Source organism: Solimonas soli DSM 21787 (assembly GCF_000474945.1).
Taxonomy (GTDB): Bacteria; Pseudomonadota; Gammaproteobacteria; order Nevskiales; family Nevskiaceae; genus Solimonas; species Solimonas soli.
This window is the reverse complement of sequence record NZ_KI440836.1, coordinates 167,957-224,350: the sequence shown is the minus strand read 5'-3', so window position 1 is coordinate 224,350 and position 56,394 is coordinate 167,957. Positions and strand designations below refer to the sequence as shown.

Sequence of the window (56,394 nt, the reverse complement as noted above, 5' to 3'; positions counted from 1 at the left end):
GCGGCATTGTGCCGCATCCGCGTCGCGGCGGGTCGCGCGGCGCGCGTCCGATACACATCCGATACAAAAAAGAACGGCGGCCCGCGGCCGCCGTTCCGCCACGCCCGGCGATGCTCAAGGGCGCCGGCGTCGCGCCAGCCCGAGCAGCAGCAGGCCGAGCAGCGCGGCGCCCGGCATGGCGCCGCCGCCGCCGGCGTCCGCATCGCCGCCGGTGCTGGCGCCGCCGGTCGTGCCGGTGGTCGAGCCGGAGCCCGTCGTACCGCCGGTCGTCGTACCGCCCGTGGTCGTGCCGCCCGTGGTTCCGCCCGTCGTGGTTCCGCCGGTGGTGGTGCCGCCGCCGGTCGTCGTGCCGCCGGTGGTGCCGCCCGCCGTCGTCGTGCCGCCCGTGCTCGAACCGCCGGTCGTGTCTCCGCCGGTGGTGCTGCCGCCGGTGCTGGTTCCACCCGTGCTGCCGCCGCCGGTGGTATCGCCGCCCGTCGTGCTGCCGCCGGTGGTGCTGCCGCCGGTCGTGCCGCCGCCGATGGTGCAATGGCCATCCTCGATGGAGAGGGCGTTGAACACCGGCGCGGCGGTGCCGGTCAGCGCGAGCTTGTCGATCGCCCAGCCGTAGCCGCCGTTGAGTTCGTCGTTGGCGATGTGGAAGCGGATCTGCGCGGTCTTGCCGGCGAGCAGCTTGGCGAAGTCGAGCGTCGAGGTCTGCATGCCGCTGTTGCGGTTGACGAAGCCCCTGTGGCCGGTGACCTGCGCCGTGCCGTTGTAGCCGTTCTGCGTGAAGGTCGCGCCGAAATCGGTGACGTCCGTCCAGGTGCCGCCGCCGTCCACGCTCACCTCGACGAAGCCGCCGTCGTAGCCGATGCCGATCACCGGCAGCGGCAGCAGCGACTCGAAGTCGTAGTGATGGTCGAAGCTCATCGAGAACGCGCCGTCGGCCGGCACGCTGAAGGCCGGCGTGACGAGATACAAATTGCTCGCCGCGTCGACGTTCGGCCCGTACCAGACGTGGCCGCTGCCGAGATCATCGTTGTCGTCGACGATGCTCCACTGCGCGGTCGTGCCCTGTGAGACGCGCGTCCAGCCGGAGGCGGCGATCTGCGGGTATTCGAAGTCGTCGCGGTTGGCGCTGCGCGCGATGTCGTCGTTGGCGAGCAGGGACAGCGAGCTTGCGGCCGGATATTCGATCGCCGCATCGGCGTGCGCCGGCGTGTCGAGCCGGATGCTCAGCGTCGCCTGCAGCGGCGAGGCGGCGGCGCCGGCGAGGGCCGCCTTCAGCGTCGCCGTCGCCGTGCCGCCGACCGCCGGCGCCGTGAAGCTCAGCTTGCCGCCGCCGAGGGTCAGCGCGCCCTGGTCGCTGCTCACCGTCGCGCTGATCGTGTCGCCCGGCGTGTAGGCGCCGTTGTTGTAGAGCGAGAACGTCAGCGTGCCGGTTTCGCCCGCATCGAGGATGCCGTCGCCGTCGCAGCCGTCGTCGCCGCCGGCGGTGCTGCCGATGCCGGCTTCGAGCGTCGGCAGCGGCGCCGCGAAGGCGACGTAGTCCTCGACCGCGCCGGCGTTGTCGGTGCTGTCGCGATCCGGCGCGACCGCGTGCAGGCCGAGGCCGCGCTTGGCGAAGGCGCGCGCGGCGAGCGCGTAGTCGAGCGGATCGGTGGCGAGCGCGGCGGCGAGGATGCCGTCGCGCGCCTCGGTGAGGGTCGGCGACGACGGCGTCATCTTCAGGCCGGCGATCACGTAGTCCTTCATGCGCGTCTGCGCGGTGGCGAAGTCGTGGTGGTTCAGCAGCGACGCGTAGACCTCCCACAGCATGTTGGCCCAGACCTCGCCGACGTTGTGCACTTCCGAGTTGTCGGCGCCGTCGGCGCCGAAGGCGAGCGGCGCGCCCTCGATGGCGACGCCGTCGGTGATGTGCTTGAAGGTCAGCGGATTGATGCCGAACTGCGTCGAGTACGGCGCGCGGCGGATGCCGAAGTAGTAGCTCGGGATGACGTAGAAGCCGGTCGGGTAGGCGCCCTGCCAGTGCTCGTTGCCCGGCACGTTCTTGTCCTCGGGGCGCACCGACAGCAGCAGCGAGTCGAAATCGCTCCAGCCTTCGCCCATGCCGCCGCCCTGCGTGTTGCCGAGGCCGGAGCCGTTGCCGACCAGGCGGTTGCTGACGTGGTGGAAGAATTCGTGCGAGATCACCAGCTCGTCGAGCGTGCCGTCGTAGTCGATCGAGGCCTCGCGCTTGACGTGCATCGTCACCTTGCCGGCCGCGAGCGCGGCCTTGATGGCCTCGCCGTCGGCCTGGCGGATCATCACGGCGGGCACCGTGTACAGCTGGCCGGGCGTGACCGGCAGGCCGATCGGGATGTCCGGGATCGTCGAATCGCTCATGGTGATCGGATCGCCGTCGCCGTTGTTGACGACGATCATCGCCTTGGCGCCGGACAGCATCGCGAACTGCTCCTTCGCCGTGAACGAGCAGGCGCCGCGATCGATCAGCGCGATCTTGCCGATCACGCGCAGGTCCGGCAGCGAGGGAATCGCCGGGATCAGGCCGAGGCCGGTCGGATCGGGAATCGTCAGCAGGTCGTTGCAGCCGTTGCTCACCGGCTCGCTGCCGTCGTTGACCAGCACCACGTCGCCGCTGAGGTCGAAGGTGCTCGGGCCGAAGGCGGCGCCGGAGAACTTCAGCGGCCCCGAATCGCCCGGCGCGGTCTGCCGCACCTCGCCCTTGACGGGGCCGTCGAACAGGTACATCTGCATGGTCGGCGAGCCGCCGTCGGCCGGCGTCGCCATGTTGGCGTTGTTGCGGCCCGAGGAGTCCTGGCCCTGCGCCGAAATGGCGTCGCCTTCGACGCCGCCGCGGCCGTAGTTGCTGGCCTGCGCGTTGCCGGCGACTTCGTCGAAGCCGTGGTCGTACCACCAGTCGTGCAGCCAGTTGTTCAGGTAGAACAGGTTGACGATGGCGGCGTTCCTGGCCTCGCTGCCGGCCGGATCGTCATCGGCGTGAATGGCGTAGTCGAAGGTGTGGTCGCCGGTCGGCGCCGCGCGCAGATCGCCGGAACCCGGGATGTAGCCGTCGCCGGTCGGCAGGTCGACCGGCAGATTCAGAGGGATGACGAGCTGCGGGCCGGTGTCGAGGAAGGCGTCGGCGTTGTTGCCGGTCGTGGTGGTGGCGTCGGCCGCGAGCCAGGGGTCGGCGGTCGAGATCGGGCCGCTGGCGAGCGTGACCAGATTGGCGGTGGCGCCGACGCGCGGCAGCTCCTGGTTGATCGAGGTGCCGGGGAACGGCACGTAGCCGTTGCCGAGCGGCGAGTCGAAGGGCTGGTGGATGCCGCTGTCGTCGGCGAACACGCGGTAGCTGAAGGCCTGGGCGCTGTCGTAGGCGACCAGGTCGCGCGCGAACAGCGTGCTGCCGTCCTCGCCGACGACCTGGCTCCAGGCCACCGTCGTGGGCGAACTGCCGCGGCGGCCGAAGATCTCGACGTAGTAGGCCGGCACGACGCGATCGGGCAGCGCGTAATAGACCGCCTTGACGCGCACCGGCCGCGATACGCCGAAGCCGGCCAGCAGCTCGTCGAGCGCGAACAGGCGGTACTCGCCGCGCGTCGCGGTCTGCTGCAGCGCGCCGGCGCCGACCTTGACGCCGAGCCGCGCGAAGGCCTTGCTGATGGCGCCGCTCGCGGCATCGGCCGAGAAGGCGGCGACCCGTTTCTGCGCGACGTCGCCGCTCTTCGCGAAATAGCCCGAGGCGGCGACCGGCCGGCCGCTGCGATCCAGCATGACGTTGAGCTGGCGGTTGAAGACCTCGATGCCGTCGATGCGCTGCGTGAAGCGGGCGACGACCGGGCCGCGTCCGGAATCCTGCAGATCGGCGAGCGTCGCCGTGTCGAGGCTCGACGCGCTCAGCGCCAGCCGGCCGGCCTGGCTGCGCAGGTACTGCCGCGCGAAGCTCTCCAGCTGCGGCCTGCGCGCCTTCGCGCCGATCGCGCCGACGGTCGGCGCGCGCGCGCCGCGATCGGCCCAGACGAAGGTCGTGGCGCCGAGCTGCGCGTCGTAGTTGCGCGTGGCGGCGAGCGATCCGGCGATCGCCATGCGCGGCTGCGTGGCCCAGAAGGCGTCGTAATGGCCGCCACTGCTGGCGGCGGACGCCGCCGCGGCTACGCCCAGGCAGAGCGCGCCCGTGAAGATGCTGCGTTTCATGTTTCCCCGATGGCGGTCGGCCCGCCGTCCCCGATTGACTGGAATGCTGCAATGACCCCGGCATTACTGTGCGCAAATCGAATGCCGTCCCCGCACGGATTCTGGCGCGTCGCGCGCTGCCGGAATCTCCTCAGTGCGGATTTACTACAGGCGAACGCCGACCGCCGCCGCGGCGCCGGCCGACAGGGCGCGTCGGGGTGCGCGCTACAGGACGAGCGCGGTGGCCAGCGCCAGCATCAGGCCCATGCCGGCGATGTCGGTGCCGGTGGTGAGGAAGATGCTCGACGCAGTGACCGGATCGGCGCCGAAGCGCCGCAGCGCCAGCGGCACCATCACGCCGAACAGGCCGCTCAGCGTGCAGCCGCCGACCATCGCCAGCCAGATCACCAGGGCCAGCATCGGCGCCTGCGGGTTGTGCGTGTGCGCGGCCGTCCACCACATCGCGGCGCCGGCGACCAGGCCGGTGAAGCCGCCGTTGAGCGCGCCGAGCACCAGCTCCTTGCCGACCAGCCGGCGCACCGGGTAGCGGGCCAGATCGCCGAGCGTGAGGCCGCGCAGGGTGATGGCGAGCGCCTGGCAGCCGGTGTTGCCGCTCTGCCCGGCGAGAATCGGCAGGAAGGCGGCGAGCGCGACGATCTGCGAGATCGTGCCCTCGAACAGCGAGACCACGAAGCCGGCGAGGAAGGCGGTGAGCAGATTGATCTGCAGCCAGGGATGGCGCATGCGGAAGGCCTGCCACAGGCTGGTGTAGACGCGCTCCTCCTTGTCGACACCGACCATCTGGCCGGACTGCGCGGTGATCTCGATCGCCTGGCGTTCGAACAGGCGCCAGCCGCGCACCACGCCGATCAGATGACCGCCGCCGTCGACCACCGGATAGACCGGGTAGTGGCGATGCACCGCGGCCTTGATCGCCTCGCTCGCCGGCATCGCCGCGGTCAGCGTGAACGGCGCCGGCAGCATCACCTCGGACAGCGGCTGGTCGGGCCGCGACAGCAGCAGATCGCGGATCACCACCAGGCCGGACAGGCGCTCCTCGCCGTCGTGCGTGTAGAGGTAGGTGATCTGCCGCGCGTCGCGGCTGGCGCGCAGGTATTCGATGGCGTCGTGCACGCTCGCCGTCTCCGGCAGCGCGCCGCCGGCGTCCTCCATGAGATCGCCGACCGAGCCGGGCAGCGCCAGCTCGCCGACCGCCGCCTGCGCCGGCCGCAGCTCGACCGGCAGGTGCGTGATGACGTCGCGCGCGAAATGGCGCGGCAGCAGATCGAGCACCGCGGCGACGCGCGCCGGCGGTTCGCGCCGGAGCAGCGCGGCGGCGTCGAGCGGCACGCGGCTCATGGCCGCGCGGGCGAGTTCCTGCAAACCCTGGTCGTCCATCCCTGGCTCCCCTGAACGGTCGCGCTTTGATGCGGCGCGGCCAGCGGCGATACTGGCGCGTGCCGCGATCTTACGCTGCCGCCACCGTCATCGACATCGAGTCCGTCATGTTGACCCTCTACGGCTTCACCGGCTCCGGCAACTGTCACAAGCCGGCGCTGCTCATGCACCAGCTCGGCATCGACTTCCGCTGGCGCGAGGTCGACATCCTGCGCGGCGAATCGCGCAGCGCGGAATTCCTCGCCCGCAATCCGAACGGCCGCGTGCCGCTGCTCGAACTCGACGACGGCCGCCACCTCGCCGAATCGAATGCCATGCTCTGCTACCTCGCCGACGATTCGCCGCTGTTTCCGGCCGACCGCTGGCGGCGCGCGCAGATCCTGCAATGGCTGTTCTTCGAGCAGTACAGCCACGAGCCGTACATCGCCACCGTGCGCTTCTGGGTGCACTACCTCGGCAAGGCCGAGGAATGGGCGCAGAAGATCCGCGAGACGATGCCGCGCGGCTACGCCGCGCTCGGCGTGATGGAGACGCAGCTGCAGAAGACGCCGTTCCTCGCCGGCGACGACTACAGCATCGCCGACATCGCCCTGTGGGCCTACACGCACGTCGCGCATCAGGGCGGCTACTCGCTCGCCGACCATCCGCAGATCCGCGCCTGGATCGCGCGCGTCGAACAGCAGCCCGGCTTCGTGCCGATGCGCGACCGGGCGGCGGCCGCATGATCGCCGATACCGCAGAGCTGCGGCCGGCCGCGGCGCTGGCCTTGGTCGGCGCCGGCTTGTTCTTCACCGCCGGCCTCGTCACCGGCGTGTGGAAGTACGCGCACATCGCGCGCCGCGGCGATGCGCAGGCGCCGGTCTACGTGGACATCGCGCACCGCGCCGCGCTGCTCTATTCGTTCGCCGCGCTGCTGCTGGTGCAGTTCGCGCAGCTGTCGGCCTGGCGCGAGACGACGAACCTGTGGGCGACGGCGCTGCCGCTGGCCTTCTTCGCGGTGGCGATCCTCGGCTACGCGCTGCACGGCTGGCTCGACGACACCGACAACCAGTTCCGCCGCCCGCAGCGCGTCGGACGCATCGCGCTGCCGAAGCACGCGCTGCTGTTGTTCATGCTGCTGCTGGTGATCGCCGAGATCGGCGGCTTCCTCGTGCTGTTCGCCGGCCTGCTGCGCGCGCTGCGCCTGCTCTGATCCGAACCTAGGGCGTGCCGAGCTTGGGCTCGCGCGCTTCGAGCGCGTGCAGGGCCTGGAGCAGCTGCGGATCGCCGAGCACGCGCTCGCGGAACCAGGACAGCGCGCGGCCTTCCTCGCCGGCACGCCAGGCGACGTGCAGGATCGCCGGCTCGCGCGGCGCCTCGACCTGCCGCACGATCAGCGAACCGTCGGCGCGATGCGGCGCGACCAGGTATTCGGGCAGAAAGCCGATGCCGAGGCCGACGCGCTGCGCCGCCAGCTTGGCCATCAGGCTCGGCACGATCAGCGTCTCCTGGCCGTCGAGGATGCCGATCGAACGCGGCGCCAGCTTGCGCGAGGAGTCGGCGGCGACCACGGCGCGATGGCTGACGATCTGCTCGAACAGCAGCGGCTCGGGCTGATCGGCGAGCGGATGGTGCCGCGCGACGGCGAACTCGAACGGCACCGAGCACCAGCGCTTGCAGGCCAGGCCGTGGCCCTGCGGCATCTCGCCGGCGGCGCCGATGGTGAGATCGGCGCGGCGGTCGATCAGCGCGTCCCAGGCGCCGCCGAAGGTTTCTCGCGTCAGACGGATGCGCGTGCCGCAGAGCAGGCCGTCGAATTCGGCGATCAGCGGGAAGACCAGCTCCAGCGGCACGATCTCGTCGATCGCCAGCGTCAGCTGCGTTTCCCAGCCGTGGCTGACGCGGCGCACGGTGTTCTCGAGGCTCTCGGCGCGGCGCAGCAGCTCGCGGCCGCGCTCGACGAGCGCCTGCCCGGCTTCGGTGAGCCGGGCGCGCTTGCCGCTGCGGTCGAACAGCTGCACGCCGAGATCGGCTTCGAGCTTCTGCACCGTGTAGGTGACGGCCGACGGCACGCGGTGCAGGACCTCGGCGGCTTTCGCGAAGCTGCCCTGCTGGTCGATGGCGTCCAGCGTCTCCAGGGCGTCGAGAGTCAAGCGCATGTTCAGTAGCCCTGAAGGACCCCGTCAAAACATTCCGATTTTGCCGTCCCCGCGGCGTCCCTATTTTGCTCCTATCTCACATTCCCGTGGTGGCCGGCAAGGCGCCCGTTGCAGGAGGCGCGATGATCAGCTTCATTCCCGGCGAAAGCCGCGGGCACGCCGAACACGGCTGGCTCGACGCGCGACACAGCTTCTCGTTCAGCAGCTACTACGACCCGCAGCGCATGGGCTACGGCGCGCTGCGCGTGATCAACGAGGACCGCGTCGTGCCGACCGCCGGCTTCCCGCCGCACGGCCATCGCGACATGGAGATCATCACCTACGTGCTCGACGGCGAGCTCAAGCATCGCGACTCGCTCGGCAGCGTCGGCGCGCTGCGCCACGGCGAGATCCAGGTGATGAGCGCCGGCCGCGGCATCCAGCACAGCGAATACAATGGCTCGGCGCGCGAGCCGCTGCACCTGCTGCAGATCTGGATCGAGCCGGCCATCACCGGCAAGTCGGCCTCCTACGGACAGGGCGCGCTCGACGCGGCGGCGCTGCGCGGCGGCTTCAGCGCCGTGGTCGGTCCGCGCGGCGCCGACACGCCCTTCCACATCGACCAGGACGCCTGGCTGCACATCGCCTGGCCGGCCGCCGGCGCGGTGCTCGAAAAGGCGCTCGACACGCGGCGCCGCTACTACCTGCACCTGGCGCGCGGCGCGATCCGTGTCGGCGCGCAGCGTCTCGTCGCCGGCGACGCGCTGACGCTGGAAGGCGAGACGGCGCTGCGCCTGCAGGCCGACGGCGACGACGCCGAGATCCTGCTCTTCGATCTCGCCTGAGCGGCTCGCGCCGCCGGCGGCGCGATTCCGCGGCTCATGTTGCCCGGCGTATGAACAAGAATTATTCTTGACTGGCTCGATGCCGCGCCAGAGCTTGCGTTGCGCATCGTCCAGGGGCCAGCCACATCCGCAAACCGCGCCGTTGCCGGCGCCCGGTGCCAGCCATCCCGCACGCACAAGCGCAGGGGAGCTGCACGATGAAACCGTTTGCGATCCGCGTCGCCGCCGTGGCGACGCTGCTGCTCATGCCGCCGGCCTACGCCGACGCCGCACCTGCCGCGGATACGACCGCGAGCGGCGACACGCTGCCGACCGTGATCGTCACCGCCGAGAAGAGCGGCCGTTCGGTGATGGACACGCCGACCAGCGCCGCCGTGCTCGACGCGCGCGATCTCGACGCGCGCGGCCTGCAATCGGCAAAGGACGTGCTCGCCAACGCCGCCAACATCACCTTCGTCGGCACCGGCAACATCGCGCCGGCGATCCGCGGCGTCGATTCGACCGGCGCCTCGCAGGGCTCGGACGCTTTCATCGCCGGCAGCCGGCCGCGGCTCAACATCCAGATCGACGGCCGGCCGCTGAGCTACAACGAAATCATCTTCGCCGACAGCGAACTCTGGGACGTGCAGCAGGTGGAAGTGCTGCGCGGCGCGCAAAGCACGCTGCAAGGCCGCAACGCGATGGCGGGCACGATCGCCACCGAGACCAACGATCCGACGTTCCAGAACGAAGGCGCGCTGCGCGTCGGCGGCGGCAACGACGAGCAGAGCCGCTTCTCCGGCCTGTTCAATACGCCGCTTGGCGATAGCGTCGCGCTGCGCCTCGCCGCCGACTATCAGCAACACATCAGTTGGGTCGACGGCTACGAGCCGTATCCGACGGTCGACGATCCGCGCCAGTTCAAGTCCCTGGATCTGCGCGGCAAGCTGCTGTTCGCACCCAGCTCGATGCCGGCCTGGCGCACCGTGGTCACGCTCAATCATGCCGACTACGAAGGCCCGCAGACCGAAGACGTCGACCGCGAAGGCGGCCGGCCGTTCAGTGCGCGCCGGTCTTCGTATCTTTACGAGCCGATGTTCGAGCCGAAGTCGAGCAGCGCGATCGTCGACACGAGTTACGACATCAGCGACGGCTTGCGCTTCGAGGGCCTGGCGACCGGCACCGGTCTGCACGTCGATCGTCGCGCCAACGTGGGCGATGGCGTCGCCACGGTCGACGGCCGTCAGTACACCCTCGAGCCGCGCCTGCGCTTCGGCGGCGACGACCGATTCTCGGGTGTGCTCGGCCTCTTCATGTTTGCTTCCGATCAGGATGAGACGCTCGATTACGCCGCGTTCCAGCGCTACGACGATCAGATTCGCACCGCCGCGGTTTTCGGCGAAGCGACGATTCCGTTCGGCGCGAGCCCCTTCGATCTCATCGCCGGCGGGCGTTACGAGCGCGAGAAGCACCAGCGCCATGGCGGCGCGCACGAGGACGGCGTCGATGTCGACGTCGCGCTCGACAAAACCTACGACGCCTTCCTGCCCAGGCTCGGCATGGCCTGGCATGTCGACGCCAAGACCACGCTCGGCTTCGTGGCGTCGCGCGGCTACAACGGCGGCGGTGCCGGCGCGAGCATCAGCTATCACCAGACCGATCCGGGCGATCCGGGCAGCCCGTGGGTCCTCGACATCAGCAATTACAACTACGATCCGGAATACGTCTGGACCTACGAACTCTACGGGCGCCAGACGCTCCTCGATGACCATCTGCGCCTGACGGCGAACGTCTTCTATGCGGACTACAGCGACTACCAGTTGATGTTCGATCTCACGCCGGACGAGCCGGCCGACTATTCCTTCATCGTCGACAACGCGCGGAAGGTGAAGACCTACGGTGCCGAACTCGGCGCGACCTGGCTGATCAAGCGCGGCCTCGAAGTCTTCGCGAATCTCGGCACGCTGAACACTGAGATCAGCAGATATCCGGATTCCGGCTATCAAGGCCACCAGCTCGCCAATGCGCCGAAGCTCAACGGCAGCGCGGGCATCAACTGGCAAGGCCACGGCTGGGATACCGGCTTCAATGCGCGCTATTCGAGCGCGTACTACTCGGACGTCGCCAATCAGCCGCGCGCCCAGGTGCAGCCCTACTGGCTGGTGAATGCACAGCTGGGCTACACCTGTCAGGCGACGCGCATCTACGGCAGCGTGCGGAACGTCTTCGATTCGGATAAACCGCTTGCGCTCTATCCGGGCGCGACGCCGGACGACGACGGCGCGTCGCTGCCCGCGCCGCGCACGTACTGGATCGGGCTCGAGATGCGCTGGTAGACGCATGCGCCGCGCTTGCACCGGCGCGCGCCGCACGCGGACAATCGGCGCGCCGACGAGGAACGCCATGTCCACCAAACTGCTGAGCGCCGACGCGCTCGACGCGCTCTGCGCGCAGGCGCGTGCCGCGCCGCGGCGGCGCGCGCATCTGAACCTGCACGAGGACGCCGATGCGCCGGTGCAGCGCTTCGCGATCGCCGCCGAGCCGGATTCGTACTTCCGCCCGCACCGCCATCCGGCGGTGTGGGAACTGCTCTGCGTGCTGCGCGGGCGTTTCCTCAGCCTGCAGTTCGACGACGACGGCGTGCTCACGCAGCGCGCCGTCGTCGACGCGCGGACGCCGATCATCGAGACGCCGGCCAACACCTTCCACACGGTGCTGGCGCTCGACGGCGGCAGCGTGTTCTTCGAGATCAAGCAGGGCCCGTACCGGCCGACGCCGGAACAGGATTTCGTCGCCTGGGCGCCGGCCGAAGGCGGCGACGTCGCGCCGCTGCAGCGCTGGCTGCGCGAGGCGCAGCCGGGCCAGCGCTACGCCGGCTGACCCTGCACCGCGAGAACGCCGGAACGGCCCGGCACCGTGCCGCTGCCGATCTCGTGCAGCGGCAGCGTGGCCGAATCGAGGCCGGCCATCACGTCGCACATCGCCTGCGGCGCATGGCCCTGCTCGCGCCAGCCGGCGAGCAGGCGTTCGAACACCGGGCGCAGCTTCATGCCCTCGAGTTCGGCGTGCAGGGTGTAGACATGGATGTCGCGCGAGGGGCCGGCCGTCGCGCGCAGCAGCGCGTGGTGCACGTTGTCGGGCGTCCAGCCGTCGCGGCCGAGCAGCTCGTCGAGCGTCGGCAGCGTCGTCGGCAGCTGCGGCACGCCGACGCGACGCCCGTCGATCGACGGCCAGTAGGCATGCGTGCCGCGACCGTCGGAGGCGTACCAGAAGCCGAGTTCCGCTTCGAGCGCGTAGGCATCCGCGCTCATCTGCCAGCCGGCGGCGCCATGCACCAGCGGCGCGTGGTCGAAGATCTCGATGAAGCGCCGGCGCGCCTTGTTCATCTCGGCGGCCGCCCAGGCGCGGTCGTGCTGCGCGACGCCGTCCTGCCAGCGCACGTGATCCCAGCAGTGCACGCCCACCTCGAAGCCGCCATCGCGCACGCCGCGCAGGATGGCGGCGCAGGATCGGCCGATGTCGGGGCCGGGCAGCAGCACGCCGTAGAGCAGCGTGCGCAGGCCGTAGTGTTCGAGCACCGAGGTGCGCGAGGCCTTGGCGAGGAAGCCGGGGCGGAAGGCGCGGCGCAGCGCGCGGCCGGTGTGATCGGGGCCGAGGCTGAACAGGAAGGTCGCGCCGGCGCCGTGCGCGCGCAGGGTCTCGACCAGCGCCGGCACGCCTTCGCGCGTGCCGCGCCAGGTGTCGACGTCGATCTTCAGCGCGATGGTCATGGCGGGTCGCGGCGCGGGCTCAGCGCAGCGCGAGTGCGCCGCCGTGCTCGGCGCGCAGGCGCGCGGCGTCGAGCGGGCGGCCGGCGAGTTCGGCGTCGAGCACGATCAGCCGGCGGCCGTCGCCGGCGCGCGCGCGGAGCCGGCCATCTTCGGCGAGCAGCGCCGGCGCGGCATCGCGCCCGGCGGCCGGCGCGGTGTCGACGCGCGTGCGCCAGACGACGAGACGGCCGGCGCCGGTGTCGCTGAACGCGCCCGGATACGGCCGCGTCACGCCGCGCACGAGGTTGTGGACCGTCTGCGCCGGCTGCGACCAGTCGATGCGGCCGTCCTCCGGCTTGCGTCCGCCGAAGTACTGGCCGGCGGCGAGGTTCTGCGGCGTCAGCGTCGCCGTGCCGTCGAGCAGGCGCGGCAGCTGCTCGACCAGCACCAGTTCGGCGGCGACCAGCACCTTGCCGAACACCTCGTGCGCCGTGTCGTCGGGCAGGATCGGCACGGCGCGCTGGCCGACGATGGCGCCGTTGTCCGGCTTCTCGTTCATCAGGTGCAGCGTCGCGCCGGTTTCGCTTTCGCCGCGGATCACCGCCCAGTTGATCGGCACGCGGCCGCGGTACTTCGGCAGCAGCGAGCCGTGCAGGTTGTAGGCGCCGCGCGTCACGCTCTGCAGCAGCGGCGCCTTGAGCATGTGGCGGTAGTAGAACGAGAACAGGAAATCGGCGCGGCAGTCACGCACGCGCGCGACCACCTCGGGCACGTTCGGATCGGCCGGCGTGATGACGGCGATGCCGTGTTCCTCGGCGAGGCGGCGCACGCTGCCGAACCAGATGTTCTCGGCCGGGTTGTCCTCGTGCGTGACGACCAGGCGCACGTCGACGCCGCCGGCGAGCAGCACCGCGAGGCAGCGCACGCCGACGTCGTGATAGGCGAAGACCACCGCGCTGGCGCTCACGGCTGCACCTCGATCATCCGGGAGCGGCACGGGGCATCGCCGTGAGCCGAGCGCGCTCCCGCACCCGTTTGCGCTGTGCGCGAAGCACCGTGTCGCGCGCTCATGGCTCGCGGCGCCCTTCGAGAATCTCCGCGATGAGATAGCGCGGCCGCGCGCGCACTTCCTGGTAGATGCGGCCGACGTACTCGCCGAGCACACCGATGCCGGCGAGACAGACGCCGAGCAGGAAGAAGACGATGCCGAACAGCGTGAACACGCCTTCGGCTTCCGGCCCGAGCAACAGGCGGCGCAGCGCGAGATAGACGACCAGCAGGCCGGACAGCAGCGCGATCAGGATGCCGCCCATCGAGAAGATCTGCAGCGGCAGCAGCGAGAAGCCGGTCATCAGATCGAAGTTGAGGCGGATCAGCTTGTACAGCGAATACTTCGACTCGCCGGCGGCGCGCGCCTCGTGGCGCACCACGACTTCGGCCGGGTTGAGCGCGAAGCTGTAGGCAAGGGCCGGGATGAAGGTGTCGCGCTCCTGGCACTGGTTGATGGCGTCGACGATGCGGCGGCTGTAGGCGCGCAGCATGCAGCCCTGGTCCGTCATGTGGATGTGCGTCGTGCGCTCGCGGACGCGGTTGAGCGCCCGCGAGGCCCAGCCGCGCCAGGCCAGGTCGCCGCGCCGCTGGTCGCGGATCGAGCCGATGCAGTCGTGGCCCTCGTCCATCTTCGCCAGCAGTTTGCCGATCTCTTCCGGCGGGTTCTGCAGATCGGCGTCGAGCGTGACCAGGCGCGCGCCGCGCGCGTGGGCGAAGCCGGCGAGGATCGCGCGGTGCTGGCCGAAATTGCCGCTGAAGACGATGACGCGCGTGACGTCGGCGCGCAGCGCCTGCTGCTTGGCGAGCAGCGCCAGCGAGCGGTCGCGCGAACCGTCGTTGATGAAGATCAGCTCGTAGGGGATCTGCAGCGCGTCGAGCGCCGGATAGAGCCGCGCGAACAACGCTGGCAGCACCGCCTCCTCGTTGTACACCGGCACCACGACCGACAGTTGCGGAGCGCTCATGCGCATGCTCCCGCGCCGGCGCGACGCGGCGCCAGTTCCTCGCGCAGCGCCGCGCACACGCGCAGCACGTCCTCGTCGCGCATCGCCGGGAACAGCGGCAGCGTCACGGTCTGCGCGCCGACGCGCTCGGCCTGCGGAAAATCGCCGGGCCCATGGCCGAGGTTGCGGAACAGCGTGAACAGATGCATCGCCGGGTAATGCACGCCGATGCCGATGCCGCGCGCCTTCATGCGCTCGATGAACCGGCCGCGCGTCAGGCCGCAGCGTTCGAAAGGCAGCAGTGCCTGGAACATGTGCCAGTTGCCCTGCGCCGGCGCGCTCGCCGCGTCGTCGGGCGGCAGCTCGGCGCCGAGCGTGCGATCGAAGTGCTGGAAATAGAGCCGCGCGAGTTCGCGGCGCCGCGCGTTGAACGCGTCGAGGCGGCGCAGCTGGCCGAGGCCGATGGCGGCGGCGACGTCGGTGAGGTTCGCCTTGCAGCCCTGCACGTCGACGTCCATGCCGCCGTCGGCGTGGCGCGTCACGCCGAGCAGGCGCAGCTTGTCGAACAGGCGCGCCTCCTCCCGGCTGTTCATCACCAGGCAGCCGCCCTCGGCGCTGGTGATGTTCTTGTTGGCGTGGAAGCTGATCGCCACCAGATCGCCGAAGCTGCCGATCTCGCGGCCGCGCCAGCGCGCGCCGATCGACTGCGCGGCATCCTCGATCACGCGCAGCGCGTGGCGCTGGGCGATCTCGTAGAGACGATCGCGGTCGAGCGGCAGGCCGGCGAGGTCGACGGCGATGATGGCGCGCGTGCGCGGCGTGATCGCCGCCTCGACGCGCTCGAGATCGAGGTTGCGCGTGACGGGGTCGATGTCGACGAACACCGGCCGCGCGCCGACTTCGAGAACGACGCCGGCGGTGGCGACCCAGCTCATCGGCGTGGTGATGACCTCGGCGCCGGCGCCGATGCCGCACAGGCGCAGCGCCAGCTCCAGGGCCGCGGTGCCGGAGTTCACCGCGCGCACCGGCCGCCCGCCGAAGCGCGCGGAAAGCGTCTCCTCGAATTCCTTGACGCGCGGCCCGCTGGTGATCCAGCCGGAACGCAGCACCTCGCCGACCGCGGCGATGGTGTCCTCGTCGATCGAGGGCCGGGTGATCGGCAGGAAATCGCTGATGCTCGTGGTCATGACTTACGCGGTGGCGGCGCCGCTGCGGGCGACGATGTAGACGCCGGCGATGATGATGCCGATGCCGAGCAGGCGCAGCGGCGTGACGGCCTCGCCGAACAGCCACCAGGCGAACGCGGCGTTGACGACGTAGCCGAGCGACAGCATCGGATAGGCGACGCTGACCTCGACGCGCGACAGCGCCATGATCCACACCACCACGCTGATGGCGTAGCAGGCGAGGCCGCCGACGATGGTCGGCTGCGTCGCCAGCGCGAAGCCGATCGGCCGCAGGTTGGCGAGGCTGTAGTCGAAATGGCCGATGGCGCGCGTGCCGGCCTTGAGCAGCAGCTGGGCGATGGCGTTCAGCAGCACGCCGCCGAGGACCAGCGCCAATTCGATGCCCTTCATCGTGTCGCGCTCATGGCTTGCGGAAGGCGACGTCGCGGACCGACGTGGCGATGATCGTCATCGGCAGGCCCTCGGCCTGCAGCCGCGCGGCGAGCTGCGGCGTGGCGAAGGCGATCGCGTCCGGCGCTTCGCGCCAGCGCTGCTCGAAGCCTTGCAGGTCGTCGATCATCTTCCACGGCTCCTGGGCGCGGCCGAGCGCCAGCTCGCCCGTCCAGCCAACGACGGTCAGCGGGCGCTCCAGGTAGAACGGCAGGGTCTGATCGTACTGCTGCAGGATGAACAGCGCCGTCTGCGGATGCAGGTAGGGCTGCACCTGCGCGGCGATGCCGCGCGAGGAGCGCACCGGAGCGTAGGCCTGGAAGCCCGTGTTGAGCAGCTGCAGCGTGACCAGTCCGGCGGCGGCCAGCAGCGGCACGGCGCGACCGCTCCGGCCATGGGCCGCCTCGCGCGCGGCGATGAACGCGATGATCACGAACGCCGCCGCCGCGCCGGCCGCCCAGGGCGCGAACGCCGCGTTGAGCGCCTGCGGCGTGCGCGCGCTGTGCAGGCGCAGCAGCACCAGCGGCGCGATCACCGCGATCAGCAGCCAGAACGCCGCCAGCAGCTGCGCATGCCGGCGCAGGCTCGGCGCCGCCATCCGTTCGAGATGCGGCCCGAGCAGCAGGGCGGCGGCCGGAAACAGCGGCAGGATGTAGAGCGGCAGCTTGGAGCCGGACACACTGAAGAACACGAAGACGAAGGCGCTCCAGATCAGCAGCAGGCGCCCCGCGTGCAGCCGCGCGTGCTGCGGCGCGTGCTGCCAGTTCAGGCGCGCGGCCGCCGGCAGCATCGTCACCCAGGGCAGCAGGCCGCCGAGCAGCAGCGGCACGTAGTACCACAGCGGGCCCTCGCGATGATGCTCGGTGGTCAGGAAGCGCTCGAAATGCTCGTGCACGAAGAAGAAGCGCGCGAACTCCGGATTGCGCAGCGAGACCAGCACGAACCACGGCGCCGCGAGCAGCAGGAACAGCGCGCCGCCGCGCAGCCACTCGAGTTCGCGCCAGAAGCGCCACTGCGTCTGCACGAGGCTGTAGAGGACGAGCACCGTGCCGGGGATGAGGAGGCCGATCAGGCCCTTGCTCAGCACCGCGCCGGCCATCGCCGCCCACACGCCGAGCATCAGGCGCCGCCGCGTCGCCGCGTCGTTGCGCGCGTCGAAGGCGAGCAGCAGGCCGCACAGCGCCAGCGTCAGGAACAGGGTCACGCCCATGTCGAGCGTCAGGGCCTGGCTGCCGGCGATCAGGCCGGCCATGCCGGTGGCGGCGAGGCCGGCGCAGTCGCCGCCGCGCGGACCCCACAGCTGCCGCCCGGTGCGCCAGACGGCGAGTACCGTCAGCAGGCCGGCGATGCCGTTCCACAGGCGCGCGGTGAAGGCGGATTCGCCGAACGCCTCGAAGCTGGCGGCGGTGATCCAGTACTGCAGCGCCGGCTTCTCGAAATACTTGAGATCGTTGAGGCGCGGCGTGATCCAGTCGCCGCTCACCGTCATCTCGCGCGGGATTTCCGCATAACGGCCTTCGTCGGTCTCGAACAGGTTGCGGTAGCCGAGCGGCAGCAGCCAGACGGCGACGACGAAGACGATGACGGCGGCGCGCAGGCGCGGGCGCCAGGCCGCCGGCGCGGCGCTGCCGGCGGCGTCCTGCCGCAGCGGCGGGAGCGGGACGGCGCTCATCTCAGGCGGCGGCGAGCGCCGTTTCGCTTTCGCTGACCAGCGCGCGCGCGTCGGAGATCTGGTGGCGGTAGAAGGCGAGGATGTTGCGCAGCGCGTCTTCCATGCCGACCTTCGGCTGCCAGCCGAGATCGCGACCGATGTTGTCGATGTTCGGCACGCGGTTCTGCACGTCCTGGTAGCCGCTGCCGTAGTACGCCTCGGACGTGGTGTCGATCAGCTGCACGCGGCCGAGGTTGCGGCGGTACTCGGGGAATTCGGCGGCCAGCTTCAGCATCATCTGCGCCAGCTCGCGCACCGAGTGATTGTTGCCCGGATTGCCGATGTTGTAGATCTGCCGCGTGGCGCGGCCGCCGACGTTCTCGATGATGCGCATCAGCGCGCCGATGCCGTCGTCGACGTAGGTGAAGGTGCGGCGCTGCGCGCCGCCGTCGACCAGCTTGATCGGCTCGCCGCGCACGATCTGGCCGAGAAACTGCGTGACCACGCGCGAGCTGCCTTCCTTCGGCGTGTGGATGTTGTCGAGGCCGGGGCCGATCCAGTTGAACGGCCGAAACAGCGTGTAGTCGAGCCTTTCCTCCTGGCCGTAGGCGTGGATCACGCGGTCCATCAGCTGCTTCGAACAGGCGTAGATCCAGCGCGACTTGCTGATCGGGCCGTAGGTCAGCGGCGACTGCTCGGGATCGAAGGCGGCGCCGTCGGACATGCCGTAGACCTCGGAGGTCGACGGGAACAGCACGCGCTTCTTGTACTTCACGCACTGGCGGATGATCGGCAGGTTGGCCTCGAAGTCCAGTTCGAAGACCTTCAGCGGCTGCTGCACGTAGGTGGCCGGCGTGGCGATCGCCACCAGCGGCAGCACGATGTCGCACTTGCGCACGTGGTACTCGATCCATTCGCGGTTGATCGTGATGTCGCCCTCGAAGAAGTGGAAGCGCTCGTGGCCGAGCAGATCGCCGACGCGGTCGGCGTTCATGTCCATGCCGAACACGCTGTGCTCGGTGGTCTCGAGGATGCGTTTGGACAGGTGATGTCCGATGAAACCGTTGACCCCGAGGATGAGGATTTTCTTCATGGCGCACCGCATGGCTGGCTGGAGACCCGGATGGTCGGCCGGCCGCAGGGCGGGACCGTTTCTCGCGGACGGCCGGTGACGAGACCGGCACTCTAGGCAGCGCTATGTCAACGCGCTGTTAGGAACCCCACGCGCCGGGGGCTCAGCGGAAATCGGCGGCGACGTGGATCGAGAAGTCCGGCGAGGACTCGGTGATGATGTCCTCCTGCACGCCGAGCCAGGCCGAGACTTCCGGCGCCGCGCGCCAGCGGAAGCCGAAGGCGAGCTGGCCGCCCATTTCGGAAAGCGCGTCGAGATCGGAATCGTCGTACAGCGGGCCGTGCAGGTACAGCTGCAGGCCGGCGTCGAGGCGCTGCGTCAGCGCGTAGCCGAGCGAGGCCCAGCCGAACGGGATCACGGTTTTCTGCTGGTCCTCGAGCGGGCCCCTGGCGCGCAGCGCCGAGACGCCGGCGGCCAGCGCGCCGGAAAAGCCGCTGTGGCCGAGCGCATAGCCCTGCTCGTACCAGAGCGCGCCGCCGAGGCCGCCGCCCATGAGGCGATCGGCGTCGCCGCTCGGCAGCTGCAGCATGGCGCGCAGGCAGCCGCCGGCGGCGAAGCAGCGCCCGGCGCTGAGGCGCGCGTCGCCGAGGCCGTTCCTGCCGCTGTCGAGATCGAGCACGGTGCGGCCTTCGCGCAGGTATTGGTAGCGGTAGCGGTTGCGCGCCTCCAGCTCGCGGCCGCCGTTCGGCAGGCCGAACCAGTCGTGCCAGTTCTCGATCAGGCCGTCGAGCGTACCGCCGCTGCTGAACAGCAGCGGCACTTCCGCGCCGAGAAGCCAGCCACCGAGCCGCACGCGGCCGGCGAGGCCGACACGCACTGTCTCGCCGTCGAGCACCAGCGTTTCCTTGGGGTTCTGGTCAGCGACGTACTCGTTGGTCCAGTCGATGCTGATGCGGCCGCCGCTGCCGGTGCTGTCGGCCTGCGGCGTCGGCAGCGGCGCGTGGCGGGCCAGCGCGGCCTGGTTGACGGTGCCGAACACGAACGGCGCCGCCGGCACGTCGCTGGCCGCGTCGGCGAAGGCGAGCGGGCTGACGGCGAAGGCGGCGGCGAACAGCGGCAGGCGGACGGACGGCGGCATGGACGGAATCCGGCTCGGGTCGGGGCAGGAGCGGGCGATTGTGCCTGCCGCGCCGCGCCGGGGAAACACGGCCGGCCGGCTCCGGCCCGGAGCGCTGGCGAAACTGTTAGCATCGACGCCCGTTTTCAGCTTTGCAGCAGGTCGTGTCATGCGTGTCGTCACCGAAAACACCCGTATCCAGTCGATCCGTCCGGTTTCCACGCCGGCGGAAATCCAGGCCGAGCTGCCGGCGAGCGAACGCGCCGCGCAGACGACGTTCGACGCGCGCCGCGAAATCCAGGACGTGCTGTACGGCCGCGACGACCGCCTGCTGGTGATCGTCGGCCCCTGCTCGATCCACGACCCGAAGGCCGCGCTCGAATACGCCGAGCGCCTCAAGGGCCTGCGCGCCCAGCTCGACAAGCACCTCTTGATCGTCATGCGCGTGTATTTCGAGAAGCCGCGCACCACGGTCGGCTGGAAAGGCCTGATCAACGATCCGGACCTCAACGACAGCTTCGACATCAACAAGGGCCTGCGTGTCGGCCGCGAGCTGCTGCTCAAGCTCAACGACATGGGCATCCCGGCCGGCGTCGAATACCTCGACATCCTCACGCCGCAGTACCTGACCGACCTCGTCGCCTGGGGCGCGATCGGCGCGCGCACGACCGAATCGCAGCTGCACCGCGAGCTGGCCTCGGCGCTGAGCTGCCCGGTCGGTTTCAAAAACGGCACCGAAGGCTCGGTGAAGGTGGCGGTCGACGCGGTGATGTCGGCCAGGCATCCGCACCGCTTCCTGTCGCTGACGCAGGACGGCCATGTGGCGATCTTCGAGACCAGCGGCAATGCCGATTGTCACATCATCCTGCGTGGCGGCAGCGCCGGCACCAACTACGACGCCAAGAGCGTCGATGCCGCCTGCGCGGCGCTGACCAAGGCCGGCCTCAGGCCGCAGGTCATGATCGACTTCAGCCACGCCAATTCGAGCAAGCAGCACAAGCGGCAGATCGTCGTCGGTCACGATGTCGGCCACCAGATCGCCGGCGGCGACGAGCGCATCGTCGGCTGCATGATCGAGTCGCATCTGCGCGAAGGCCGCCAGGAGATCGGCCCGAACATGTGCTACGGCCAGTCGATCACCGACGCCTGCATCCATTGGGACGACACCGCCGAGCTGCTGCGCCATTTGGCGAACAGCGTCGAGCAGCGCCGCCTGCGGCACGCGCGCTCGGCCTGAGAGTGCCCCCGCAGAGGATGCGAATCTGCGCGATTCTGGGGTAAGGGGCTTCGTGAAGACGTGGCGGATAGTGTGCTGGGTCAGCGTTGTGGCGAAGGGCCTAGAGCGGGACTAGCCGATGTCGGTCATCGACCTGCTCTAAGGCAACGCCGCGGTCGACAAACCAGCTCAGGGCGCGATCCGGGCATCCCGACGTCATCGCCTTGCGCGCATCGGTGACGACCGTGATGCGGCCAGCCGGGTGTGGTCGCTCTGGTATCGCCTTCGCAACGAAGGCGAGCGGGTGCTCCGAAGGCTCAAGGCCTTCCACCAGATCTTCAGTCGATCGACAAGCTCCGCCCAGCCAGGAGACCAGTGCGGTTGCGCCTCTAGGCAGGCAGGGTTGATCATCGACAGACCGGCTGAGGCATGGCCTGCGCCGGTCACATCGCATTAAAGGCGTCAGAGCAGAAATCCACATCTTCGTTGCTCTCTCGCATTGGCTGCAGAACACCACCTGCACGCGTGGCGGAGCGCCTGCACATTGAGCAGTCGCCGCTGCTGCGCACCGCCAAGGAACCTCGGAAGAATTTCGCGTGATGCTGCGCGCACGCAGACGCAGTACACACCTGATTCGCCCCCGGAACGCTCTCCGCGGTGCGGTGAGCCGCCATCGAGGCGCGGGGTTCAGGTGGCCGGCGCCATGCCTGCCGGGACCGAATGGTCGTCCGCGAACAGATTCCTGCGCAGACTAGTAAGTGCCAGCACGGACTTGGCGTCGACGGTCGGCGCAGATGCAGCCTGAGCCAGGCGCTCGTCGATCGCTGCACGCAGGTTCAGCGGCGGTGCTAGCCCCGGCGCGCGGCGCAACTCGCCGAAGTGCGCGGCGACCTGTTCGACGAGGTGACGCAGGGCGCCGCCGACGGGTTCGGGCGCCCGCGCCGCAGCAGCGTGCAGCTCGGCAAGCGCGCTGCCCGTCATCATGTCGCGTAGGGCAGCGTCGGGCCGCGCCGCTGCCTCGCTGGGGATGGCTGCTAGGCGCGGCGTGAGCAGGGCGATGCGATGCGCCATGCGGCTGCGCCACGCCGCCTGCGAGGCTTCGCGGACGTAGCGCAGGCTCGAAATGTCGGCGCGACCGGCGTCGAGCGTCCTGCGCACCACGCCGTCGAGCCAGAGGAAACGCGTCACACTGACCATGAGCATCGCGAAGTAGATGCCGAGCAGCGTGGCGACGCCGGCGTTGAGGTAGGCCTGAAAGTCGGTGTGGAAGCTACGGTCGACGATGCTGGGACTAAAGATGCCGACCACAAAGTTGAAGCTCATCGCACTGTAGCGCGGCAGCGCCATCAGCACGCCGATAACCAGCAGCGACGGCGCCAGCGCCAGTACCAGTTCGTCGAAGCCGCTGATCGCCGGCAGAATCGCGACCACGTAGACCGCGCCGATCAGCAGACGCAGGGCGACGCCCACAAGCTTGTTCTTGAGCATCTGCGACGGATCGGAAGTGCCCGAGTAGACCGCGAAGTACACCCCGGCCATCATGACTGCGCCATAACCGTCCGGCCAGCCGGACGCGACCCACAGTGCATTGCCGAGCAGAAGCGTCAGCGCGGTCGCGAGGCCGGCGCCGGCGGCGCCGCGCAGGTCGCGATCGATCTCACGCGGCGGGGAAGTTTCGGCCTCGCCGCCGTCGCCCGCCGAATCGTCGGAGCCGGCAGCGGCGATGCTCGCGTTCGCCACTCCCTGCAGGCGCAGGATTGAGACTTGCTGGCGGATCAGCTCCGCCGTCCGCTCAAGGAGGTTGTCGGCGAGCGCCGACGGCCAGTCGAGCGGCGCGTCCAGTGGCGGCCGCAGCGCCTCACGACGCCGCAGCAAATCGCCTGCGGTGGCGGCGAGGGGCTGCGCCGCCTCGTTGGAGGCGAACCACTGCTGCGCCTGAGTCAGCCATTCGCGCAGCGCGGACGGGAGGGGGGGGAACCGTCGGAGTTCGGCGACGCGATCGGCGACCGCCATCGACAGCGGCATCACCCGTTCGATCCTCGCCAGCGTGGCGCGGACGGCCCGCGCCTGCGAAGACCTGTGCGGAGCCTCGAAACGCAGGTGCAACAGAAGCTCGTGCAATTCGTTGATCGCCACGGCCAGCCGCTGGCGGTCGGCGCCGACGCGCGCCTCCGCGTCCGACAGCAGTGCGTCGGCGCAGGCCGCTCGGGCGTCCGCCAGGGCCCGCTGAAGGCGTTGGCGCAGCACCGGCATCGTGGACGCCGGTAGTACGACGGTATGGACCACGGCGCTGCAGACGATGCCGATCGAGATCTCCTCGAAGCGTGAGAGGCCGTAGGAGAAGACATCCTGCGGATGCGCCAGGATCGGAAAGATGATGATGCAACTCGTGTAGCCGGCGAGCGCGAACAGATAGCCGCGCGCGGTACGGTCGACAATCGATGCGAAGACGCAGAAGCCCAGCCAAGCGGCAACGGCGAGGATCAGCATCGCTGGCGTTTGCACGAGCGGCGGCACCAGGAAGATCGACGCGCAGGCGCCGACGAACGTGCCGCAGACGCGGTAGGTCGCCTTGGAGAGCGAGGCGCCGGCGTGCGGTTGCGCCACGATATAGGCTGTAACCACCGACCAAGCCGGACTTCCGAGGCCTGCACGCAGCGCGATATACAAAGCGAGCATCCCGGCGAGGAAGTTCTTCGCCGAGAACAGCAGCGCGGAACGCGGGATGTTCAGCACCACGGGAGAATCGTCGTTCGGGGCCGCGGTGCGGACCGCAGCGCTACGGCCAAGCGTGGCGGCGCCATGTCAATCCGGCGTGTCGACGGCGCTACGCGCCATGTCGGGATGGAGCGCGTGACATAGGCGCTCCAGAAAGTCGGCGAACTGACTGCGCTCCTGCGCGGAGAACGATGCCAGGGCCGAGGCAGTGGCCTGGTCGAGCACGCGCCGGATGCGCCGAATCGCCGGTTTGGCGGTGGTGGTGACGATGACCTGTTTGCTGCGCCGGTCCAGGGGTGCCGCTTCGCGGCGGACCATGCTCCGCGATTCGAGGCGATCTAGGTGATTGACCAAGGTCATCGGCTCAATGCCGAGCGCCAGAGCGAGTTCCGCCTGGCGCACCGGGCCGCGGCGCTGCGCGGCGACGAGCGTTCGCGCCTCGGCAGGCGTCAGATCCAGCCGGGCCTCGCCGAGCGCTTGTTCGAAGCGCGCGCGCATGAGTCTGGTAGCCGTCACCAGTAGAAAGCCGAAAGCATCGTCGTCGCGCACACATTATCCCGGCTAACATAGGCTTCCATATATTATGGAAACCATACGATTATGGAAACGGCACAAGTAATGCGCCATCGCATGTGTCGCGCGGGGAGAGCGCCGCAGGCATCGCCTTAAACGTTAACAAGCTAACAATTAGCTTGCAATCTGATAGGCTGCTTGCTAAATTCAATCACGCGGCGGCCTCCCGGCATGGGCGCGGCACTACGCCTCGAGCCTCCCTCGGAGGCGGGTGCCGAGCCACCGCCAACGCACGCACTATATTTCCGACGCAAGATGAGCCATGAATTTCACCGGAATCTCCGGCGCGACCGCTCCGCAGTTGCTGCTCGACGCGGCGTTGCGCTTGCGCCAGGACTTGCGGCGCTGCGCCCAGCATCTGGGCTTGACGCGCTCGCAAATCGCCGCGCTGGCCTGCCTGTCGATGCAGCCGGGCCTTGCACAGGTCGAGCTTGCTGAGGATGTCGAGGTCCACCCAGTGACTATCACGCAGATCATCGGCAGGCTGCAAAAGGACGCTTGGGTCCGCCGCGAGGTAGACGAGGATGACCGGCGCGTATTCCACGTCTTCGTGACGCGCAAGGCGCAACCGCTGCTGGAGGGGTTTTGGGCGATCGTCGGCGACCGCGGCGAGCAGGCGCTCGAGGGCTTCACGGCGTCCGAGCGTGTGCTGCTTGCCCAGTTCCTGCGCCGCATCCAGAGCAACATCACCGCCCGAGGCCATGGTTAGCGCAAAGTCTCTGGGCGCGCTGCGGGCCGACATGACGGCCGGACTCGCGCCCGCGAGCCGCCAGTGGCACCGGCTGGTCGAGCAGGCCATCGGCGATTGTGGGCTGTCGACCGCCAGCGCGACGCCGCTGATCCTGATTGGCCGCGCCAGTGCCGGACTCTACCAGGTGGCGCTTGCGGAACAGGTCGGTGTGATGGGGCCGACGCTGGTGCGTCATCTCGACAAGCTCTGCGAGGCGGGTTTGGTTCGCCGTGTCACGGACCGCGATAACCGGCGCGCCAATCTGCTCGAGCTGACTGAAGCCGGGCGGCGACTCGCCGATCGTCTCGAGGCGCGCATCGAGGAATTGCGCTGCCGCGTGCTCGGGCGCCTGCAGCGCAAGGAGGTCGAGGCCGTTCTGCGCGTCCAGCGCCTGCTGGCGGAAGCGAGCGCAGAGGGCGAGCGGGAATCAGCATGATGCTGCCCGACTGGCGCGAATGGCTGTTTTCGGCGAAGGCATTCGCGGCCGCGTCGCTGGCGTTGTATCTCGCGCTGCTGCTGTCGCTTCAAAACCCGTACTGGGCGATGGCGACGGTATACGTTGTCGCCCATCCGCTTTCGGGCGCCACACATTCCAAGGCGATTTACCGCGCGTGCGGCACGCTCATCGGCGCCGCCGCATCCGTCGCGCTGGTGCCGGCGTTTGTCGAGACCCCGGTGCTGATGTGCCTGGCGGTGTCGTTGTGGGTCGGTATCCTGCTGTATCTCGCGCTGCTGAATCCCTCGCCGAGCGGTTACATCTTCATGCTGTCGGCTTACACCATGCCGCTGATAAGCCTGCCGGCGCTCCTTCACCCGGAGCAGATCTTCGATCTGGCGCTGGCGCGCAGCGAAGAGATCCTGCTGGGCATCGCCTGCGCTGCGTTCATTAACGCCTTGGTTTTTCCTCGGCGCATGGGCCCGATGCTCGAGGTGCGGATGCAACAGCTGCTCGATGACGCTGCCTCTTGGTCTGGCGCGTTGCTGGCAGCGGTCGAACCCGGCGCGGACCGACGCCACCGTCTGGTTGCGGACATTTCCGCGCTCGATGCCTTGATCCGGCAGATGAGCTACGACGCTTACGACCGCGCTCAGATCGCGCACGCGCGGCAGCTCCGGCTTCGGCTGCTGATGCTGGTGCCTCAGGTTTCGGACCTGATCGAGCCGCTGCAGGCGCTGCGCGCGCGCAGGGCCGCGTTGGCGGGCCCCGTCGCCTCGCTCGTTTCCGATGTCTCGGCGTGGATGGCAGACCGCAGTGGAGATCCAGGCCCGGCTGGACGTCTGCGCGCGCAGGCCGCTGCGCTGCTTGCCGACTGCGCTGGCAACGACGTTGATCACGCGCTGGCGCGCCATGCGCTATTGCAACTGGAGGGGCTGCTTGACCTCTGGCAGGACTGCGTCGCGCTGCATTCGGCATATGCGGGCAGCAATGCGCGGGTGACGCTGCGCTATCACCTGCGCGGTGTCGATGACAGGACGCGCCATTACGATTACGGCCTGATGGCATTCTCGTCGCTCTCGGCGGCGGCGGCGACGTTCATCGCCTGCATGCTATGGATCATCTCAGGATGGACATTCGGCAGCGGCGGGGTACTGCTGGTGCCGGTAACCTGTTGCTTCTTCGCGGCGCTCGACGATCCGATGCCCGCCCTGAACAAGTTTCTCTTCTGGATGTTAGTCGCCACGCTTACATCCCTGCTGTATATCTTCCTGCTACTACCATGGGTGCGCAGCTATGCGGGCCTTGTGACGGTACTCGCGCCATGTCTGCTGCTCGTGGCCGCGTTCACCGGCATGCCGCAGTACAATATGGCCGTGATGCTGTTCCTCACGCAGGCCATCTCCGATCTTGGCCTGCACGGTCGCTACGTCGCCAATTTCGAGAGCTTTGCCAACGGCAGCTTGAGCGCAGCCCTCGGCCTCGTCTTTGTGCTGATGTGGATGTCGATCACCAAACCGTTCGGTACTGAGCAGATTGCCCACCGCCTCGCGCGCGCTGGCTGGCGCGATCTGATGAGGCTCGCCGCCGGGCGGGCGCAGGCCGATGGCATGTCGCGAATGATCGATCGGACGGCCCAGCTGCTGCCCCGTGTCGCGCTGCTCAAAGACCGCCCACTGGCCCAGCTCGACGCTGTCCGCGACCTGCGCGTATATCAGCGCCTGGCCGATCTTCAGGAGCAGCGTCGCCAGCTGCCGCCACGGGCAGCTGGGTTGGTCGGCCGCTCGTTGCATGCTGTCGCCGTCCATTACCGCGCGTGTCTGGACGCCGGCACCATGCTCGAGTTATCCGACACCCTTCACAGACGCCTGAGCCGCAGCGCGCAGCGGTTGCTGCTCGAGCGCTCGAACCCGAGCGTCGATCGGGCCGCGCAGGCGCTGGTAGGTCTATATTTGGCGCTGCTTCGCCCTCGCCCCGACGCCCCGACGGGTACGGCGGCGGAGGTGGCGGGCCTCCTTCCGTCCACCAGCTGATCCTATGCCCGGCCAGTTCGATGTTTACGGTGTGTTTTTCCCAGCACTGCTCGTACTGATGGTAGCCGCCTACGCCATCAAGGCCGGGCTGCGCATGCTGCTCGCACGCTTCGGATTTTACCGCTGGGTCTGGCACCCGGCCTTATTTAATACCGCCCTGTACGTTGTCGTACTGTGGCTTCTACTGCTCCTCGTCAGGCAGGCGATGTCATGAAACCCACGTTTAAGTCCATCGGACCGGTGCTGCTCACGCTAGCCGCGGCTGCCGTCGCAGTGCTCATCCTCATTCACCTGTGGCGGTACTACTACGACGATCCCTGGACCCGCGACGCGTACGTGCAGTCCGATGTGGTGCAGATCGCGCCGGACGTTTCGGGCCTCATCACGGAAGTGCGCGCCCGCGACAACGGGCCGGTACGCCAGGGCGAGGTGCTCTTTGTTGTCGACCAGGCGCGCTACCGGCTCGCGCAGGATCAGGCCGAGGCGAACATCCGCGAGCGCGAGGCGGCCGTGGCTCAGCTGCAGCGCGAAGTGGCGCGCAACGCGCGGCTCGGCAATCTTGTCGCCGGAGAGTCTGCCGAGGAGAGCCGAGCCAAGCTCGCACAGGCCGATGCTGCGCTGCAGGCGGCACGCACCGCGCTTGACGTCGCGCGACTCAACCTCGAGCGCACGGAGGTTCGCAGTCCGGTCGACGGCTTCGTCAACGACCGCACCGTACGGGTCGGCGACTACGTGAGCACCGGGCACGCGGTGCTGTCTGTCGTCGATACCGCGACGCTGCATGTCGACGGCTACTTCGAGGAGACCAAGCTGGCCCGCATCGAGATCGGCCAGCGCGCCTACATCCGGCTGATGGGTGAGCGCGAGCGGCTTCGCGGTCATGTCGAGAGCATCGCGGCCGGCGTCACCGAGCGCAATCGCAGCGCCGGCAGCAATCTGCTGCCCAACATCGATCCTGCTTTTAACTGGGTGCGCCTGGCACAACGCATCCCGGTGCGTATCGCCATCGACGCGGTGCCGCGCGGCGTGCGCTTGGTGACAGGTCGCAGTGCCACGGTGACGATTTTGCCCGACGCCGCCGCCGACAAGAATGCGCCGAACGCCGCCGCGAAACCGGCCACGAGCGGCTCATGAAACGCCTGCGCGCGACGGCGCTCGGTTTGGCGCTGACGGGACTCGCGGCTTGCGGCGCCGCGGGGCCCGACTATCGGCTGCCCGACGAAGCGGTCATTAACCGCCCTCACGTCCAGGGTGAGCTAGCGGGCGAGGTGGGAGCGCCGGGCACGGAGCGCCGCGAAGATCTGCCTGCGCAGTGGTGGAAGCTCTACGACGACGCCCTACTCGACCGCCTCATCGGACAGGCTTTGCAGGCAAATGCCGGCCTGCGAGAGGCCGACGCCAACCTGCGGCGCGCGGCGGCCATTTATCAGGTGGCGCGCAGCGCTGGTGGTTGGGACGAGAGTGTGGACCTCTCCGTTTCGCGTGCACAGATCTCGGCCGAGAGCCTGCTGCAGACTGAGCCCTTACCGCCGTTCAATGTCGCAGTCGGCGGCTTCAGTGTCTCTTACGCGTTCGACTTTTTCGGCAAGATCCGGCGCGGCGCCGAGGCGGCGGGCGCCGACGTGCAGGTCAGCCAGGCGGCGATGGATCTGGCGCGCATCACTGTGGTCGCAGAAGTCACGCGTGAATATGTAGAGCGCTGCCACGCCAGCCACGAGCTGAACGTGACCCAGCATCTGCTGGCACTGCAGGAGCGCAGCCAGGAGATCGCCCAGCGCATGCTCGACGCCGGCCGCGGCACCGCTACCGACGTCGCGCGCGCGAGGGCCCAGGCCGAACTCGTGCGTGCGGCCCTGCCACCGCTGACCGCACGGCGCAACGCCGCCGACTATGCGCTCGCCGCGCTGCTTGGCGGCACGCCGGCTGATTTGCCGCCCGAGGTGGCCGCGTGCGAGGACGCGCCGCAGCTGCGGCGGCCTATACCGGTTGGCGATGGCGCCGCGCTGCTGCGCCGCCGCCCGGACGTGCGCGCCGCGGAACGCCGGCTCGCGGCGGCGACCGCTCGTATCGGCGTGGCGACTGCCTCGCTCTATCCGGATATCAGCATCGGCGCCTCGATCGGCGCCAATGGCCTGCTTGAGGACTTCGGCAACGATCTCACGCGCAGCTGGTCCATTGGTCCGCTCGTCTCATGGAGTATTCCCGGTAACGGCGCGCACGCCCGCGTGCTGGCGGCGCAGGCCGGCGCTGACGCGGCGCTGGCCGCCTTCGACCAGACCGTGCTCGACTCGCTGCGCGACACGCAGACGGCGCTCGACGCTTACGTGCAACGCCTGCGACGTGGTGCCGCGCTACAGCAGGCGCTCGACGCCTCGGCTCAGGCCGCACAGCAGAACCGCCTCCTCTACGAGGCCGGGCGCGTTCCCTACCTGAACAGCCTTGATGCTGAGCGCACCTATGTGCAGGCGCAGACATCCGCCGCCGAGAACGACGCGCAGCTGTCGCTCGATCAGGTCAACCTTTTCCTCGCGCTTGGCGGCGGTTGGCAGCAGGAAGGGCCGCCGCCGCCGCACTAGCAGCACGGCGTCGCACGCCACGCCGCTTAGTTCAGCGTGCTTGCCGGCACCACCGGCAGGACCACGCTCGACGGATGCGCGGCGTCGCTGTGTATCGTCAGCACGCCGATCAGCGACTGCAGCAAGGTCGGGATTGGCGGCACGCCCTGCGGCAGATCGCTGGCGCCGACGGCGAGGCGCAGCCTGTGGCCCTTGGCGATCAGCGCGCTGGTCGCGAAGATCTCGACCGGCACCAGCACCGGTTCGTCGCCAAGCGTCTGCACCGAATCTTGCGTGTACGGATGCCAGGGCTGGATCATCTGGCCGTCCAGCGTACGCGAGCGGCTGGCGTCGACGGCGCGCAATGACGCCGTCTGGATGCCGTTGCTCAGCGACCTGGCGACGCCGTTCTCGTCGACATCGTCGACACGCACCGACAGGCCGGCGTCGCTGGCCGTCGACGAGATCCACACGTCGGCCTCGATCGGACCGTTGATGTAGTAATCGGCTTCCATCACCGGCGTCTCGTATTTCACCGACAGGCTCTCGGCCGAATTGCTGTTCTCGAAGCACGGCAGCGGCACGTAGCCGAGCAGGCCGGCGGTCCACTGCGAGGTGCTGATCGAGCACAGGCCTTCGATCGGCAGCTGCAATGCGGTATTGGCCTTCTCGCCGGCGGCCGGCGCGTCCTCGGACAAGCTCTTGTCGGCGCGCAGATAGAGACGCTGCGCCCGCGCATCCGGATGCGGCCAGTCGCTGGCCGTCGCGTAGTGCCCGTAGCCGGTCACGTACTGCGTGACGTTCGGCTGCCTGACGGCACCGGCCTTCATGCCCTTCACGTACTGGTCGAACCACTGCAGCTCGATATGGTTCAGCGGCGGCACGCCGTCGACCGGCAGACCCTGGCCGAACGCCGCCTCGACATGCGTCCACGGCCCGATCAGCAGCTTGGCCGGCGCGTTGTTCTTGATGCGCTCGTAGCTGATCGGCTCGCTGCGCTGAAAGAGATCGTGCAGGCCGCCGACGATGAAGGTCGGCACCTTGATCCGGCCGTCGTTCTCCAGCGGCGACCGCACTTTCCAGAAATCGCCGTCGTAGGCGGTGTCCGGATCGCCGGCCAGCGCGCGCAGGATGGTCGGCACCTGGAAGTTGGCGACGGCGCTGAGCAGGTGTTCGAGCGTCGCCGGCAGGCCGGTCGCCGGATCGGTGATCACGGTCGGATTGGTGAGGCCGAGCACCGAGACCAGGCCCAGCCACAGCGGAATGAACGTCGGGTTGACCTGGCCGCCGGTGAAGACGATGTCGCGGTAGCCGTCGCCGATCGGCACGATCGGAAACGCCGCCTTGACCGCCGGATGGCCCTGCGCGGCGGTGATGATCGCCGTGATGCCGAGATACGAGACGCCGTATACACCGATGCGGCCGTCGCAGAACGGCTGCTGCGTCACCCAGTCGACGACCTCGGCGTAGTCGGCCTGCTCGTCTTCGCCGAACGCTTCCCACTCGCCCTGCGACTGGCCGGTGCCGCGCACGTCGACCACCACCGTCGCGTAGCCGTGCTGCACGATGTACGGATCGGCGCCGCCGATCGCCGTCACCGCCTGGCCGGCGGCGCCGTTGTAGCTGGTCTGCACGAGCACGACCGGCAGCGGCGTCGTCACCGCGTTGCCGTCGGCGTCGGCCGGCAGCGTCACGTAGGCCGCCAGCTTCACGCCGTCGCGCATGGTGATGTACTGCAGAGCCTGCTTGGCGACGCCGGCGTACAGCGGCGCCGGATCGTAGTCGGTCCACTGTGCCTCGCCGTTGCGGCTGATCGGCGACGCGCTCTGCGCGGTTTCGGCGCGCGTGCCGAGCGTGCTCCACCGCGCCTGGCCGCCGCCCGAGGACGGCGAGCTGGAACCGCAGGCGGCGAGCACGACCAGCGTGGCGACGGCGGCGATGCGGGCAATGGGGCGCGTGCGACGCGCGATGAAGGCTTCCATGTCCATGGTCTCCCTGAAGTATTGGCGACCGCGCGGACGACGCGGCGCTTCTGCCGCGACTGTACGGACCCGCCGGCGGCGCGGCCATGGCAGCCGCGCCGGCGGCGGCGGCCGGCCGGCCAGATGCGGCGCCGCCGGCGCGCGGAAACGGCAAGGCCGGCGACGCACGCGCCGCCGGCCCGGTCGATCGCGACGCGGCGAAGCGTCTAGAAGTGCTCGCCCTTGAACAGGTTGGCGAACACCACCTGCTCGAGCGTCGGCTTGGCGCCTTCCTTGCGGCCCTTGGCGGCCGAGGACGAGGGGAACAGGTGGAAGCCCTTGTTGAGGATGTAGTCGTTGAGCTTCGGCCACAGCGCATACGAGACCGCGGCGGCGGTGCCGAGCGGCGTGGCGATCGACTTCGGCTTGTCGAGGATCGCCTTCATCACCGTGTCGCCGGCCTTGTCCGGCGACCAGGTCGGCACGTAGTCGTAGATCTTGGTCGGCGCGATCATTGGCGTGCGCACCAGCGGCATGTAGATCGCGGTGACGTGCACGTTGAAGTGCCGCACCTCGGCCGACAGGCAGCGCGAGAAGGCGTCGAGCGCCGCCTTGCTGGCCACGTAGGCCGAGAAGCGCGCGGCATTGGCGAGCACGCCGATCGAGCTGATGTTGATGATCTGGCCGCGCTTGCGCTGCGTCATGCTCGGCAGGAAGGCGAGGATCATGCGCACCGCGCCGAAGTAGTTCAGCTGCATGGTGCGCTCGAAATCGTGGAAGCGCGTCGTCGATTCCATCACGCCGCGGCGGATCGAGCGGCCGGCGTTGTTGATGAGGATGTCGACGTGGCCGAAGTCGCGCAGGATCGCCTGCGCGCACCCGTCGATCGCCTTTATGTCGTTGAGGTCGCAGGGATAGACGTGCGCCTCGCCGCCGGCCTTCTCGATGATGCCGCGCGTCTGTTCCAGCTTCTCGCGGGTGCGCGCCACCAGGATGACCTTGGTGCCGGCCGCGGCCAGCTTCTTCGCCACCACGAAGCCGATGCCGCTCGAGGCGCCGGTGACCACCGCGACCTTGCCGGCCAGGCGCTGCGTGGCGCCTTGCGGCAGCTTGGTGTCGAGGTCGAGATAGAGTTCCCAGTATTGCCATAGCTTGTCGCAATAGGTGCGGATGTCCGGGCACTGGATGCCCGAGCCCTTGAGCGCCTTGCGCGTTTCCTTGTCGTCGAACACGGCGCGGTTGACGACATAGCCGAGCACCGAGACCGGAATGCCGATGGCCGACGACACGCGCTTCTTGATCACCGCCGGAATCGCCCCGGCGACGCGCGTGCCGATCTCCTTCACCTGCGGCGGAATCGGCGGCACTTCCAGCGAACGCACGAACTGCGGGCCGTGCGCCGCTTCCATGATGACCTGCATCAGCTCGCCGACGCTCGGCGAATGCGACTGGATCAGGCAGAAGCACTTGCCGTCGAGGCCCGTCTTGTGGGCGATGTGGTCGATCGCCTTGGCGACGTAGTCGACCGGCGCGATCGGCACCTTGCCGCCGTCGACGCCGAGCAGCGGCAGCCACTTCGGCACGCTGTGGCTGAGCTTCTGCACGGTCTTGAAGAAGTAGTAGGGGCCGTCGATCTTGTCCATCTCGCCGGTCTCCGAGGAGCCGACGACGGCGCCCGGCCGGTAGATGCGGAACGGCGCCTTGCACTCCTCGCGGACGATCTTCTCGGACTCGAACTTGGTGCGGAAGTACGGGTGCGTGAGGCGCTGGCCCTCGTCGAACATGTCCTCGGTGAAGCGGCCGACGAAGTCGCCGCCGGCAACCGCCACGCTCGACACGTGGTGCAGGCGCACGGGGCCGTCGATGCCGTTGACGAACTCGACGACGTTGCGCGTGCCCTCGTTGTTGATGCGGTTGCCGGTCGCGTCGTCCATGTTCATGTCATAGACGGCGGCGAGGTGGAAGACGTGGTCGAGCTTGCCCTTCAGCTTGGCCCGCTCGGCGTCGCTGATCAGGCCGGGTTCGGTGACATCGCCGTGCACGGCGATCAGGCGCTGGCCGGCCTCGCCGAAGCGCTCCTGCAAGGCCTCGAACTTGTCCTGCGAACCGGGCCGCACGAGCACGTGGATCTGCGCATCCGCATGCTGCAGCAGTTCGCCGACCAGAAATTTGCCGATGAATCCCGTCGCGCCGGTCACGAAGTAGTTCATCGCGATCCCCCTTCTGTTATTTGGTGGTGCCCGTGGCGCTCGCATCTTAGCGGACCGCCGATGGCAGTGGTTTTGCCGCAGCGCGTCTCGATCGCGGTGCGGGCGGCCAACCGGCGGCGTCAGCCGCGGAACGCGGATCCGACTCGCGACGCTACATCCCCGTGCTGCGCACGGGGCCCCTGCACGCTGCTCGCGACGCAGCCGCGGGGTGTCGCAGCCGGGTGAGTTCGGAAGAAGCGGCTGGCATCGACTCGCGACGCTACATCCCCGTGCTGCGCACGGGGCCCCTGCACGCTGCTCGCGACGCAGCCGCGGGGTGTCGCAGCCGGGTGAGTTCGGAAGAAGCGGCTGGCATCGACTCGCGACGCTACATCCCCGTGCTGCGCACGGGGCCCCTGCACGCTGCTCGCGACGCTACTTGCGCAGCAGTTCGGCTTCGGTGAGCCAGCCGGAGGCGTTGCTGCCGTCGACCAGCCACCAGGGACCGGCGGCGTTGAGGACGCGCGACTTCAGGCGCACGATGGCGCCCGGCGGCAGGGTTTCGCCCCCGCTGCCGGCCTTGGGATGCAGGCGCAGGGTCAGCGGCACCTTCAGGGCGACGACGTCGCCTTCCTTCAGCGAGGTGGCGAGACCCGGCGGCAGCAGGCCGACCGGCTTGAGCGGCGCCGAGACGTTGCGCGCCTCGAGCGGCTTCGGCGCGTCGCTGCCGCAGCCCGGCAGCGCGGCGATGGCGACGCCGAGCAGCGCCGCGCGAATGGCGATGTTGCGGATGACTTCCATGGTTGCTCCCCCTTTTTTTGTGCCAGCATCCGTGCCGACCGCTCCTTTATAAGATCGCGGCGACCCGCGGACAATCGTCGCCCGCGAACCCAGCATGCCTTCGGTCACAGCGCGCCGCGAAAAGCGGCGGCGGGAACGTCATCGATGGGGCGACGAAAGGCGGATGCGACGCCCGTCGCGTTAAGTGGCCTCAGCGCTTGCTGTCGCGGAAATCGTCCATCGAGTGATAGATGCCGAACACGTGATCGGCGAGCCAGTCGTACAGCGCCAGCGGCAGCAGGCCCTTGAGGGCGTTGGAGAGATAGACGGTCCACGGCAGGATCAGGCGGCCGCGGCCGGCCTTCATCGCCCGCCAGACGCGGTCGACAACGTATTGCGGCGTCATCAGCGGCGTCAGCAGCATCGGCTTGGCGCCGTCGAACATGCCGGTCGAGATGTAGGTCGGGCAGACCGTCAGCACCTTGATGTGCGTGTGGCCGGCCTGCTTCAGCTCGAGGCGCAGCGAATCGCTCCAGCCGGTGCAGGACCACTTCGAGGCGCAGTACACGCTCATGCGCGGGTTGGCGACCAGGCTCGCCGCCGAGGACACATTGACGATGCGCCGCTCGCTGCCGCGCCCGGCGATCATGTCCGGCAGGAACTCGCGGGCGATATACATCGGCGCCAGCGCGTTGATCGCCATCGTCATCTCGATGTCCTTCTGGACGTCGTGCTCCCAGAAGTACTTGCCGCGGATGATGCCGGCATTGTTGATGAGAATGTCCGGCGTGCCGGCGCTGGCGCGGGCCTGCGCGGCGGCGGCGGCGATGGCGTCGGCCCGCGAGACGTCGACCACCTGCGCCAGCACCGTGCAGCCCGAGGCGCGCAGTTCGGCCGCGGTCTTCTCCAGCTCGGCGGCGTTGATGTCCCACAGCACGAGGGTCTTGGCGCGTTCGGCGGCGGCGAGCCGGGCGTAGAGCTTGCCCATGCCCATCGCCGCGCCGGTGATCAGCAGCGTCTTGCCGGTGACAGTGTCCATGAAGATTCCTGGCGAAAAACAGCGGCCGAGTCTAGGCAGGCGGCCGCCACGCGCCTAGCGCCGCTCAGCCGGCCAGGGGGAACGGCCCGGCCAATCGCGTGCGCAGTTGCTGCACGGTCGCCGCGGCGACGTCGGCGGCGTATGGCAGCGGCGGATGGCGGCCCCAGACCGTTCCCGGCCAGGCGGCGTCGCCGGGCCAGCGCACGATGTGGTGCACGTGCAGCTGCGGCACCAGATTGCCGAGCGCGCCGATGTTGAGCTTCTCGCCGATCGGAAACAGTGTCATGAGGGCGCGGCCGAGCGCGCTCGACTCGCGCAGCAGCTGCCACTGGTCGGCCTCGTCCAGCTCGTAGATCTCGCGCACGGCCGCGCGGCGCGGCACCAGGATCAGCCAGGGGTACTGCGCGTCGTTCATCAGCAGCACGCGCGACAGCGGCCAGTCGCCGACCGCCAGGGTGTCGGCGGCGAGGCGTTCGTGCAGGGCAAAGGAGCCGGCGGCGGCGTTCATGGTTCTCCTGGCGGGGGCGTTCGGGCTGCGGCGGGTGCGCAGTTTGCGATATATAGGGCGACACAAACAGCGGACGCCGCGCTCGTCGCCGCGCTGCCGCCACGAACAACGGGGATCATATGAGCCGCAGCGCATTGGTGGCGGGCGCGACGGGATTGGTTGGACAGCGCGTCGTCGAGCGCCTGCTGCGCGACCCGGCCTACGCGCGCGTCTGCGTGGTGGCGCGGCGGCCGCTGCCGATCGCGCATCCGCAGCTGACGACGCTGATCAGCGATTTCGCCGACCTCGCCGCGCTGGGTCCGCGGCTCGCCGCCGACGACGTGTTCTGCTGTCTCGGCACGACGCTGCGCCGCGCCGGATCGCGGGCCGCGTTCGCCGACGTCGACTGCCGCATGGTCGTCGATCTGGCGCGCGCCGCGCGCGCGGCCGGCGCCCATCAGTTCCTGGTGATCTCCTCGGTCGGCGCCAGCGCGCGCGCGCTGTCGTTCTATCTGCGCGTCAAGGGCCGCATGGAGGCGGAAATCGCCGGGCTCGGCTTCGCCGCGGTGCAGATCCTGCGGCCCTCGCTGCTGCTCGGCGAGCGCGGCGAACACCGGCCCGGCGAGGCCTTCGCGCAGCGCGGCGCGCCGCTGCTCGAGCGCATCGCGCGCGGCCCGCTGCAGCGCTACCGGCCGGTGTCCGCCGACGCCGTCGCCGAGGCCATGCTGCGGCTGGCGCTGCGCGGCGAACGCGGCGTGCAGGTGCACCATCTGCCGCTCGCCGAGCAGCTGATCGAGGAGAGCGACGAATGAGGGCGCGCTTGCCTGCGTCCCGGCGCAAGGACCACAGTAGAGGGCCGACCCCCGAGGCGATACGCGCATGAGCGATGCGACCGCGGCAGCCGCGCACAGCGATCCGCTGCTGCTGAACCTGTTCCTGATGTTCGCGGCGGCCAAGCTGTTCGCCGAGATCTGCGAGCGCCTGCGCCAGCCGGCCGTGGTCGGCGAGATCATCGCCGGCGTGCTGATCGGGCCCAGCGTGCTCGGCTGGGTCGCGCCGAGCGAGCTGACGCACGCGCTCGGCGAGCTCGGCGTGATCTTCCTGCTGTTCGCCGTCGGCCTGGAGACCAAGCCGCGCTCGATCATGCAGGTCGGCGCCACGGCCGGCATCGTCGCCGTGCTCGGCGTGGTCGTGCCGTTCGGCGCCGGCTGGGGCTACATGCGGTGGGCCGGGCACAACTCCATCGAGTCGCTGTTCCTCGGCGCGGCGATGGTGGCGACCAGTGTCGGCATCACGGCACGCGTGCTGTCGGGCATGGGCCTGCTCAGCCTGAAGTCGAGCCGCATCATCCTCGGCGCCGCGGTGATCGACGACGTGCTCGGCCTGCTGGTGCTCGCCGTGGTGTCCAGCCTCGCCGGCGGCAGCGTCAATTACCTGGAGATCGGCACCACGGCGCTGCTCGCGATCGGCTTCGTGATCTTCGTGGCCACGGTCGGCGCGCCGGTCGTCACGCGCATCACGCCGGCGATCCAGCGCCTGCGCATCGGCCACGCCCTGTTCATCGGCGCCATCGTGCTGTGCTTCGCGCTGGCGGTGGCAGCCGCGCAGATCGGCATCGCCGCGATCATCGGCGCCTTCCTGGCCGGCATGGCGCTCGCCGAAGCCGGCGAGAACCAGCACGAGCTGCACGAGCAGGTGCGCGGCGTCACCGAATTCTTCACGCCGTTCTTCCTGGTCGGCATCGGCATGCAGCTGAACCTCGCCGTGTTCGCCGATCGCGCGACGATCGTCGCCGCGCTGGTCGTCACCCTGCTGGCGGTGCTGACCAAGTTCTTCGGCTGCGGCCTCGGCGCGCTCAAGCTCGGCTGGCGGGGCGCCGCGCAGGTCGGCGTCGGCATGGCGCCGCGCGGCGAGGTCGGCATCGTCGTCGCGCAGATCGGCCTGGGCCTCGGCGTGATCTCCGATCACGTGTTCGCGATCGTGCTGTTCATGGCGGTGGCGACGACGATGATCGCGCCGCCGCTGCTGGTGCCGCTGTTCCGCGGCGAGCGCGCCGACGGCGGCTGAGCCGGCTCAGTCCTTCTCGAGCCGGCGCCGCAGGCCGGCCAGATGTTCGCGCTCGGCCGGGTCGAGTTCGGGCCAGCGCAGGTCGAGCTGGCGCAGGCGCGCGACGATGATCTCGGCGACGGTGGCGCGCAGGTACGGCTTGCTGTCGGCCGGGATCGCGTACCACGGCGCCCACGGCTTGGAGGTCGCGTTGAGCAGATCCTCGTAGGCCTTCTGGTAATCGCTCCAGCGCTCGCGCTCGGCGAGATCCGCGCTCTCGAACTTCCAGTTCTTCTCCGGCTCGTCGAGCCGCGACAGCAGGCGCTTCTTCTGCTCCTCGCGCGAGACGTTGAGCCAGAACTTGAGGATCACGGTGCCGTTGCGGGCGAGATGGCGCTCGAAATCGGCGACCGACTCGTAGCGCTCGCGCCACAGCTCGGCATCCTTCTTCGGCCGCCACGGCAGGCGCTGCGCGGCGAGGAATTCCGGATGCACGCGCACCGTCAGCACTTCCTCGTACCAGCTGCGGTTGAACACGCCGATGCGGCCGCGCTCCGGCAGTTCGCGGATGCAGCGCCACAGGAAGTCGTGGTCGAGTTCGGTTTCGCTCGGCCGCTTGAAGGCGGCGATCTGGCAGCCGGCCGGATTGATGCCGGTCAGCACCGCGCGGATCGTGCTGTCCTTGCCGGCCGCGTCCATGGCCTGGAAGACCAGCAGCACGGCGTGACGGTTGTCGGCGTAGAGACGCTTCTGCAACTCGTCGAGCGCTTCGACCTGCGCGGCGAGACGCTGCTTGGCGCCGTTCTTGTCGGCCTCGCTCTTCGGCGGCGCGCTCGGCGCCGCGGCGACGCGAAAGGCGCCGTCGAAAGGCACGAGATACGGGCTCGCGGCGTATTCGTCCGGCGTGGCGCTGGCCATCGCTTCAGCCTCCCGGGCCGGGCACGACGTAGAAGAAGATCGCGAAATACTGCAGCACGCTGCCGGCCAGCACGAACAGATGCCAGATCGCGTGGTGATAGCGCAGCTTCTCCCACAGGTAGAACACCACGCCGCCGCTGTAGGCGATGCCGCCGGCGACGGTCAGCGCGATGCCGCCGAACGGCAGGTGCTGGACGATGGGCCGGACGGCGACGATCGCGCACCAGCCCATGGCGAGATAGATGATCAGCGACAGCTTCTCGAAACGGCCGGTCGCGAAGATCTTGAACACCACGCCGACCGCGGTGAGCCCCCAGGTCACGCCGAACAGGCTCCAGCCCCAGACGCCGTGCAGGGTGACGAGGGTGAACGGCGTGTAGGTGCCGGCGATCAGGAAATAGATCATCGAATGATCGATGACGCGCAGCACCTGCTTGGCGCGCGGCAGCGCGTTGGGGATGCTGTGGTACAGCGTCGAGGCGCTGTACATCAGCACCAGGGTCGCGCCGAACACGCTGCAGGCGACGACATGCCAGGTGGTGCCGTAGAGCGCGGCGCGCGCGACCAGCACCGTGAGCCCGACGATCGCCAGCAGCACGCCGACGCCGTGCGTGATGGCGTGCGCGATCTCCTCGCCGAGCGAATACAGCGAATCCGGAATCTCGACCGGACCGATGTGATGGTGCGGCGGTGCGTGCTTCGTGTTCGGCAGGGACTTGTCGGGACTGGCGGCCATCATCGAAGGCGGATCTCGGGGGAACGGGCGGACAGCGTGCTCAGCTTACACGCAGCCCCGCCCGTTTTCGGCAGCCGTAGCGCCGCGAAGTTCCGCGGCACGCCCGCCGGCACGCTTGCCCGCGGCCGGTACGCGCGCGGCGCGAGGGGTCGCTACGCGCCGCCCGCGCCCTGGCCGAGGCGTTCGACGCGCAGCGTGGTGCCGTCCACCGCGACGACGCGCACCTGCGTGCCGGCGGGCGCGTCGGCGCTGGCGCTGATGCGCCATTGCGAATCGTCGACGCGCAGCGTGCCGACGCCGTTGACGATCGCCTCGCCGAGCGTGAACTGGCGGCCGACATAGGATTCGCCGCGCCGGTTCAGGGTCGGCTGGTCGGTCGCGACCTTCGCCGGCCGCCAGCGACGCCAGGCGAAGACGGTGGCGATCGACAGGACGCCGAAGATGATGAACTGCGCCGGCCAGGCCAGGACCGGAATGCCGAAGGCGATCACGCCGACGATCATCGCCGACACGCCCATCCACAGGAAGATCGCGCCCGGCACGAAGGCCTCGAGCGTCAGGAACACGAGGCCGGCGATCCACCAGTGCCAGTACAGGATGGCGTCGAGCGACACGGGCGCGGCGCTCACTTGCCCGCCGACACTTTCTTGGCGAGCTCGGCGATGCCGCCGATCGCGCCGATCACGCTCGACGCTTCGAGCGGCATCAGCACCAGCTTCTCGTTGGGACTGGTGGCGATGCGCGCCAGCGCCTCGACGTATTTCTGCGCGACGAAATAGTTGATCGCCTGCACGTCGCCCTTGGCGATCGCCTCGCTGACCATCGCCGTGGCCTTGGCCTCGGCCTCGGCCGAACGCTCGCGGCCCTCGGCGTCGCGGAACGCCGCCTCCTTGCGGCCTTCGGCCTCGAGGATCTGCTCCTGCTTCTGCGCCTCGGCGGCGAGGATCTGCGCCTGGCGCTCGCCCTCGGCCTTGAGGATCGCCGCCTGGCGGAAGCCTTCGGCGTCGAGGATGTTGGCGCGCTTCTCGCGCTCCGCCTTCATCTGCCGCGCCATCGCCTCGACCAGGGTCGGCGGCGGGCGGATGTCCTTGATCTCGATGCGCGTGACCTTGATGCCCCAGGGCGTGGTCGCGTTGTCGACCACCGACAGCAGCTTGGTGTTGATGTGATCGCGCTGGCTGAGCAGCTCGTCGAGATCCATCGAGCCCATCACCGTGCGCAGATTGGTCATGGTCAGCTGCATGATCGCGAACTCGAGGTTCTGCACCTCGTAGGCCGCCTTCGGCGCGTCGAGCACCTGGAAGAACACCACGCCGTCGACGCCGACCATGGCGTTGTCCTTGGTGATGACTTCCTGCGAGGGCACGTCGAGCACCTGTTCCATCATCGACAGCTTCTTGCCGATGCCATACATGTACGGAACCATGAAGTGCAGGCCCGGCTGGAAGGTCGTCACGTACTTGCCGAAACGCTCGATGGTGTACTCGCGTCCCTGTGGCACGGTGACCACGCCCTTCCACAGCGTCACCAGTGCGAAGACCACGAAAATGATCGCGATGACGCCCATGACCCACCCCCGCATCACGCCGTCAGGCGACGGCGCGTCGATTCTAGCGCCGCGCGGCATTTCGTTCGTGACCGGCACGACAGAGGCGGCGCCGACATGGCGCAATCCGGACCGCCTTGGTGCATGGCCGCGCAAGCGCGGCCGGCGACGGTGCAGGCCGGCGCGCCTCTTGCGCGGCCGCAACGGCATCTGCGCGCAACGGCGCTGACGCAGGCCCGTGTCATCAAACCGTCATGTGGCACCGAACGTGCTCGAACGCTGCGGGGGTTTTCCCGGGGAACATTGAGAGCAGCACCGATGAGCACACAGGATTTGGACATGACCACCGTGGCGCCGCCGCAGGGCGCGAGCACCGGCAAGGCGATGGGCGAGGTGGGCGCCGGCCGCTGGATCGAACACTGGGATCCGGAGGACAGCGCGTTCTGGGAGGCCAAGGGCCGCGCGATCGCCAGGCGCAATCTCTGGTTCTCGATCTTCGCCGAGCACATCGGCTTCTCGGTCTGGCTGCTGTGGTCGATCGTGGTGGTGAAGATGTACGGCACCTTCGACGCGAGCGGCGCGCTGATCAAGCCCGGCGCCAACGGCTGGGCGCTGACCGCCGGCCAGGGCCTCACCCTGCTGGCGCTCGCCTCCGGCGTCGGCGCCTTCCTGCGCATTCCGTACACCTTCGCAGTGCCGATCTTCGGCGGCCGCAACTGGACGATCGTCTCGGCGCTGCTGCTGCTGGTTCCGACCTTCGGCCTGGCCTGGGTCGTCAACCATCCGGAAGTACCGTTCGGCACGCTGATGCTGATCGCCGCGACGGCCGGTTTCGGCGGCGGCAATTTCGCCTCGTCGATGGCCAACATCACCTTCTTCTATCCGGAGAAGGAGAAGGGCTGGGCGCTCGGCCTCAACGCGGCGGGCGGCAACATCGGCGTCGCCGTGGCGCAGAAGCTGGTGCCGCTGGTGATCGGCATCGGCGGCCTTGGCCTCGCCAGCGCCGGCCTGGTCTACGTGCCGCTGGCAGTCATCGCCGCCGTGCTGGCCTTCCTGTACATGGACAACCTGCGCGAGGCCAAGGCCGATCCGGGTCCGACGCTGCGCTCGCTGAGCCAGGGCCACACCTGGCTGATGGCGGTGCTCTACATCGGCACCTTCGGTTCGTTCATCGGCTACTCGGCCGCTTTTCCGACCCTGCTGAAAGTGGTTTTCGAACGCGGCGACATCGCCCTCATGTACGGCTTCCTCGGCGCGCTGGTCGGCTCGCTGTCGCGTCCTTACGGCGGCAGGCTCGCCGACCGGATCGGCGGCTCGAAGGTGACGCTGCTGTGCTTCCTGGCGATGGCCGCCGCCGGCTACGCCGCGGTGCTCGGCGTGCAGCAGAAGGCGCTGGGCCTGTTCTTCATCAGCTTCATCCTGCTGTTCGTGTTCACCGGCATCGGCAACGGCTCGACCTACCGCATGATCCCGTCGATCTTCCGTCGCCTGCAGACCGGGCCGGAGGCGACGCTCGAGTTCAAGCGCCAGGCGGCCGGCGCGGTCGGCATCATTTCCTCGGTCGGCGCCTTCGGCGGCTTCGCGATTCCCTTCGTCTACAAGTGGTCGAAGGAAACCTTCGGCAACATCGTGCCGGCGCTGGAGATCTACATCGGCGTGTTCCTGGTCATGGCGGCGCTGACCTGGATCTTCTTCCTGCGCAAGAGCGCGCGCATGTACAACGTCTGATAAGCGCCGGGGCTGCGGTGTCTCGCGAAAGCCGGTCAGTGGCCGGCTTTCGTGTTTCCGGCTGCGCACTGGCGCTCGAAGGCATTGCCGATTTCGAGCGCGAGGATCTCCTGCGGCGTGCGCCCCGAGGTCAGCTCGAACAGCACGGCGATCAGGTCCTCGACGATGTGCGCGTAGGAATCGCCACGGATCTGCGCCTGCGCTCGCCTTCGGCCTTGAGAATCGCCGCGCGCTTGTCGCGCTCGGCCTTCATCTGCCGCGCCGTCGATTCGACCAGCGTCGGCGGCGGGCGGATGTCCTTCTCGAGGTTCTGCACCTCGTAGGCGGCCTTCGGCGCGTCGAGTACCTGGAAGAACACGACGCCATCGACGCCGACCATGGCGTTGTCCTTGGTGATGACCTCCTGGTTCGGCACGTCGAGCACCTGCTCCATCATCGAGAGCTTGCGGCCGACGCCGTACATGTACGGGATCATGAAATGCAGGCCCGGCTGAAACGTCGTCACGTACTTGCCGAAAGGCTCGATCGTGTATTCGCAGCCTTGCGGCACGGTGACCACACCTCTCCACAGCGTCACTAGTACGAAGACGACGAAGATGATCGCAATCACACCCATGGCCCCCCGGTTCTGACCGTCAGGAGACTGCGATCTGATTCTAGCGCTACAACCAAGTCGCCTCTTGACGTTGGCGTCAAGCAAGCATCAGCAGGGCGTCGCCGGCCCGAGCCCGGGGGAACAGAGACGCCCCGAGCGGCCCTGAATCCATCCTCACAAAATTAGTGGGCCAACGTCGTTTGTAGAATGACCTTCCCATCCGTGTCGCTGATGAAGAATTGTCCGTTGCTTCCGAATGCCAGGTCATATGCGTGCACCGGCCCAAGGCCACTAGGCAGCAAGATTGTCGGAATAAACGGTGCGAGAGTCTTGTCAGGACTGATGCCATAAGCCGCCGGGCATTCTTCGTGGCAGCCACCCCACGGGTAGCCGGTGAAAACCGGCGCACCATCCGGAGCGATTGCAAGCTGCTCAATAGCAAAGCCGCTCAGATAAGTGGAGTCTAGGCTCTCGCCCTGTTCATCCAGCTTATTGAGATTAGTGCCTACGGCGACATAGACGACGCCATCAGCAGCTCCGGCAATCGAGTTCGGATTGGCGAAGCCGAGGGCGCCGTGAGCATTCCACGTCGGAGCATAGGTGCCATCGCTGTTCATTTTTGTGACGGTTGCATTGCAGCCATCGCAGGACTCGTAGAACGAGTAGATATGATCGTCCACGTCAGTCGCTAGATCGCCAACGCCCTCGGAAAACAGTGTCGTGGTGCCGTCAGGCGCGCGCCGATAGATACCGTTGTGGTTGCCATAGTCGCTCGCGAGTTCCGAGAACAGCAGGTTTCCAGCTGCATCGACGGCCAATGCTTCCGGGGCGACGCCTCCATATGCTCCACCGTTGGAGACGAGGATCGTGCTGACGTTGCCGGCAGGATCGACTTTTCGGATGAGCCCGCTATCGCCGTTCTGCGAAGCATCGGCAACATAAAGATTCCCGACGGAATCAAGTGCGATGCCGCGCGGCGCGAGGAATGTGGCCGCTGAGACCGGACCGTCGGCGTTTCCTCCGATACCCGGCTGACCAGCCAAGATAGCGAACACCTGAACCGTGTACGATAGCGGAGCCTCATCGAATATTTGCTGGCAATCAGCATCTCCGCAGATACGCAGCGTCAGACTGCCTTGGTGCGCCGTCGCTGATACAGAGGCGGAAACAGGGACACTGGCCTCGAAAGTATCGGCAATGTCGTATGTCAACGGGACGACACTTCCGGTTTGGAACGTGTCGTCGCTGGCGCTGCCAATCGACGCGTACAGATTATGCGGGGCCACATCGTGAATCACCGCCGTGACTTTAAGCTCACCGCCACGGACGGCGGCCGCTACGATCGGAGTGGCCGAGGAAATCGATGGTGTCGCGATGCTGATGTGGTACGGCAACAAGCTTGAGCCGAGGACCGACGAGCAGGCTGAATCAGAGCAGACCCGCACCGTCAGAGTGCCGGTGTGATCGCCCGGTTGCAGGTTCGAAGCCAACGGAAGGTCGGCGGCAAAGGTCGTCTCGCTTTCCTGCGAGATATAGGCAGGGCCGGCAGCAAAGCTCTTCCCGGAATCAGTGATGACGACATACACCGTCCCGGAGGAAACCGTCCCGGCGACCGTGGCATGAGCGGTGATATACGATGGCAAGGTCGCCAGCGTATAGCTGGCTTCAAGCGGATATGGGGACAAAGAAATGTTCAACTTCGATCCGCTGCCACCACCACCACCACAAGCCGCGAGCGTCAGTGCAAGCAAGCACAGATATGTTCGCAACATTCCCTGAATCCCCCGTCGACGACCTTTCCTGAAAGCGCTCTCATTACGCATGTGATGGATCGACGGGGTCAAGCCGCTGCAGGCATCGATATGTGACGGGTTACCACGGTATGCGCCAAATGTTGGCCCAAGCGGCGCCGCAACCAGACTTTTGTCGATGCGTATGCCTGAATCACCGCGCGATACAAAGACGCGAGCGTCGATTTGGCGAAAAAATGATCGCAATGGGCGCAGCAAGCGCTCGTGGTGGGACGCTCCTTCGGATCGTTGCCCTTCGTCTGCGCGTCTTACATGCCCGCCGCCTCGGCGGCCGCCATCTGCTTGATGCGCTCGACCATCGCGTAAAAACCGTTGCGGCGGTTCATCGAGATGTTGCTTTCGAGGCCGAGGCGCTCGAAGGCGTTGCCGATGTCGAGCGCGAGGATTTCCTGCGGCGTGCGCCCCGAGGTCAGCTCGAACAGCACGGCGATCAGGCCTTTGACGATGTGCGCGTCGGAATCGCCGCGGAAGTGAAGTGTCTTCGGCGGCCCCGGCCGTGCCTCGCCGGCAAGCCAGACCTGCGACATGCAGCCGCGCACCTTGTGCGCGTCGTCGTGCTCGTCCTCGGGCATCGGCGGCAGCTTGCGCCCGAGCTCGATCAGGTAGCGGTAGCGCTCCTCCCAGTCGCCGAGGAATTCGAAGGTTTCCGCCAGTTCATCGACCGTCATCATCACCGCGCGTCCAAAAGTCCTGCTGGTTCGTACAAACGCATATGGTAGCGGTGAACGTCTGCCGCAAGCTGTGGTCCCCGAACCGTGGCCATCGTCGCCGCGCGTTCCGAACCGGAGTCCGTCATGCTGATCCGCATCCTGCCGCCGCACGCCCTGCGCGAGTCGGAGGTCACGCCCGAATCGATCTATCTGAACCGGCGTCGCTTTCTCGGCGGGCTCGGGGCCGGCGCCGCGGCGCTGGCGCTGCCGCTGGCCGCCGGCGCCGCCGAAGCCCCCGGTGCGGCGCTGGCGCCGCTCAAGGTCGGCACGCGCCGCGAGCAGGCCGGCGGCGAGAAGGTCAGCGATTTCGACACCGTCAGCACCTACAACAACTTCTACGAGTTCGGCACCGACAAGGATGATCCGGCGCGCAACGCGCACACGCTGCACACGCGGCCGTGGACGGTGGTCGTCGACGGCGAGTGCGAGGCGCCGGGCCGCGTCGACATCGACACGCTGCTCGCCGGCGGCCTCGAGGAGCGCATCTACCGGCATCGCTGCGTCGAGGCCTGGAGCATCGTCGTGCCCTGGGTCGGCCTGCCGCTCGGCGGCTTCCTCAAGCGCTACAAGCCGACCTCGAATGCCCGCTACGTGGCCTTCGAGACGCTCTACGATCCGAAGCAGATGCCGGACACGCGCTACGGCGTGCTCGACTGGCCGTACCTCGAGGGCCTGCGCATCGACGAGGCCATGCATCCGCTGACGATGCTGACGGTCGGCATGTACGGCAAGGTGCTGCCGAACCAGAACGGCGCGCCGCTGCGCCTCACGGTGCCGTGGAAGTACGGCTTCAAGAGCATCAAGTCGATCGTGCGCATCCGCTTCGTCGCGACGCAGCCGCCGACCACCTGGAACCGCATGGCGGCGCGCGAGTACGGCTTCTATTCGAACGTCAATCCGCACGTCGATCATCCGCGCTGGTCGCAGGCCAAGGAGCGCCGCCTCGGCGAGCTGTTCAAGCGCGACACGCTGATGTTCAACGGCTACCCGGAAGTCGCGTCGCTGTACGGCGGCATGGACCTGAAGAAGAACTACTGATGGCGGTGCCCGGCCCGAAGGCGCGCCTGTGGCTGTGGCGGCTCGCCGCCTGGACCGCGGGCCTCGCGCCACTGCTCTGGCTCGGCGCGCGCGTGCTGCAGTCGCGGCTGGGCGCCAACCCGGTCGAGTTCCTCGAACACCGGGCCGGCGACTGGTCGCTGCGCCTGCTGCTGGCGACGCTGGCGATGACGCCGCTGCGCCGCCTGACGGGCTGGTCGGAACCGATCCGCGTGCGGCGTCTGCTGGGCCTGTGGGCCTTCTTCTGGATCTGCCTGCACTTCGCCATCTATCTGACCTTCGATCTCGAAGGGTCGCCGGCGGCGCTCGCCAAGGATCTGGTGAAACGCACCTACATCACCATCGGCTTCGCCGCCTGGCTGCTGCTGCTGCCGCTGGCGATCACCTCGACGCAGGGCTGGCAGCGTCGGCTGAAGCGTCGCTGGGCGCAGCTGCACCAGCTGGTCTACGCCGCCGCGCTGCTCGGCGTGCTGCACTACCTCTGGCTGGTGAAGGCCGACCTGCGCGAGCCCTTGCTGTATCTCGCGATCCTCGTCGTGCTGCTCGGCTGGCGATTGCCATGGCGCGGTATACTCCGCGGCCATTCGCCGCCCCGCCGCACGACGTGACCGATCCCAAACCCGCCCTTCGCGCTTCCGGCCGTCGCGCCGACGAGCTTCGTCCCGTGTCGATCCTGCGCGGCTTCACCAAGCACGCCGAAGGTTCGGTGCTGGTCAGCTTCGGCGACACGCGCGTGCTGTGCACGGCGAGCGTCGAGGAGCGCGGGCCGGCCTGGAAGAAGGACGGCGGCTGGGTCACCGCCGAATACGGCATGCTGCCGCGCGCCACGCACGACCGCAGCCGCCGCGAAGCGGCGCAGGGCAAGCAGTCGGGCCGCACGCAGGAAATCCAGCGCCTGATCGGCCGCTCGCTGCGCGCCTGCGTCGATCTGGCCGCGCTCGGTCCGTACACCATCACCATCGACTGCGACGTGCTGCAGGCCGACGGCGGCACGCGCACGGCCTCGATCACCGGCGGCTACGTCGCGCTGGTCGACGCGATCCGCGCCATGCAGAAGGCCGGCAAGCTGAAGAAGAATCCGCTGTTCGGGCAGATCGCCGCCGTGTCGGTCGGCATCCACGCCGGCAAGCCGGTGCTCGACCTCGATTACAGCGAAGACTCCGGCTGCGAGTGCGACATGAACGTGGTCATGAACGAAGCCGGCCAGTTCATCGAGGTGCAGGGCACCGCCGAGGGCCATGCCTTCCGTCGTGACGAGCTGAATGCGCTGCTCGACCTGGCGACGCTGGGCATCGCCGAACTGATCGCCGCGCAGAACGCGGCACTCGCCTCCTGAAGCGATGAGCGGCGCCGCGCAACTCCGCTGCTTCACGCCGGCGGACAGCGCGGCGGTCGTCGCGCTGTGGCAGCGCTGCGGCCTGACGCGGCCGTGGAACGATCCGCAGCGCGACATCGCGCGCAAGCTGGCGCTGCAGGCGGACGGTTTTCTGGTCGCGGTCGACGGCGAGGCGATCGTCGGCAGCGTGATGGCGGGCTATGACGGCCATCGCGGCTGGGTGAACTACCTGGCGGTCGATCCGGCGTGCCGCCATCGCGGACTCGGCCGCCGGCTGATGGACGCCGCCGAGGCTTACGTCCGCACGCTCGGCGCGCCGAAGATGAACCTGCAGCTGCGCGAGGACAACGAAGGCGCCGCGCTGTTTTACGAGCGCCTCGGCTACCGGCGCGATCGCGCGCACAGCTACGGCAAGCGCCTGGTCGAGGACGGCGCGCGGCCCGCCGAGGCGCGCGCGGCGCTCGGCGACACGCTGGTGCTGGCCTCGCGCAATGCCAAGAAGCTCAAGGAAATGCAGGCGCTGTTCGCGCCGCTCGGCATTGCCTTGCGCCTGGTCTCCGAGTTCAGCGACGTCGAGCCGGCGGAAACCGGCGGCACCTTCGTCGAGAACGCGCTGATCAAGGCGCGCCATGCGGCGCGCGCGTCCGGCCTGCCGGCGCTGGCCGACGATTCCGGCCTCGAAGTCGCGGCGCTGCACGGCGCGCCGGGCGTGCATTCGGCGCGCTACGCGGGGGGTGAATCACCGCGCAACGGTTTCGCCATGGATGGCATGAGCCAGGCAGAGAAAGACCGTTTGAACAACGACAAGCTGCTCGCGGCGCTGCGCGCGATGCCGGACGCGCGGCGCGACGCGCGCTTCGTCAGCGTGCTGGCCTTGCTGCGCCATGCCGACGATCCGGTGCCGCTGCTCGCGCAGGGCTTCTGGAACGGCCGCATTCTCGACGCGCCGCGCGGCGCCGACGGGTTCGGCTACGACCCGCTGTTCTGGGTGCCGGACCACGGCTGCAGCGCGGCCGAGCTGGCGCCCGCCATGAAGAACCGCGTCTCGCACCGCGCGCGCGCCAGCGCCGCGATGCTGCGGATGATTGGTGATTGGTGATTGGTGGACGACGACATTCCGCTTGCGCTTTATCTTCACTTTCCGTGGTGCGTGCAGAAATGCCCGTACTGCGATTTCAACTCGCATGCGCTGCGCGGCGAGATGCCGGAAGACGCCTACGTCGCCGCCCTGCTGCGCGATCTCGATTTCGAACTCTCCGAATCGCGAATCACCCGGCACGAATCACGGCCGCTGGTCTCCATCTTCATGGGCGGCGGCACGCCCAGCCTCTTTTCCGATCGCGCGATCGGCCGCGTGCTGGAAGGCGTCCATCGGCGTCTGGCCTTCGCGCCGGACATCGAGATCACGCTCGAGGCGAACCCCGGCACGGCGGAGGCGGCGCACTTCGCCGGCTACGTCGCGGCCGGCGTCAACCGCCTGTCGATCGGCGTGCAGAGCCTCGACGATGCCCAGCTGAAGCGGCTCGGCCGCATTCATGATCGCGGCGAAGCGATCGCCGCCTACGAGCTGGCGCGCCGGGCCGGCTTCGCGAACATCAATCTCGATCTGATGTACGCGCTGCCGCGGCAGACGCTGGCCGAGGCCGAGGCCGACATCGCCGCCGCCCTCGCGCTCGCGCCGGAGCATCTGTCGTACTACCAGCTGACGCTGGAGCCGAACACCGAATTCGGCCTGCGCCCGCCGCCGCTGCCGGACGACGAGCTGGCCTGGGACATGCAGCTGCAGGGTCAGGCGCTGCTGGCGGGGCACGGCTACGCGCAGTACGAGGTCTCGGCTTACGCGCGGCCGGGTCGACGCGCGCAGCACAACCTGAACTACTGGCGGTTCGGCGACTATCTCGGCATCGGCGCCGGTGCGCACGGCAAGCGCACCGACGCGGCGGGCGTGCGCCGCCGCGCGCGGCACAAGCATCCGCGCACCTACCTGCAGCACGCCGGCGGCGCGCAGGCGGTGCAGGACGACCGCGTCATCGCCGCCACCGAGCTGCCGCTCGAATTCCTGATGAACGCGCTGCGCCTCAACGATGGCTTCGCGATCGCCGATTACGAGCGGCGCACCGCGCTGTCCTGGGCGCAGCTGCCGGCCGCGGCGACGGCGCGGGCGCGCGGCCTGATCGAGGAGGGCGGCGGCCGGGTGTGGCCGACCGAACTCGGCCTTCGGCATCTGAACGGACTGCTCGGCCTTTTCCTCTGAGGGATTCAGCCGCCGGCCGGCATGACGCTGGCATACGGTTCTGCAACACTCGCCACCGGCGCGTCAGTGGAATCCGTCATGCTCGATGAAGTCAGCGTCGTCTGTCCGGCCTGCTGGGAAGAGATCGTGCTCGAGATCGACCGCTCGGCCGGCGACGAGCAGGTCTACAGCGAGGACTGTTCGGTCTGCTGCCGGCCGATGACCGTGCATGTGCGGCTCGACGACGACGGCGAGGGCTGCACCGTCAGGGTGGAAGCGGAAAGCGACTGAAACCAGAACCGAAGCGGAAGGAAGAAGCGCGATGGACGAACTCAGCGAACTCAACGTGGCCGCCGCCGCGGCGCGCGGCGCGCCGGCCGAGCCGGCGGTCCGCTACGTCGGCTTCTGGGCGCGGGTCTTCGCGAGCCTGATCGATTCGATCGTGCTGCTGTTCGTGCTCGTGCCCGGCGCCCTGGTCCTGCAGCTGGCCGGCATCGGTGTCGCCGAGGACGACCCGTACTCGCAGCTGATCGTGCACCTGATGCTGGGCGCCGTGGTGCTCGCGTTCTGGATCACGCGCATGGCGACGCCGGGCAAGATGATCATCAATGCCGTGATCGTCGACGCCGGGACCTTCGGCACGCCGAGCTGGAAGCAGTACCTGGCGCGCTATCTCGCCTACTTCCTGTCGACCATCCCGTTCTGCCTCGGTCTGATCTGGGTTGCCTTCGACGCCCGCAAGCAGGGCTGGCACGACAAGATCGCCGGCACCGTGGTCATCCGGCGCCGCGACTGAGCGCCGCGGGGCTTGCGATCATGCCGGCCGGCCATTAAACTTTGCGCCCTTTCGAGTTTTTGCGTGAAGGTTTTCCCATGAAAGACGGCATCCATCCCGAGTACCGCACGGTCGCATTCAAGGACGGCGCCGCTGATCACGTCTTCCTGATCCGCTCCACGGTGAAGACCAAGGACACCCTGAAGATCGACGGCACCGAGTACCCGGCGGTCATGCTCGATACCTCGAGCCTCTCGCACCCGTTCTACACGGGCAAGCAGAAGGTCGTCGACACCGGCGGCCGCGTCGGCAAGTTCAACAAGCGCTACGGCGCCAAGAAGTAAGCCGCAGCGTTTTCGCTGTACGAGGTACCCGCAAGGCCGCGCTGATGCGCGGCCTTGCTGTTTCTGTGTCTGGCGGCATGGATTTGCCACAGCGACAGTCGAGCGTCCGTCCGGCGGCCGTGTCGGCTGCGGCGACGGCGCCGCGACAATGCGCGCCCCTCATTTGTGCGCCAGTCAGTATGAACGCCCCCGATCCGACGCCCGCGACGCTGCAGCAGGCGGCGCTCGACTATCACCAGTTTCCGAAGCCGGGCAAGCTCGGCACTGCCATCACCAAGCCGGTCGACAGTCCTGACGATCTGTCGCTGGCCTACAGTCCCGGCGTCGCCGAGCCGGTGCTGGAGATCCGCAAGGACGCCGAAGCCGCGTACCGCTACACGGCCAAGGGCAATCTGGTCGCGGTGATCTCCAACGGCACCGCCGTGCTCGGCCTCGGCGACTGCGGCGCGCTGGCCGGCAAGCCAGTGATGGAGGGCAAGGCGGTGCTGTTCAAGAAGTTCGCCGACATCGACGTGTTCGACATCGAGGTCGACGCCACGGCGCCCGGCGATTTCATCGACACCGTCGCGCGCATCGCGCCGACCTTCGGCGGCATCAACCTCGAGGACATCGCCGCGCCGGCCTGTTTCGAGATCGAGCGGGCGCTGATCGAGCGCTGCGACATTCCGGTCTTCCACGACGACCAGCACGGCACGGCGATCGTGCTCTGCGCCGGCCTGCTCAACGCGCTGGAGCTGCAGGGCAAGCGGCTCGAGGACGCGCGCATCGTCTGTCTCGGCGCCGGTGCCGCCGGCATCGCCTCGATGCGCCTGGCGCTCGACCTCGGCGCGCGCCGCGAGAACCTGCTGCTGGTCGACCGCAAGGGCGTGATCCACACCGCCCGCGAGGACTACGCGGGCCTGAATGCGGAGAAGCGCGAGTTCGCCGCCGAGCCTTCCGAGCGGCGCACCCTGGCCGGCGCGCTGGCCGGCGCCGACGTTTTCATCGGCCTGTCGGGCCCCGATCTGGTGCGCGACGAATGGCTGATGCTGATGAACGAGCGGCCGCTCGTCTTCGCGCTGTCGAACCCGGTGCCGGAAATCCTGCCGGAAGTGGCGCTAAAGGTGCGCAGCGACCTGATCATGGCGACCGGCCGCAGCGACTACCCGAACCAGGTCAACAACGTCCTCTGCTTCCCCTTCCTGTTCCGCGGCGCCCTCGACGTGCGCGCCCGCGTCATCAACCGCGACATGAAAATTGCGGCGGTCCGCGCGCTGGCCGCGCTGGCGCGCGAGGCGGTTCCGGCAGAAGTGCTGGCCGCATATAGGTTAAAATCGCTGGCGTTCGGTCCGGAGTACATCATCCCCAAGCCGCTCGATCCGCGCCTGCGCAGCGTTGTCGCGCCGGCTGTGGCGTGTGCGGCTGTCGACAGCGGCGTCGCGCGGTTGAACCTCTCCGAACCCGTCTCGACTCCTACCGCTTGAAGAACAGAGGTCCTCATGAGCACGCCTAGCTTCAGTCTGGTCAACAACGCCAACGGCGAGAAACTCGATCTGCCGGCCGTCGGCGGCACCCTCGGCCCGGTCGGTCTCGACGTCGGCAAGGTCTACGACAAGCTGGACGTGTTCACCTATGACCCGGGCTTCTCGTCGACCTGTTCGACGAAGTCGGCGATCACCTACATCGACGGCGACCAGGGCGTGCTGCTGTACCGCGGCTATCCGGTCGCGCAGCTCGCCGAGCACTGCTCGTTCATCGAGGTCGCCTACCTGATCCTCAACGGCGAGCTGCCGAACGCCGCGCAGCTGCAGGCCTTCGACCAGAGCATCCGCAAGCACACCATGATCAACGAGTCGCTGAAGGGCTTCTTCGGCGGCTTCCGCTACGACGCGCACCCGATGGCGATGCTGACCGGCGTGGTCGGTTCGCTGTCGGCGTTCTATCACGACACCACGAATAACAAGGATCCGCGGCACCGCGAGATCTTCGCGCACCGCATGATCGCCAAGATCCCGACGATCGCGGCGGCGGCCTACAAGCGTTACTTCGGCCAGCCGTTCATGTATCCGCAGAACCACCTCGACTACTGCAGCAACCTGCTGCACATGATGTTCGCGGTGCCGGCCGAGCCGTATCATGTCGATCCGATCGCCGCCAAGGCGCTCGACGTGCTGTTCATCCTGCACGCCGACCACGAGCAGAACGCCTCGACTTCGACCGTGCGCATGGCCGGCAGCACCGGCACCAATCCATACGCCGCGATCGCCTCGGGCATCGCCGCGCTGTGGGGTCCGGCGCACGGTGGTGCGAACGAAGCCGTGCTGAAGATGCTCGAAGAGATCGGCGACGTGAAGCATGTGCCGGCCTTCATGCAGAAGGTCAAGGACAAGGTCGACGGCGTGCGCCTGATGGGCTTCGGCCACCGCGTCTACAAGAATTTCGATCCGCGCGCGACCATCATCCGCGAGCAGTGCCACAAGGTGCTCAAGCATCTCGGCAAGGAAAACGATCCGCAGCTCGAGCTGGCGATGAAGCTGGAGGAAATCGCCCTGTCGGACGATTACTTCAAGGCGCGCAAGCTCTACCCGAACGTCGATTTCTACTCGGGCATCATCTACAAGGCGCTCGGCATCCCGGTCAACATGTTCACGCCGATGTTCGCCATCGCCCGCACCGTCGGCTGGGTCGCGCACTGGATCGAAATGGTCTCCGATCCGACCATGCGCATCGCCCGCCCGCGCCAGGTCTACACCGGCGCCGGCGAGCGCTCGGTGACCGCGCTCGACAAGCGCTGATACCCGCAGTCGCCCGAGAGCCCTCCGCAAGGAGGGCTTTTTCGTTGCGGCGCGTGCGGGCTATGCTGCGGCGCATGGCCAACGACGCCAGCAATTTCTTCGCCTCCGAACGCACCCTGCTGGCCTGGGTGCGCACCGGGCTGGCCACCATCGGCATCGGCTTCGTGGTCGAGCGTTTCGGCCTGTTCATGCGCGTGTTCGCCGGTCATGAGGGCATCGCGCAGAACGCCGGTTCGGCGCACGGTTCGGCGGTGCTCGGCGTGCTGCTCGTGGTGTTCGGCAGCCTGGCGATCGTCATCGGCATGCTGCAGCACCGCAGCTATCTGCACAGCCTGCCGCCGCAGAACCGGCCCGCCGGTTATCCGGTGCGCTGGGCGGTGGGTTTCGCCGCCGCCGCTGCGCTGCTCGGTTTCGCGCTCGCCATCTACCTGGTTCTCTGAAGCCCGCCGCTAGAAGCGCTTAGAAGCGCTTGGCGAAGTCCTGGAAGGCATCGTCGACCGTGCGCTTGGCGACCGCCAGCGCATCGCCGCCGGCCAGGCCGCGGCGCAGCTTGCCCTCGGTATGCGTCGCGTACAGCACGTGGCCGTCGGCGCTCTTCATCTGGATGTCGACGGCGATCAGGGCCTGGCCGGCCTTGCCGCGGAAGAGCGGCGGAATCAGGCGGATGCCACGATTGCCGTAGTCGGCGTTGATCGTCACGACGATGGTCGGCAGCTTGGCCGGCGCCTTCACCCAGACCGCCTTCCTGTCGCGCACCAGCGTCACCAGCCGGGTCTGCGCCTCGGCCTTGAGCTGCTCGTTGTACTGCTTGGCGTCGTCGGTCTGCGATTTCGAGGTGACGCTGACCGGCGTGAACACGAACTGCCTGGCCGTCAGCGGCGCCTGCGGCGCATTGGTGACGTTGTTGCGGATCGTCGTGCCGCAGGCCGCGCACAGCGCGAGGCACAGCAGCAGCAGGCAGCGTGGCAGCATGGCGAAGCGCTCCGGTGATGGCGTCGGGTAACGGCCATAGTGTGCCGCAGGCTCGCGTGCGGCGCTGTCGCGTGGCGCTGCGGACGCCGACGAAATCGGCGCGCCGCGGCTCAGAAGAATTTGTGCGCCTTGAAATACCAGTACAGCGAGCCGCCGATCGCGGCGAGCAGGCCGAGCGCGTAGTAATAGCCGTAGTGCCAGTGCAGCTCGGGCATGTTGTCGAAGTTCATGCCGTAGATGCCGACGATCAGGGTCAGCGGGAAGAAGATCGCCGACAGCACCGTCAGCACCTGCATGATCTTGTTGGTGCGGTGCGCGACCGAGGCGAAGTGCAGCTGCACCGCCGCCTCGAGATCGCGTTCCTGGCCGCTGGCATAGTTGAGCACGCGGTTGACGTGCTC

52 protein-coding genes and 2 pseudogenes (1 of these 54 running past the window's edge) are annotated in these 56,394 nt (G+C 68.5%); 27 read left to right on the top strand and 27 right to left on the bottom strand.

All coding sequences use genetic code 11. From position 1 onward, the window contains the following. Positions 1–114 precede the first annotated feature (114 nt). Both K344_RS0113110 and K344_RS0113105 read right to left on the bottom strand, forming a co-directional pair. On the bottom strand, positions 115–4,179 hold the full coding sequence (locus K344_RS0113110) for a M36 family metallopeptidase (RefSeq protein ID WP_028081047.1): 4,065 nt from the start codon (positions 4,177–4,179) through the stop codon (positions 115–117). Between the two features lie 204 nt (positions 4,180–4,383). Continuing rightward, the gene (locus tag K344_RS0113105; RefSeq protein WP_028081046.1) at positions 4,384–5,556 is read right to left on the bottom strand and encodes a magnesium transporter; all 1,173 of its coding nucleotides are present in this window, start codon (positions 5,554–5,556) and stop codon (positions 4,384–4,386) included. Positions 5,557–5,663: 107 nt separating this feature from the next. Here K344_RS0113105 and K344_RS0113100 point away from each other — a divergent pair, with 107 nt between their 5' ends. Beyond that, on the top strand, positions 5,664–6,281 hold the full coding sequence (locus K344_RS0113100; RefSeq protein WP_028081045.1) for a glutathione S-transferase family protein: 618 nt from the start codon (positions 5,664–5,666) through the stop codon (positions 6,279–6,281). Further along, on the top strand, positions 6,278–6,748 hold the full coding sequence (locus tag K344_RS0113095; protein WP_028081044.1) for a hypothetical protein: 471 nt from the start codon (positions 6,278–6,280) through the stop codon (positions 6,746–6,748). Before K344_RS0113100 ends, K344_RS0113095 begins: the two co-directional genes overlap by 4 nt. 7 nt (positions 6,749–6,755) lie before the next feature. Here the strand turns inward: K344_RS0113095 and K344_RS21640 are convergent, their stop codons facing one another. Continuing rightward, a complete protein-coding gene (locus tag K344_RS21640; protein ID WP_043114468.1) occupies positions 6,756–7,694 on the bottom strand; it encodes a LysR family transcriptional regulator in 939 nt (312 codons plus the stop codon). A gap of 122 nt (positions 7,695–7,816) precedes the next feature. On the opposite strand from K344_RS21640, the gene K344_RS0113085 reads away from it, so the two are divergent. From K344_RS0113085 to K344_RS0113075, 3 genes are all read left to right on the top strand, one after another. Then, the gene (locus K344_RS0113085) at positions 7,817–8,518 is read left to right on the top strand and encodes a pirin family protein (RefSeq protein WP_028081043.1); all 702 of its coding nucleotides are present in this window, start codon (positions 7,817–7,819) and stop codon (positions 8,516–8,518) included. Between the two features lie 197 nt (positions 8,519–8,715). Continuing rightward, positions 8,716–10,833: a TonB-dependent receptor gene (locus K344_RS0113080; protein ID WP_028081042.1), complete on the top strand. Its 2,118-nt coding sequence runs from the start codon at positions 8,716–8,718 to the stop codon at positions 10,831–10,833. 67 nt (positions 10,834–10,900) lie between these two features. After that, positions 10,901–11,377: a WbuC family cupin fold metalloprotein gene (locus K344_RS0113075; protein WP_043114466.1), complete on the top strand. Its 477-nt coding sequence runs from the start codon at positions 10,901–10,903 to the stop codon at positions 11,375–11,377. Here K344_RS0113075 and K344_RS0113070 read toward each other — a convergent pair. The 8 genes from K344_RS0113070 to K344_RS0113035 form a co-directional block, all read right to left on the bottom strand. Further along, the gene (locus K344_RS0113070) at positions 11,365–12,267 is read right to left on the bottom strand and encodes a polysaccharide deacetylase family protein (RefSeq protein WP_028081040.1); all 903 of its coding nucleotides are present in this window, start codon (positions 12,265–12,267) and stop codon (positions 11,365–11,367) included. The two genes, K344_RS0113075 and K344_RS0113070, sit on opposite strands and share 13 nt — an antisense overlap. 19 nt (positions 12,268–12,286) lie before the next feature. Further along, the gene (locus tag K344_RS0113065; protein WP_028081039.1) at positions 12,287–13,213 is read right to left on the bottom strand and encodes a formyltransferase; all 927 of its coding nucleotides are present in this window, start codon (positions 13,211–13,213) and stop codon (positions 12,287–12,289) included. A gap of 100 nt (positions 13,214–13,313) precedes the next feature. Next, positions 13,314–14,261 carry a glycosyltransferase gene (locus tag K344_RS0113060; protein ID WP_028081038.1) on the bottom strand — a complete coding sequence of 316 codons (948 nt, stop codon included), beginning with the start codon at positions 14,259–14,261 and terminating at the stop codon, positions 13,314–13,316. Then, positions 14,258–15,427, bottom strand: coding sequence for a DegT/DnrJ/EryC1/StrS family aminotransferase (locus K344_RS21635; RefSeq protein WP_043114465.1), 1,170 nt, complete (start codon positions 15,425–15,427; stop codon positions 14,258–14,260). Before K344_RS21635 ends, K344_RS0113060 begins: the two co-directional genes overlap by 4 nt. Positions 15,428–15,430: 3 nt before the next feature. Continuing rightward, a complete protein-coding gene (locus K344_RS0113050) occupies positions 15,431–15,817 on the bottom strand; it encodes an EamA family transporter (protein ID WP_028081037.1) in 387 nt (128 codons plus the stop codon). Positions 15,818–15,827: 10 nt separating this feature from the next. Further along, positions 15,828–17,528, bottom strand: a complete 1,701-nt coding sequence (locus tag K344_RS0113045; protein ID WP_084197403.1) for a glycosyltransferase family 39 protein — start codon at positions 17,526–17,528, stop codon at positions 15,828–15,830. Position 17,529: 1 nt separating this feature from the next. After that, positions 17,530–18,600 carry a bifunctional UDP-4-keto-pentose/UDP-xylose synthase gene (locus K344_RS21630; protein WP_051362206.1) on the bottom strand — a complete coding sequence of 357 codons (1,071 nt, stop codon included), beginning with the start codon at positions 18,598–18,600 and terminating at the stop codon, positions 17,530–17,532. A gap of 142 nt (positions 18,601–18,742) precedes the next feature. After that, positions 18,743–19,717, bottom strand: a complete 975-nt coding sequence (locus K344_RS0113035) for a DUF3187 family protein (protein WP_028081035.1) — start codon at positions 19,715–19,717, stop codon at positions 18,743–18,745. A gap of 148 nt (positions 19,718–19,865) precedes the next feature. On the opposite strand from K344_RS0113035, the gene K344_RS0113030 reads away from it, so the two are divergent. After that, the gene (locus K344_RS0113030; RefSeq protein WP_028081034.1) at positions 19,866–20,933 is read left to right on the top strand and encodes a 3-deoxy-7-phosphoheptulonate synthase; all 1,068 of its coding nucleotides are present in this window, start codon (positions 19,866–19,868) and stop codon (positions 20,931–20,933) included. Between the two features lie 666 nt (positions 20,934–21,599). Here K344_RS0113030 and K344_RS21625 read toward each other — a convergent pair. Beyond that, positions 21,600–23,651, bottom strand: coding sequence for an FUSC family protein (locus K344_RS21625; RefSeq protein WP_043114463.1), 2,052 nt, complete (start codon positions 23,649–23,651; stop codon positions 21,600–21,602). 66 nt (positions 23,652–23,717) lie between these two features. Then, entirely contained in the window at positions 23,718–24,179 is a 462-nt protein-coding gene (locus K344_RS23090) for a MarR family winged helix-turn-helix transcriptional regulator (protein ID WP_157622930.1), read from the bottom strand. Between the two features lie 286 nt (positions 24,180–24,465). On the opposite strand from K344_RS23090, the gene K344_RS23085 reads away from it, so the two are divergent. Genes K344_RS23085 through K344_RS0112990 form a run of 6 tightly spaced genes read left to right on the top strand, consistent with a single transcriptional unit; the run spans position 24,466 to position 29,978 of the window. Continuing rightward, a complete protein-coding gene (locus K344_RS23085; protein WP_051362204.1) occupies positions 24,466–24,912 on the top strand; it encodes a MarR family winged helix-turn-helix transcriptional regulator in 447 nt (148 codons plus the stop codon). Beyond that, positions 24,905–25,369 (top strand): MarR family winged helix-turn-helix transcriptional regulator, encoded by a 465-nt coding sequence (locus K344_RS0113010; RefSeq protein ID WP_028081033.1) that lies wholly within the window; start codon positions 24,905–24,907, stop codon positions 25,367–25,369. The genes K344_RS23085 and K344_RS0113010 overlap by 8 nt, the downstream gene beginning before the upstream one ends. Further along, positions 25,366–27,402: an FUSC family protein gene (locus K344_RS0113005; RefSeq protein ID WP_028081032.1), complete on the top strand. Its 2,037-nt coding sequence runs from the start codon at positions 25,366–25,368 to the stop codon at positions 27,400–27,402. Before K344_RS0113010 ends, K344_RS0113005 begins: the two co-directional genes overlap by 4 nt. A 4-nt stretch (positions 27,403–27,406) precedes the next feature. Further along, the gene (locus K344_RS0113000) at positions 27,407–27,616 is read left to right on the top strand and encodes a DUF1656 domain-containing protein (protein ID WP_028081031.1); all 210 of its coding nucleotides are present in this window, start codon (positions 27,407–27,409) and stop codon (positions 27,614–27,616) included. Further along, the gene (locus K344_RS0112995) at positions 27,613–28,536 is read left to right on the top strand and encodes an efflux RND transporter periplasmic adaptor subunit (RefSeq protein WP_028081030.1); all 924 of its coding nucleotides are present in this window, start codon (positions 27,613–27,615) and stop codon (positions 28,534–28,536) included. Before K344_RS0113000 ends, K344_RS0112995 begins: the two co-directional genes overlap by 4 nt. After that, positions 28,533–29,978 carry an efflux transporter outer membrane subunit gene (locus K344_RS0112990; RefSeq protein WP_028081029.1) on the top strand — a complete coding sequence of 482 codons (1,446 nt, stop codon included), beginning with the start codon at positions 28,533–28,535 and terminating at the stop codon, positions 29,976–29,978. Before K344_RS0112995 ends, K344_RS0112990 begins: the two co-directional genes overlap by 4 nt. A gap of 26 nt (positions 29,979–30,004) precedes the next feature. Here K344_RS0112990 and K344_RS0112985 read toward each other — a convergent pair whose 3' ends face one another. The 5 genes from K344_RS0112985 to K344_RS0112965 form a co-directional block, all read right to left on the bottom strand. After that, positions 30,005–31,939, bottom strand: a complete 1,935-nt coding sequence (locus K344_RS0112985; RefSeq protein ID WP_051362203.1) for a CocE/NonD family hydrolase — start codon at positions 31,937–31,939, stop codon at positions 30,005–30,007. A gap of 206 nt (positions 31,940–32,145) precedes the next feature. Further along, positions 32,146–34,128: an SDR family oxidoreductase gene (locus tag K344_RS0112980; protein WP_028081027.1), complete on the bottom strand. Its 1,983-nt coding sequence runs from the start codon at positions 34,126–34,128 to the stop codon at positions 32,146–32,148. 414 nt (positions 34,129–34,542) lie between these two features. After that, positions 34,543–34,908: a hypothetical protein gene (locus tag K344_RS0112975; RefSeq protein WP_028081026.1), complete on the bottom strand. Its 366-nt coding sequence runs from the start codon at positions 34,906–34,908 to the stop codon at positions 34,543–34,545. Between the two features lie 190 nt (positions 34,909–35,098). Further along, the gene (locus K344_RS0112970) at positions 35,099–35,926 is read right to left on the bottom strand and encodes an SDR family NAD(P)-dependent oxidoreductase (protein WP_028081025.1); all 828 of its coding nucleotides are present in this window, start codon (positions 35,924–35,926) and stop codon (positions 35,099–35,101) included. A 64-nt stretch (positions 35,927–35,990) separates the two neighbouring features. Then, positions 35,991–36,434, bottom strand: coding sequence for an HIT domain-containing protein (locus tag K344_RS0112965; protein ID WP_028081024.1), 444 nt, complete (start codon positions 36,432–36,434; stop codon positions 35,991–35,993). A 119-nt stretch (positions 36,435–36,553) separates the two neighbouring features. Here K344_RS0112965 and K344_RS0112960 point away from each other — a divergent pair, with 119 nt between their 5' ends. Continuing rightward, the gene (locus K344_RS0112960; protein WP_028081023.1) at positions 36,554–37,225 is read left to right on the top strand and encodes an NAD-dependent epimerase/dehydratase family protein; all 672 of its coding nucleotides are present in this window, start codon (positions 36,554–36,556) and stop codon (positions 37,223–37,225) included. A gap of 67 nt (positions 37,226–37,292) precedes the next feature. After that, positions 37,293–38,480: a cation:proton antiporter gene (locus K344_RS0112955; protein WP_051362202.1), complete on the top strand. Its 1,188-nt coding sequence runs from the start codon at positions 37,293–37,295 to the stop codon at positions 38,478–38,480. Between the two features lie 6 nt (positions 38,481–38,486). Here K344_RS0112955 and K344_RS0112950 read toward each other — a convergent pair whose 3' ends face one another. The 4 genes from K344_RS0112950 to K344_RS0112935 form a co-directional block, all read right to left on the bottom strand. Next, entirely contained in the window at positions 38,487–39,377 is an 891-nt protein-coding gene (locus tag K344_RS0112950; protein ID WP_028081021.1) for a PPK2 family polyphosphate kinase, read from the bottom strand. Between the two features lie 4 nt (positions 39,378–39,381). Beyond that, a complete protein-coding gene (gene trhA, locus K344_RS0112945) occupies positions 39,382–40,113 on the bottom strand; it encodes a PAQR family membrane homeostasis protein TrhA (RefSeq protein WP_084197398.1) in 732 nt (243 codons plus the stop codon). A gap of 152 nt (positions 40,114–40,265) precedes the next feature. Then, entirely contained in the window at positions 40,266–40,742 is a 477-nt protein-coding gene (locus tag K344_RS0112940; protein ID WP_245586217.1) for an NfeD family protein, read from the bottom strand. Further along, the gene (locus tag K344_RS0112935) at positions 40,739–41,680 is read right to left on the bottom strand and encodes an SPFH domain-containing protein (protein ID WP_211234542.1); all 942 of its coding nucleotides are present in this window, start codon (positions 41,678–41,680) and stop codon (positions 40,739–40,741) included. Before K344_RS0112935 ends, K344_RS0112940 begins: the two co-directional genes overlap by 4 nt. Positions 41,681–41,998: 318 nt before the next feature. Between K344_RS0112935 and K344_RS0112930 the strand changes: the two genes are divergently transcribed. After that, positions 41,999–43,387 carry an MFS transporter gene (locus tag K344_RS0112930; protein ID WP_028081017.1) on the top strand — a complete coding sequence of 463 codons (1,389 nt, stop codon included), beginning with the start codon at positions 41,999–42,001 and terminating at the stop codon, positions 43,385–43,387. A 196-nt stretch (positions 43,388–43,583) separates the two neighbouring features. Here the strand turns inward: K344_RS0112930 and K344_RS21610 are convergent. From K344_RS21610 to K344_RS0112910, 3 genes and pseudogenes are all read right to left on the bottom strand, one after another. Further along, positions 43,584–44,003 (bottom strand): annotated as a pseudogene (locus K344_RS21610) (SPFH domain-containing protein); the annotation flags it as partial. Between the two features lie 161 nt (positions 44,004–44,164). After that, positions 44,165–45,991: an NHL repeat-containing protein gene (locus tag K344_RS24100; protein WP_157622928.1), complete on the bottom strand. Its 1,827-nt coding sequence runs from the start codon at positions 45,989–45,991 to the stop codon at positions 44,165–44,167. Between the two features lie 50 nt (positions 45,992–46,041). Further along, positions 46,042–46,461: a SufE family protein gene (locus tag K344_RS0112910; protein WP_028081016.1), complete on the bottom strand. Its 420-nt coding sequence runs from the start codon at positions 46,459–46,461 to the stop codon at positions 46,042–46,044. Positions 46,462–46,587: 126 nt separating this feature from the next. On the opposite strand from K344_RS0112910, the gene msrP reads away from it, so the two are divergent. The 12 genes and pseudogenes from msrP (at position 46,588) to K344_RS0112855 (ending at position 55,461) form a co-directional block, all read left to right on the top strand. Further along, entirely contained in the window at positions 46,588–47,541 is a 954-nt protein-coding gene (msrP, locus tag K344_RS0112905) for a protein-methionine-sulfoxide reductase catalytic subunit MsrP (RefSeq protein WP_028081015.1), read from the top strand. Then, entirely contained in the window at positions 47,541–48,167 is a 627-nt protein-coding gene (gene msrQ, locus K344_RS0112900; RefSeq protein WP_051362200.1) for a protein-methionine-sulfoxide reductase heme-binding subunit MsrQ, read from the top strand. The genes msrP and msrQ overlap by 1 nt, the downstream gene beginning before the upstream one ends. Next, the gene (gene rph / locus K344_RS0112895; protein ID WP_028081013.1) at positions 48,164–48,895 is read left to right on the top strand and encodes a ribonuclease PH; all 732 of its coding nucleotides are present in this window, start codon (positions 48,164–48,166) and stop codon (positions 48,893–48,895) included. The genes msrQ and rph overlap by 4 nt, the downstream gene beginning before the upstream one ends. 4 nt (positions 48,896–48,899) lie before the next feature. Continuing rightward, positions 48,900–49,313 (top strand): annotated as a pseudogene (locus tag K344_RS25030) (GNAT family acetyltransferase); the annotation flags it as partial. After that, positions 49,314–49,994 (top strand): RdgB/HAM1 family non-canonical purine NTP pyrophosphatase, encoded by a 681-nt coding sequence (gene rdgB, locus K344_RS25025; protein WP_366508741.1) that lies wholly within the window; start codon positions 49,314–49,316, stop codon positions 49,992–49,994. A 3-nt stretch (positions 49,995–49,997) separates the two neighbouring features. Continuing rightward, positions 49,998–51,149, top strand: a complete 1,152-nt coding sequence (hemW, locus tag K344_RS0112885) for a radical SAM family heme chaperone HemW (protein ID WP_028081011.1) — start codon at positions 49,998–50,000, stop codon at positions 51,147–51,149. Between the two features lie 78 nt (positions 51,150–51,227). Next, positions 51,228–51,419, top strand: coding sequence for a CPXCG motif-containing cysteine-rich protein (locus K344_RS0112880; RefSeq protein WP_028081010.1), 192 nt, complete (start codon positions 51,228–51,230; stop codon positions 51,417–51,419). Between the two features lie 31 nt (positions 51,420–51,450). After that, the gene (locus tag K344_RS21605; protein WP_043114461.1) at positions 51,451–51,924 is read left to right on the top strand and encodes an RDD family protein; all 474 of its coding nucleotides are present in this window, start codon (positions 51,451–51,453) and stop codon (positions 51,922–51,924) included. A 77-nt stretch (positions 51,925–52,001) separates the two neighbouring features. Next, positions 52,002–52,247: a type B 50S ribosomal protein L31 gene (locus tag K344_RS0112870; RefSeq protein ID WP_028081009.1), complete on the top strand. Its 246-nt coding sequence runs from the start codon at positions 52,002–52,004 to the stop codon at positions 52,245–52,247. A gap of 179 nt (positions 52,248–52,426) precedes the next feature. Then, positions 52,427–53,710 carry a malic enzyme-like NAD(P)-binding protein gene (locus tag K344_RS0112865; protein WP_028081008.1) on the top strand — a complete coding sequence of 428 codons (1,284 nt, stop codon included), beginning with the start codon at positions 52,427–52,429 and terminating at the stop codon, positions 53,708–53,710. A 15-nt stretch (positions 53,711–53,725) separates the two neighbouring features. Continuing rightward, positions 53,726–55,021 (top strand): citrate synthase, encoded by a 1,296-nt coding sequence (locus tag K344_RS0112860; protein WP_028081007.1) that lies wholly within the window; start codon positions 53,726–53,728, stop codon positions 55,019–55,021. Between the two features lie 74 nt (positions 55,022–55,095). Continuing rightward, entirely contained in the window at positions 55,096–55,461 is a 366-nt protein-coding gene (locus K344_RS0112855; RefSeq protein ID WP_028081006.1) for a YidH family protein, read from the top strand. A gap of 19 nt (positions 55,462–55,480) precedes the next feature. Here K344_RS0112855 and K344_RS0112850 read toward each other — a convergent pair whose 3' ends face one another. Both K344_RS0112850 and K344_RS0112845 read right to left on the bottom strand, forming a co-directional pair. After that, the gene (locus K344_RS0112850) at positions 55,481–55,993 is read right to left on the bottom strand and encodes a hypothetical protein (RefSeq protein ID WP_028081005.1); all 513 of its coding nucleotides are present in this window, start codon (positions 55,991–55,993) and stop codon (positions 55,481–55,483) included. A 110-nt stretch (positions 55,994–56,103) separates the two neighbouring features. After that, positions 56,104–56,394: the end of a magnesium transporter CorA family protein gene (locus tag K344_RS0112845; RefSeq protein WP_028081004.1), read on the bottom strand. The gene runs 672 nt beyond the window's last position; the window shows 291 of its 963 coding nt (coding positions 673–963); its start codon lies beyond the right edge, outside the window — the gene reads right to left on this strand; its stop codon occupies positions 56,104–56,106.

Coding starts and splice junctions, on each gene's coding strand:
- K344_RS0113110 (WP_028081047.1), bottom strand. CDS start 4,179: ATGAAACGCAGCATCTTCACGGGCGCGCTCTGCCTGGGCGTAGCCGCG.
- K344_RS0113105 (WP_028081046.1), bottom strand. CDS start 5,556: ATGGACGACCAGGGTTTGCAGGAACTCGCCCGCGCGGCCATGAGCCGC.
- K344_RS0113100 (WP_028081045.1), top strand. CDS start 5,664: ATGTTGACCCTCTACGGCTTCACCGGCTCCGGCAACTGTCACAAGCCG.
- K344_RS0113095 (WP_028081044.1), top strand. CDS start 6,278: ATGATCGCCGATACCGCAGAGCTGCGGCCGGCCGCGGCGCTGGCCTTG.
- K344_RS21640 (WP_043114468.1), bottom strand. CDS start 7,694: ATGCGCTTGACTCTCGACGCCCTGGAGACGCTGGACGCCATCGACCAG.
- K344_RS0113085 (WP_028081043.1), top strand. CDS start 7,817: ATGATCAGCTTCATTCCCGGCGAAAGCCGCGGGCACGCCGAACACGGC.
- K344_RS0113080 (WP_028081042.1), top strand. CDS start 8,716: ATGAAACCGTTTGCGATCCGCGTCGCCGCCGTGGCGACGCTGCTGCTC.
- K344_RS0113075 (WP_043114466.1), top strand. CDS start 10,901: ATGTCCACCAAACTGCTGAGCGCCGACGCGCTCGACGCGCTCTGCGCG.
- K344_RS0113070 (WP_028081040.1), bottom strand. CDS start 12,267: ATGACCATCGCGCTGAAGATCGACGTCGACACCTGGCGCGGCACGCGC.
- K344_RS0113060 (WP_028081038.1), bottom strand. CDS start 14,261: ATGAGCGCTCCGCAACTGTCGGTCGTGGTGCCGGTGTACAACGAGGAG.
- K344_RS21635 (WP_043114465.1), bottom strand. CDS start 15,427: ATGACCACGAGCATCAGCGATTTCCTGCCGATCACCCGGCCCTCGATC.
- K344_RS0113050 (WP_028081037.1), bottom strand. CDS start 15,817: ATGAAGGGCATCGAATTGGCGCTGGTCCTCGGCGGCGTGCTGCTGAAC.
- K344_RS0113045 (WP_084197403.1), bottom strand. CDS start 17,528: ATGAGCGCCGTCCCGCTCCCGCCGCTGCGGCAGGACGCCGCCGGCAGC.
- K344_RS21630 (WP_051362206.1), bottom strand. CDS start 18,600: ATGAAGAAAATCCTCATCCTCGGGGTCAACGGTTTCATCGGACATCAC.
- K344_RS0113035 (WP_028081035.1), bottom strand. CDS start 19,717: ATGCCGCCGTCCGTCCGCCTGCCGCTGTTCGCCGCCGCCTTCGCCGTC.
- K344_RS0113030 (WP_028081034.1), top strand. CDS start 19,866: ATGCGTGTCGTCACCGAAAACACCCGTATCCAGTCGATCCGTCCGGTT.
- K344_RS23085 (WP_051362204.1), top strand. CDS start 24,466: ATGAATTTCACCGGAATCTCCGGCGCGACCGCTCCGCAGTTGCTGCTC.
- K344_RS0113010 (WP_028081033.1), top strand. CDS start 24,905: ATGGTTAGCGCAAAGTCTCTGGGCGCGCTGCGGGCCGACATGACGGCC.
- K344_RS0113005 (WP_028081032.1), top strand. CDS start 25,366: ATGATGCTGCCCGACTGGCGCGAATGGCTGTTTTCGGCGAAGGCATTC.
- K344_RS0113000 (WP_028081031.1), top strand. CDS start 27,407: ATGCCCGGCCAGTTCGATGTTTACGGTGTGTTTTTCCCAGCACTGCTC.
- K344_RS0112995 (WP_028081030.1), top strand. CDS start 27,613: ATGAAACCCACGTTTAAGTCCATCGGACCGGTGCTGCTCACGCTAGCC.
- K344_RS0112990 (WP_028081029.1), top strand. CDS start 28,533: ATGAAACGCCTGCGCGCGACGGCGCTCGGTTTGGCGCTGACGGGACTC.
- K344_RS0112985 (WP_051362203.1), bottom strand. CDS start 31,939: ATGGAAGCCTTCATCGCGCGTCGCACGCGCCCCATTGCCCGCATCGCC.
- K344_RS0112980 (WP_028081027.1), bottom strand. CDS start 34,128: ATGAACTACTTCGTGACCGGCGCGACGGGATTCATCGGCAAATTTCTG.
- K344_RS0112975 (WP_028081026.1), bottom strand. CDS start 34,908: ATGGAAGTCATCCGCAACATCGCCATTCGCGCGGCGCTGCTCGGCGTC.
- K344_RS0112970 (WP_028081025.1), bottom strand. CDS start 35,926: ATGGACACTGTCACCGGCAAGACGCTGCTGATCACCGGCGCGGCGATG.
- K344_RS0112965 (WP_028081024.1), bottom strand. CDS start 36,434: ATGAACGCCGCCGCCGGCTCCTTTGCCCTGCACGAACGCCTCGCCGCC.
- K344_RS0112960 (WP_028081023.1), top strand. CDS start 36,554: ATGAGCCGCAGCGCATTGGTGGCGGGCGCGACGGGATTGGTTGGACAG.
- K344_RS0112955 (WP_051362202.1), top strand. CDS start 37,293: ATGAGCGATGCGACCGCGGCAGCCGCGCACAGCGATCCGCTGCTGCTG.
- K344_RS0112950 (WP_028081021.1), bottom strand. CDS start 39,377: ATGGCCAGCGCCACGCCGGACGAATACGCCGCGAGCCCGTATCTCGTG.
- trhA (WP_084197398.1), bottom strand. CDS start 40,113: ATGGCCGCCAGTCCCGACAAGTCCCTGCCGAACACGAAGCACGCACCG.
- K344_RS0112935 (WP_211234542.1), bottom strand. CDS start 41,680: ATGGGCGTCATCGCGATCATTTTCGTGGTCTTCGCACTGGTGACGCTG.
- K344_RS0112930 (WP_028081017.1), top strand. CDS start 41,999: ATGACCACCGTGGCGCCGCCGCAGGGCGCGAGCACCGGCAAGGCGATG.
- K344_RS0112910 (WP_028081016.1), bottom strand. CDS start 46,461: ATGACGGTCGATGAACTGGCGGAAACCTTCGAATTCCTCGGCGACTGG.
- msrP (WP_028081015.1), top strand. CDS start 46,588: ATGCTGATCCGCATCCTGCCGCCGCACGCCCTGCGCGAGTCGGAGGTC.
- msrQ (WP_051362200.1), top strand. CDS start 47,541: ATGGCGGTGCCCGGCCCGAAGGCGCGCCTGTGGCTGTGGCGGCTCGCC.
- K344_RS0112880 (WP_028081010.1), top strand. CDS start 51,228: ATGCTCGATGAAGTCAGCGTCGTCTGTCCGGCCTGCTGGGAAGAGATC.
- K344_RS21605 (WP_043114461.1), top strand. CDS start 51,451: ATGGACGAACTCAGCGAACTCAACGTGGCCGCCGCCGCGGCGCGCGGC.
- K344_RS0112870 (WP_028081009.1), top strand. CDS start 52,002: ATGAAAGACGGCATCCATCCCGAGTACCGCACGGTCGCATTCAAGGAC.
- K344_RS0112865 (WP_028081008.1), top strand. CDS start 52,427: ATGAACGCCCCCGATCCGACGCCCGCGACGCTGCAGCAGGCGGCGCTC.
- K344_RS0112860 (WP_028081007.1), top strand. CDS start 53,726: ATGAGCACGCCTAGCTTCAGTCTGGTCAACAACGCCAACGGCGAGAAA.
- K344_RS0112855 (WP_028081006.1), top strand. CDS start 55,096: ATGGCCAACGACGCCAGCAATTTCTTCGCCTCCGAACGCACCCTGCTG.
- K344_RS0112850 (WP_028081005.1), bottom strand. CDS start 55,993: ATGCTGCCACGCTGCCTGCTGCTGCTGTGCCTCGCGCTGTGCGCGGCC.